64 protein-coding genes (2 of these 64 cut by a window edge) are annotated in these 54,374 nt (G+C 70.1%); 8 read left to right on the plus strand and 56 right to left on the minus strand.

The features are described from left to right. Positions 1–97: the end of a DUF4388 domain-containing protein gene (locus IPL89_08550; protein ID MBK9063231.1), read on the plus strand. The gene continues 1,244 nt to the left of window position 1, outside the view; 97 of the gene's 1,341 nt are visible here — the last part of the coding sequence; its start codon lies beyond the left edge, outside the window; the stop codon is at positions 95–97. After that, positions 94–1,800 (plus strand): sensor domain-containing diguanylate cyclase, encoded by a 1,707-nt coding sequence (locus tag IPL89_08555; protein MBK9063232.1) that lies wholly within the window; start codon positions 94–96, stop codon positions 1,798–1,800. The genes IPL89_08550 and IPL89_08555 overlap by 4 nt, the downstream gene beginning before the upstream one ends. Here the strand turns inward: IPL89_08555 and IPL89_08560 are convergent. Beyond that, positions 1,774–2,445: a DNA-3-methyladenine glycosylase gene (locus IPL89_08560; protein ID MBK9063233.1), complete on the minus strand. Its 672-nt coding sequence runs from the start codon at positions 2,443–2,445 to the stop codon at positions 1,774–1,776. The two genes, IPL89_08555 and IPL89_08560, sit on opposite strands and share 27 nt — an antisense overlap. Between IPL89_08560 and IPL89_08565 the strand changes: the two genes are divergently transcribed. Next, on the plus strand, positions 2,417–3,355 hold the full coding sequence (locus tag IPL89_08565; GenBank protein MBK9063234.1) for an NAD-dependent epimerase/dehydratase family protein: 939 nt from the start codon (positions 2,417–2,419) through the stop codon (positions 3,353–3,355). The two genes, IPL89_08560 and IPL89_08565, sit on opposite strands and share 29 nt — an antisense overlap. Here the strand turns inward: IPL89_08565 and IPL89_08570 are convergent. Then, positions 3,294–4,613: a PP2C family protein-serine/threonine phosphatase gene (locus IPL89_08570; GenBank protein ID MBK9063235.1), complete on the minus strand. Its 1,320-nt coding sequence runs from the start codon at positions 4,611–4,613 to the stop codon at positions 3,294–3,296. The two genes, IPL89_08565 and IPL89_08570, sit on opposite strands and share 62 nt — an antisense overlap. Here IPL89_08570 and IPL89_08575 point away from each other — a divergent pair. After that, positions 4,612–6,246 (plus strand): amidase, encoded by a 1,635-nt coding sequence (locus tag IPL89_08575; GenBank protein ID MBK9063236.1) that lies wholly within the window; start codon positions 4,612–4,614, stop codon positions 6,244–6,246. The genes IPL89_08570 and IPL89_08575 overlap by 2 nt on opposite strands. Positions 6,247–6,311: 65 nt before the next feature. Here IPL89_08575 and dacB read toward each other — a convergent pair whose 3' ends face one another. After that, on the minus strand, positions 6,312–7,799 hold the full coding sequence (dacB, locus tag IPL89_08580; GenBank protein MBK9063237.1) for a D-alanyl-D-alanine carboxypeptidase/D-alanyl-D-alanine-endopeptidase: 1,488 nt from the start codon (positions 7,797–7,799) through the stop codon (positions 6,312–6,314). 60 nt (positions 7,800–7,859) lie between these two features. Between dacB and IPL89_08585 the strand changes: the two genes are divergently transcribed. Further along, positions 7,860–10,415 carry an ATP-dependent DNA helicase gene (locus IPL89_08585; GenBank protein MBK9063238.1) on the plus strand — a complete coding sequence of 852 codons (2,556 nt, stop codon included), beginning with the start codon at positions 7,860–7,862 and terminating at the stop codon, positions 10,413–10,415. On the opposite strand, the gene IPL89_08590 is transcribed toward IPL89_08585, so the two are convergent. The 21 genes from IPL89_08590 to IPL89_08690 form a co-directional block, all read right to left on the minus strand. Further along, positions 10,343–11,869: a hypothetical protein gene (locus tag IPL89_08590; GenBank protein MBK9063239.1), complete on the minus strand. Its 1,527-nt coding sequence runs from the start codon at positions 11,867–11,869 to the stop codon at positions 10,343–10,345. The genes IPL89_08585 and IPL89_08590 overlap by 73 nt on opposite strands. Next, positions 11,869–12,750 (minus strand): Stp1/IreP family PP2C-type Ser/Thr phosphatase, encoded by an 882-nt coding sequence (locus tag IPL89_08595; protein ID MBK9063240.1) that lies wholly within the window; start codon positions 12,748–12,750, stop codon positions 11,869–11,871. Before IPL89_08595 ends, IPL89_08590 begins: the two co-directional genes overlap by 1 nt. A gap of 7 nt (positions 12,751–12,757) precedes the next feature. After that, the gene (locus tag IPL89_08600) at positions 12,758–13,414 is read right to left on the minus strand and encodes a DnaJ domain-containing protein (protein ID MBK9063241.1); all 657 of its coding nucleotides are present in this window, start codon (positions 13,412–13,414) and stop codon (positions 12,758–12,760) included. Positions 13,415–13,501: 87 nt separating this feature from the next. Beyond that, positions 13,502–14,524: a hypothetical protein gene (locus tag IPL89_08605; GenBank protein MBK9063242.1), complete on the minus strand. Its 1,023-nt coding sequence runs from the start codon at positions 14,522–14,524 to the stop codon at positions 13,502–13,504. 19 nt (positions 14,525–14,543) lie between these two features. After that, positions 14,544–15,296, minus strand: coding sequence for a helix-turn-helix domain-containing protein (locus tag IPL89_08610; protein MBK9063243.1), 753 nt, complete (start codon positions 15,294–15,296; stop codon positions 14,544–14,546). A gap of 90 nt (positions 15,297–15,386) precedes the next feature. Then, the gene (locus IPL89_08615) at positions 15,387–16,133 is read right to left on the minus strand and encodes a hypothetical protein (protein MBK9063244.1); all 747 of its coding nucleotides are present in this window, start codon (positions 16,131–16,133) and stop codon (positions 15,387–15,389) included. Between the two features lie 9 nt (positions 16,134–16,142). Continuing rightward, positions 16,143–16,952, minus strand: coding sequence for a tryptophan synthase subunit alpha (locus tag IPL89_08620; protein ID MBK9063245.1), 810 nt, complete (start codon positions 16,950–16,952; stop codon positions 16,143–16,145). Beyond that, positions 16,949–18,070 carry a tryptophan synthase subunit beta gene (gene trpB, locus IPL89_08625; protein MBK9063246.1) on the minus strand — a complete coding sequence of 374 codons (1,122 nt, stop codon included), beginning with the start codon at positions 18,068–18,070 and terminating at the stop codon, positions 16,949–16,951. Before trpB ends, IPL89_08620 begins: the two co-directional genes overlap by 4 nt. Before the next feature lie 79 nt (positions 18,071–18,149). Further along, a complete protein-coding gene (locus tag IPL89_08630) occupies positions 18,150–19,595 on the minus strand; it encodes a hypothetical protein (protein ID MBK9063247.1) in 1,446 nt (481 codons plus the stop codon). A 59-nt stretch (positions 19,596–19,654) separates the two neighbouring features. Next, on the minus strand, positions 19,655–20,689 hold the full coding sequence (gene trpD, locus IPL89_08635; protein MBK9063248.1) for an anthranilate phosphoribosyltransferase: 1,035 nt from the start codon (positions 20,687–20,689) through the stop codon (positions 19,655–19,657). Then, positions 20,686–21,255, minus strand: a complete 570-nt coding sequence (locus IPL89_08640; protein MBK9063249.1) for an aminodeoxychorismate/anthranilate synthase component II — start codon at positions 21,253–21,255, stop codon at positions 20,686–20,688. The genes trpD and IPL89_08640 overlap by 4 nt, the downstream gene beginning before the upstream one ends. Next, entirely contained in the window at positions 21,252–22,565 is a 1,314-nt protein-coding gene (locus IPL89_08645) for a chorismate-binding protein (protein ID MBK9063250.1), read from the minus strand. Before IPL89_08645 ends, IPL89_08640 begins: the two co-directional genes overlap by 4 nt. A gap of 65 nt (positions 22,566–22,630) precedes the next feature. Beyond that, positions 22,631–24,055, minus strand: a complete 1,425-nt coding sequence (hisF, locus tag IPL89_08650) for an imidazole glycerol phosphate synthase subunit HisF (GenBank protein MBK9063251.1) — start codon at positions 24,053–24,055, stop codon at positions 22,631–22,633. Next, complete coding sequence (locus tag IPL89_08655; protein MBK9063252.1) at positions 24,052–24,837, minus strand: 1-(5-phosphoribosyl)-5-[(5-phosphoribosylamino)methylideneamino] imidazole-4-carboxamide isomerase; 786 nt, start codon at positions 24,835–24,837, stop codon at positions 24,052–24,054. The genes hisF and IPL89_08655 overlap by 4 nt, the downstream gene beginning before the upstream one ends. Next, positions 24,834–25,454, minus strand: a complete 621-nt coding sequence (gene hisH / locus IPL89_08660) for an imidazole glycerol phosphate synthase subunit HisH (GenBank protein ID MBK9063253.1) — start codon at positions 25,452–25,454, stop codon at positions 24,834–24,836. The genes IPL89_08655 and hisH overlap by 4 nt, the downstream gene beginning before the upstream one ends. Then, positions 25,451–26,047 carry an imidazoleglycerol-phosphate dehydratase HisB gene (gene hisB, locus IPL89_08665; GenBank protein MBK9063254.1) on the minus strand — a complete coding sequence of 199 codons (597 nt, stop codon included), beginning with the start codon at positions 26,045–26,047 and terminating at the stop codon, positions 25,451–25,453. Before hisB ends, hisH begins: the two co-directional genes overlap by 4 nt. Further along, the gene (locus IPL89_08670) at positions 26,044–27,102 is read right to left on the minus strand and encodes an aminotransferase class I/II-fold pyridoxal phosphate-dependent enzyme (GenBank protein MBK9063255.1); all 1,059 of its coding nucleotides are present in this window, start codon (positions 27,100–27,102) and stop codon (positions 26,044–26,046) included. The genes hisB and IPL89_08670 overlap by 4 nt, the downstream gene beginning before the upstream one ends. Then, positions 27,099–28,418, minus strand: coding sequence for a histidinol dehydrogenase (gene hisD, locus IPL89_08675; GenBank protein MBK9063256.1), 1,320 nt, complete (start codon positions 28,416–28,418; stop codon positions 27,099–27,101). Before hisD ends, IPL89_08670 begins: the two co-directional genes overlap by 4 nt. Continuing rightward, a complete protein-coding gene (locus IPL89_08680; GenBank protein ID MBK9063257.1) occupies positions 28,415–30,043 on the minus strand; it encodes an ATP phosphoribosyltransferase in 1,629 nt (542 codons plus the stop codon). Before IPL89_08680 ends, hisD begins: the two co-directional genes overlap by 4 nt. Then, the gene (locus tag IPL89_08685; protein MBK9063258.1) at positions 30,040–31,599 is read right to left on the minus strand and encodes a type I 3-dehydroquinate dehydratase; all 1,560 of its coding nucleotides are present in this window, start codon (positions 31,597–31,599) and stop codon (positions 30,040–30,042) included. The genes IPL89_08680 and IPL89_08685 overlap by 4 nt, the downstream gene beginning before the upstream one ends. A 175-nt stretch (positions 31,600–31,774) precedes the next feature. Beyond that, positions 31,775–33,277, minus strand: a complete 1,503-nt coding sequence (locus tag IPL89_08690) for a cysteine--tRNA ligase (protein MBK9063259.1) — start codon at positions 33,275–33,277, stop codon at positions 31,775–31,777. A 78-nt stretch (positions 33,278–33,355) separates the two neighbouring features. Between IPL89_08690 and IPL89_08695 the strand changes: the two genes are divergently transcribed. Beyond that, the gene (locus IPL89_08695) at positions 33,356–34,258 is read left to right on the plus strand and encodes a response regulator (GenBank protein MBK9063260.1); all 903 of its coding nucleotides are present in this window, start codon (positions 33,356–33,358) and stop codon (positions 34,256–34,258) included. 1 nt (position 34,259) lies between these two features. Here the strand turns inward: IPL89_08695 and def are convergent, their stop codons facing one another. Continuing rightward, positions 34,260–34,916: a peptide deformylase gene (def, locus tag IPL89_08700; protein MBK9063261.1), complete on the minus strand. Its 657-nt coding sequence runs from the start codon at positions 34,914–34,916 to the stop codon at positions 34,260–34,262. Positions 34,917–36,300: 1,384 nt separating this feature from the next. Here def and acpS point away from each other — a divergent pair. Both acpS and IPL89_08710 read left to right on the plus strand, forming a co-directional pair. Continuing rightward, positions 36,301–37,563, plus strand: coding sequence for a holo-ACP synthase (gene acpS / locus IPL89_08705; GenBank protein MBK9063262.1), 1,263 nt, complete (start codon positions 36,301–36,303; stop codon positions 37,561–37,563). Positions 37,564–37,575: 12 nt separating this feature from the next. Beyond that, the gene (locus IPL89_08710; GenBank protein ID MBK9063263.1) at positions 37,576–37,968 is read left to right on the plus strand and encodes a response regulator; all 393 of its coding nucleotides are present in this window, start codon (positions 37,576–37,578) and stop codon (positions 37,966–37,968) included. 139 nt (positions 37,969–38,107) lie between these two features. Here IPL89_08710 and rplQ read toward each other — a convergent pair whose 3' ends face one another. The 31 genes from rplQ to rpsJ form a co-directional block, all read right to left on the minus strand. Continuing rightward, entirely contained in the window at positions 38,108–38,737 is a 630-nt protein-coding gene (gene rplQ, locus IPL89_08715; GenBank protein ID MBK9063264.1) for a 50S ribosomal protein L17, read from the minus strand. A 7-nt stretch (positions 38,738–38,744) separates the two neighbouring features. Then, positions 38,745–39,716 carry a DNA-directed RNA polymerase subunit alpha gene (locus tag IPL89_08720; GenBank protein MBK9063265.1) on the minus strand — a complete coding sequence of 324 codons (972 nt, stop codon included), beginning with the start codon at positions 39,714–39,716 and terminating at the stop codon, positions 38,745–38,747. A gap of 64 nt (positions 39,717–39,780) precedes the next feature. Beyond that, positions 39,781–40,407 (minus strand): 30S ribosomal protein S4, encoded by a 627-nt coding sequence (rpsD, locus tag IPL89_08725; GenBank protein ID MBK9063266.1) that lies wholly within the window; start codon positions 40,405–40,407, stop codon positions 39,781–39,783. A gap of 90 nt (positions 40,408–40,497) precedes the next feature. Continuing rightward, entirely contained in the window at positions 40,498–40,929 is a 432-nt protein-coding gene (gene rpsK / locus IPL89_08730) for a 30S ribosomal protein S11 (protein ID MBK9063267.1), read from the minus strand. A gap of 8 nt (positions 40,930–40,937) precedes the next feature. Beyond that, a complete protein-coding gene (gene rpsM, locus IPL89_08735; GenBank protein ID MBK9063268.1) occupies positions 40,938–41,321 on the minus strand; it encodes a 30S ribosomal protein S13 in 384 nt (127 codons plus the stop codon). A gap of 13 nt (positions 41,322–41,334) precedes the next feature. Then, a complete protein-coding gene (rpmJ, locus tag IPL89_08740) occupies positions 41,335–41,448 on the minus strand; it encodes a 50S ribosomal protein L36 (protein ID MBK9063269.1) in 114 nt (37 codons plus the stop codon). 13 nt (positions 41,449–41,461) lie between these two features. After that, positions 41,462–41,680 carry a translation initiation factor IF-1 gene (infA, locus tag IPL89_08745; protein ID MBK9063270.1) on the minus strand — a complete coding sequence of 73 codons (219 nt, stop codon included), beginning with the start codon at positions 41,678–41,680 and terminating at the stop codon, positions 41,462–41,464. Between the two features lie 10 nt (positions 41,681–41,690). Next, on the minus strand, positions 41,691–42,515 hold the full coding sequence (gene map / locus IPL89_08750) for a type I methionyl aminopeptidase (protein ID MBK9063271.1): 825 nt from the start codon (positions 42,513–42,515) through the stop codon (positions 41,691–41,693). Further along, positions 42,512–43,099: an adenylate kinase gene (locus IPL89_08755; GenBank protein ID MBK9063272.1), complete on the minus strand. Its 588-nt coding sequence runs from the start codon at positions 43,097–43,099 to the stop codon at positions 42,512–42,514. Before IPL89_08755 ends, map begins: the two co-directional genes overlap by 4 nt. Positions 43,100–43,110: 11 nt before the next feature. Further along, positions 43,111–44,511: a preprotein translocase subunit SecY gene (gene secY, locus IPL89_08760; protein MBK9063273.1), complete on the minus strand. Its 1,401-nt coding sequence runs from the start codon at positions 44,509–44,511 to the stop codon at positions 43,111–43,113. A 5-nt stretch (positions 44,512–44,516) separates the two neighbouring features. Continuing rightward, positions 44,517–44,969, minus strand: a complete 453-nt coding sequence (rplO, locus tag IPL89_08765) for a 50S ribosomal protein L15 (GenBank protein MBK9063274.1) — start codon at positions 44,967–44,969, stop codon at positions 44,517–44,519. A 9-nt stretch (positions 44,970–44,978) separates the two neighbouring features. Further along, entirely contained in the window at positions 44,979–45,200 is a 222-nt protein-coding gene (gene rpmD / locus IPL89_08770) for a 50S ribosomal protein L30 (protein ID MBK9063275.1), read from the minus strand. After that, positions 45,200–45,841 (minus strand): 30S ribosomal protein S5, encoded by a 642-nt coding sequence (rpsE, locus tag IPL89_08775; protein ID MBK9063276.1) that lies wholly within the window; start codon positions 45,839–45,841, stop codon positions 45,200–45,202. The genes rpmD and rpsE overlap by 1 nt, the downstream gene beginning before the upstream one ends. Beyond that, entirely contained in the window at positions 45,838–46,206 is a 369-nt protein-coding gene (locus IPL89_08780) for a 50S ribosomal protein L18 (GenBank protein ID MBK9063277.1), read from the minus strand. The genes rpsE and IPL89_08780 overlap by 4 nt, the downstream gene beginning before the upstream one ends. A 10-nt stretch (positions 46,207–46,216) precedes the next feature. Beyond that, positions 46,217–46,774, minus strand: coding sequence for a 50S ribosomal protein L6 (rplF, locus tag IPL89_08785; protein ID MBK9063278.1), 558 nt, complete (start codon positions 46,772–46,774; stop codon positions 46,217–46,219). 7 nt (positions 46,775–46,781) lie between these two features. Further along, positions 46,782–47,180, minus strand: a complete 399-nt coding sequence (gene rpsH / locus IPL89_08790) for a 30S ribosomal protein S8 (protein ID MBK9063279.1) — start codon at positions 47,178–47,180, stop codon at positions 46,782–46,784. Positions 47,181–47,192: 12 nt separating this feature from the next. Then, a complete protein-coding gene (locus IPL89_08795) occupies positions 47,193–47,378 on the minus strand; it encodes a type Z 30S ribosomal protein S14 (protein MBK9063280.1) in 186 nt (61 codons plus the stop codon). A gap of 17 nt (positions 47,379–47,395) precedes the next feature. Continuing rightward, complete coding sequence (gene rplE, locus IPL89_08800; GenBank protein ID MBK9063281.1) at positions 47,396–47,938, minus strand: 50S ribosomal protein L5; 543 nt, start codon at positions 47,936–47,938, stop codon at positions 47,396–47,398. Positions 47,939–47,941: 3 nt separating this feature from the next. Then, a complete protein-coding gene (gene rplX, locus IPL89_08805; protein ID MBK9063282.1) occupies positions 47,942–48,307 on the minus strand; it encodes a 50S ribosomal protein L24 in 366 nt (121 codons plus the stop codon). Between the two features lie 2 nt (positions 48,308–48,309). Further along, positions 48,310–48,684, minus strand: coding sequence for a 50S ribosomal protein L14 (rplN, locus tag IPL89_08810; protein MBK9063283.1), 375 nt, complete (start codon positions 48,682–48,684; stop codon positions 48,310–48,312). Continuing rightward, the gene (gene rpsQ / locus IPL89_08815; GenBank protein MBK9063284.1) at positions 48,681–49,061 is read right to left on the minus strand and encodes a 30S ribosomal protein S17; all 381 of its coding nucleotides are present in this window, start codon (positions 49,059–49,061) and stop codon (positions 48,681–48,683) included. The genes rplN and rpsQ overlap by 4 nt, the downstream gene beginning before the upstream one ends. Positions 49,062–49,076: 15 nt before the next feature. After that, positions 49,077–49,565, minus strand: a complete 489-nt coding sequence (rpmC, locus tag IPL89_08820; GenBank protein MBK9063285.1) for a 50S ribosomal protein L29 — start codon at positions 49,563–49,565, stop codon at positions 49,077–49,079. A 2-nt stretch (positions 49,566–49,567) separates the two neighbouring features. Beyond that, entirely contained in the window at positions 49,568–49,993 is a 426-nt protein-coding gene (gene rplP / locus IPL89_08825; protein MBK9063286.1) for a 50S ribosomal protein L16, read from the minus strand. Between the two features lie 12 nt (positions 49,994–50,005). Further along, a complete protein-coding gene (gene rpsC, locus IPL89_08830) occupies positions 50,006–50,653 on the minus strand; it encodes a 30S ribosomal protein S3 (protein ID MBK9063287.1) in 648 nt (215 codons plus the stop codon). A 12-nt stretch (positions 50,654–50,665) separates the two neighbouring features. Continuing rightward, the gene (locus IPL89_08835) at positions 50,666–51,328 is read right to left on the minus strand and encodes a 50S ribosomal protein L22 (GenBank protein MBK9063288.1); all 663 of its coding nucleotides are present in this window, start codon (positions 51,326–51,328) and stop codon (positions 50,666–50,668) included. 11 nt (positions 51,329–51,339) lie between these two features. After that, complete coding sequence (rpsS, locus tag IPL89_08840; protein ID MBK9063289.1) at positions 51,340–51,675, minus strand: 30S ribosomal protein S19; 336 nt, start codon at positions 51,673–51,675, stop codon at positions 51,340–51,342. A gap of 15 nt (positions 51,676–51,690) precedes the next feature. Continuing rightward, on the minus strand, positions 51,691–52,512 hold the full coding sequence (gene rplB, locus IPL89_08845) for a 50S ribosomal protein L2 (GenBank protein ID MBK9063290.1): 822 nt from the start codon (positions 52,510–52,512) through the stop codon (positions 51,691–51,693). A 4-nt stretch (positions 52,513–52,516) separates the two neighbouring features. Continuing rightward, entirely contained in the window at positions 52,517–52,816 is a 300-nt protein-coding gene (gene rplW / locus IPL89_08850) for a 50S ribosomal protein L23 (protein MBK9063291.1), read from the minus strand. Further along, a complete protein-coding gene (rplD, locus tag IPL89_08855; protein MBK9063292.1) occupies positions 52,813–53,538 on the minus strand; it encodes a 50S ribosomal protein L4 in 726 nt (241 codons plus the stop codon). The genes rplW and rplD overlap by 4 nt, the downstream gene beginning before the upstream one ends. Before the next feature lie 9 nt (positions 53,539–53,547). Then, a complete protein-coding gene (gene rplC, locus IPL89_08860) occupies positions 53,548–54,201 on the minus strand; it encodes a 50S ribosomal protein L3 (protein ID MBK9063293.1) in 654 nt (217 codons plus the stop codon). 55 nt (positions 54,202–54,256) lie between these two features. Continuing rightward, a protein-coding gene (gene rpsJ, locus IPL89_08865; protein MBK9063294.1) for a 30S ribosomal protein S10 crosses the window boundary here: on the minus strand, positions 54,257–54,374 show its 3' portion. Its footprint extends 200 nt past the window's final position; 118 of the gene's 318 nt are visible here — the last part of the coding sequence; its start codon lies beyond the right edge, outside the window; it ends in the stop codon at positions 54,257–54,259.

Here is a 54,374-nt window from a genome sequence, read left to right on the forward strand (position 1 = left end):
CGTGCGTTCGATCGCGCGAATCTCGCCCTTCCCGGAAGCCGAGGTCCTGCGCGTTTTCGCGAAGCTTCAGACGAGCGGAGTCATCACGTTCAAATGAGCTTCGCCGACCTCCGCCCCGCCGTCTCGACGCTGGTCGCCCTCGTCCTGCTCTTCGTGGTCGCGGTCGTCATCCGGCAGCTCGCGCGGGCCCGGCACGGCGCCGCGGAGCTCGAGCGGAAGAACCGCGAGCTCGCGACGCTCCGCGAGATCACGGCAGTCGTCTCGAGCGTCGCCCCCGGCGAGACGGTCTTCGCGCACGTCTTCGACTCGCTGAAGCGGGCCGTGCCGGTCCGGGCGCTTGCCGCGGTCTCGTTCGAGGAAGATCCGGACGGCCAGGCGGTGGTCGCGTTCGGCGGCGACGTGACGATCGAGAGGCGCGCGTTCCTCGACTGGCTCTCCCTGCAGCGCGAGCTCGAATCCCCGTTCCTCCCCTCGACTCCCCCGCCGCGCATCGCGCAGGGGCCGGCCCGCGAGCTCGCCCTGAACCCGCGCCTCGGCTACCAGGTGTTCCTGCCCCTCCAGACGCCCGCCCTCATCGCGGGCGTCCTCGTCGCCGAGTCGGACGACGCCGCGCTCGTCACGCCCCAGGTGCTCCAGGAGCTGTCCGTGTTCGCGGACCACCTCGCGCTCTCGCTCCAGGACCGGAACCTGCGGCGCCAGATGCAGGCCGTGAACGAGCGGCTCCAGGGACGCGCCGAGATGCTCCAGCGCATCCTCGAGCTTTCGAACGAGCTCAAGACGCACCTGACGCTCGAGCATCTCGTCCAGAGCATCGTCCACGCCGTCCACCAGAGCCTCGGGTACCGCATCGTCGCCCTGTCCCTCTACGACCCGTCCGAGAACGCGTTCGAGCGCCGCGCACAGATGGGCTTCGACGACGCGCTGCCGGGCGCGCCGCCGCGCCGCGTTCCGCGCGACGACGTGGCCCGCTGGTTCGCCGAGCGCTACCGGATCTCGAAGTCCTACTTCGTGAGCCACCTCGACCGGCAGGAGTCGATGGACGACTCCGGCCGGATCGACCGGCGGCGCCGCGGCGCCGCCCCCGGCGCGTGGCATCCGAACGACCTTCTCTTCGTCCCTCTCACGGCGGGCGACCAGCTCGTCGGCGTCCTGCAGGTCGACCAGCCGCGCAGCGGCCTCGTCCCGCGCCTCGAGGACGTCCAGGCCCTCGAGATCTTCGCGAACCAGGCCGTCACCGCGCTCCAGTCGGCCCGCGCCTACGAGACGACGCGCCAGATGTCCGTGCGCGACTCGCTGACGGAGGCCTTCAACCACCGGTACTTCCAGGAAACGCTCTCCCGCGAGCTCGCGCGGCACGAGCGCAGCGGCCAGCCGCTCGCGCTCGTCATGCTCGACATCGACGACTTCAAGAAGATCAACGACCGCTGGGGGCACCCGGTCGGCGACATCGTCCTGCGTGGCCTCGTCGAGGAGATGACGAAGGGCGTTCGCGAGATGGACACCGTCGCGCGCTACGGCGGCGAGGAATTCGCGCTCGTCTTCCCCGAGACGACGCCGGCGAAGGCCTGGGTCGTCGCGGACCGGCTCCGCAAGCGCGTCGCGTCCCGGCTCTTCGTGGCGCCGCACGTCGAGCAGGCCCTTGCCGTCACGATCTCCCTCGGCCTCTCGACGTATCCCGAGGACGGCTCCACGAAACGCCTCCTGATCGAGCGCGCCGACCAGGCCCTCTACCAGGCCAAGAGGAGCGGCAAGAACTGTCTCGTCACGGCGGCGTCACTCGCGGACTTGAAGACGCTTTAGCTCCTTCGACTTCGTGACAGCCGGACACCCCGCGACCGCAAAGCGCAGCGGCCACCGCGCCGCCGCACCCGCGTAGTCCACGCCGACACGCGGGCCCGAGGCGACGTCGAAGCGCCACCGCGGCCCGCGCGACAGGACGAGCTCGGGGCCCGAGAGAGACGCGCCGGACAGCGCCGTCGTCACGCCGAGATACGCGCACAACTTCGCGGGACCAGACGCGACCCCTCCCCCTGCCCTATTCACCTTCAAAGAAGTCTTCTCTTCCTCTTCCGGTATCCCTGCTCTCAGCAAGACCGCCTCGGGTACCCCTTCTTTCCCCGTCACGACGTTCAGGCAGAAGTGCATGCCGTAGACGAAGTAGACGTACGCATGGCCGCCTTCGCCCCACATCGGCGCGACGCGCGGCGTCTTTCGCCCGCCCCACGTGTGGGCCGCCCGGTCCCTCACGCCGAGGTAGGCCTCCGTCTCGACGAGGATGACCGACCGCTCGGTTCCGTCCGGCAGCCGCCGCGTGAGCCGGCACCCGAGAAGCGCGCGCGCGACGTCGGCGGTGTCCTTGCGGTAGAAGGTCTTCGCGAGCGGCTTCGAACCTGCCATTGCTATGCTCGGCGCCATGATGCCCGAGACGCGCTCCGTCCTCGTCACCGGCGGCGCCGGATTCATCGGCTCGCACCTGGCCGACGCCTTCCTCGAGGCGGGCTCCCGCGTCACGATCCTCGACGACCTCTCGACCGGCGTCCTCGAGCGCGTGCCCGCGAAGGCCCGCTTCGTGGAAGGGGACCTCCGGACGTTCGACTTCGAGGCGCTCCTCCGAGCCGAGAAGGTCGACACGATCCTCCACCACGCCGCGCAGATCGACGTCCGCAAGTCCGTCGAGGACCCCGTCTTCGACGCGGAGGTGAACGTCATCGGGACGATCCGCCTCGCCCGGGCCGCGCTCGCCTCCGGCGTGACGCAGATCGTCTTCGCCTCGAGCGGCGGCGCCATCTACGGCGACCCCGAGGGCTTCGCCGCCGACGAAAAGCACGCGACGAACCCCGTTTCGCCTTACGGCGTCGCGAAGCTCGCCGGCGAGAAGTACCTCTTCGGCCTCGCCCACGGCTCGCCCCTCGTCGTCACGGCTCTCCGCTACGCGAACGTCTACGGCCCGCGCCAGGACGGGCGCGGCGAGGCGGGCGTCGTCGGGATCTGGATGGCGCGCCTCCTCGAGGGCAAGCCGTGCGTCATCTACGGCGACGGGATGAACTCGCGGGACTTCGTCGCCGTCAGCGACGTCGTCGCCGCGAACCGCGCGGCCGCGGCGCGTCGCCAGGGCGGCGTCTACAACGTCGGGACCGGCGTCGAGACGACCGTGAACCAGCTCTGGGACGAGGTCGCGCGCGCCTGCGGGTCGCCCGCGAAGGCCGCGCACGAGGCCGCCAAGCCGGGCGAGCAGCGGCGCAGCGTCCTCGACGTCGCGAAGGGGCGTGCCGCGCTCGGCCTCGGCTCGCCCGTCAGCCTTTCGGAGGGGCTCCGCCGGACGGCGGCGTGGTTCCGGGAGCGCCCGAAGTCCTGAGCCGGTGCGCGCCCGAGCCCTTCGGGCCGCGTTTGATCACGACCACGGTAACGTCGTCCTCCGGGGCCGCCCCGCCACGCCACGACTTCACCGCGTTCGTGATGCGCAGGGCGATCTCGCGCGCCGGGAGGCGGCGGGCCTCGGACACGAGGCGCTTGAGGCGCGACGGGCCGAACTCGCGGCCCCTGGCGTCGTGGGCCTCGACGACGCCGTCCGTGTAGAGGACGACGACGTCGCCCGGCTCGATGTGCGTCGCGCGCCGGCCGTAGACGGCGTCCGGCATGGGGCCGAGAACCATGCCCGTCGACGGCATCTCGGAAAAGCCCCCGTGTGCCGCGTGGAGGTGCAACGGCGACGGGTGGCCCGCGTTCACGTAGACGACGTCGCCGTTGAAGTCGAACTCGCCGTAGAAGAGCGACACGAATTTCGTCGTGAGGCGGCTCTTCGAGAAGATCTTGTTCAGCCGCTCGATCGTGCGCGCGATCTTCAGGTCGTTGCCGATCCCCATCCTCAGGCCGACGTAGATGTCGCGGACGAGGAGCGCCGCGAGGAGGCCGTGGCCGGAGGCGTCGGCGATTGCGACGCCGACGCTCTCGCTCAGCGGGATGAAATCGTAGAAGTCCCCGCCCACGAGCTCGGCTGGGCTCGAGATGCCGAAGATGTCGAAGTCGCCGACGTGCGGGACGTGGCGCGGCAGGATCGACATCTGGATGCGCCGTGCGTCCTGCAGGAGGCCTTCGAGATGGCCCGTCCGGACCTTCGAGTCGAGGACGGTGCGGATGATCCCGAGGGCGAGGAGAAGGTCCTCTTCCTTCACGCGCGGGTGGACGTCGAAGGAGAGAATGTAGCGCTCCTCGCCGAACGAGACGGCCGCGAAGCGCGTGACGCCGAGCCTCTGCTCGAACTCGGCGTCGACGGACGGGTCGCTGCGGTCCATCAGGACGATCCCGTCCTCCACGGCCCGCACGATCGGGCCGTAGCTTGCGGGCACGGCGAGGCCCGCCGGGGTCTTCTTCGAGCGGCCGAAGCCGCGCTCGAGCATGTAGACGTTGTCCTCGCGAAGGTAGAGGCGCCCACCGAGGATGCCGAGCTCGTTGCGGAAGTTGTGGACGACGGCATCGGCGACGCGGAGGATCGTGAGCGAGACGTTGCCCGTCCCCTCGATCGCCTCGAGAGTTTTTTCGACGTTTCGGAGGAGCGCGCGGTAATCCATGTTCAGGCCCGAGTGTAAGGCCTCGGCGCGATATCTTCGGGGCATGGACACCTTCACCCGCCGCCAGCTCGTCGCCGCGTCCGTCGCTTCCGGAATCGCCGCCGCCGCGCGCCCCGCGGCCGCGGCCGCAGGCTCACCCGCCGCGCCGGCCGCACCCGCCGCGGAGCGCCCGTTCGCGCTCGCCGAGGCGACGATCGCGGACCTTCAGGACGGGCTGAAGGCCGGGAAATGGACTGCCCGCTCGATCACGGAGGCTTACCTCGCCCGCATCGACGCCGTCGACGCGGGGGGGCCGGCGCTCAGGAGCGTCCTCGAGAGAAACCCCGACGCCCTCGCGATCGCCGACGCGCTCGACCGCGAGCGGAAGGAGAAGGGCCCTCGCGGGCCGCTCCACGGCATCCCGGTCCTCGTGAAGGACAACATCGACACCGCCGACCGCATGGCGACGACCGCCGGTTCGCTCGCGCTCGTCGGCGCGAAGCCTCCGGGCGACGCGTTCGTCGTGCGGCGGTTGCGCGAGGCCGGCGCCGTCCTCCTCGGCAAGACGAACCTCTCCGAGTGGGCGAACATCCGGTCGTCGACCTCGACGAGCGGGTGGTCCGGCCGCGGCGGTCTCACGAAGAACCCGTACGCGCTGGACCGGAATCCCTGCGGCTCGAGCTCCGGGTCGGGAGTCGCGGTTGCCGCGAGCCTCTGCGCCGCCGCCGTCGGGACCGAGACGGACGGCTCGATCGTGAGCCCGTCCTCGGCGAACGGCATCGTCGGGATCAAGCCCACGGTCGGGCTCATCAGCCGGAGCGGCATCATCCCGATTTCGCACTCGCAGGACACGGCAGGCCCGATGGCGCGCTCGGTGCGCGACGCGGCGATCCTCCTTGGCGCGCTCGCGGGCGTCGATCCGGGAGACGCCGCGACGGCCGATCCGAGCCGCAAGGGCGCCATGGACTACACGGCGTTTCTCGACCCGAGCGGCCTCAGGGGCGCGCGCATCGGCGTCGTTCGCGGCCTCTTCGGATTTCTCGACCGCGTCGACGCCATCATGACCGAGGCGCTGGCGGCGCTCAGGAGCGCCGGCGCCGAGCTCGTCGATCCCGTAGAGCTCACCTCCGCCGCGAAGATCGGCGAGCCGGAGGGCACGGTCCTGCACTACGAGTTCAAGGCCGGCCTGAACGCGTACCTCGCCAGCCTCGGGCCCGGCGCGCCCGTCAGGTCACTGAAGGACGTCATCGCGTTCAACGAGAGGCACGCGAAGGAAGAGATGCCGTACTTCGCGCAGGAGACGTTCCTCAAGGCCGAGGCGAGAGGGCCGCTCACCTCGTTCGAATATCTCGAGGCGCTGGCGAAGTCCCGCAGGCTCGCGCGCACCGAGGGGATCGACGCGACGATGGACCGGCACAAGCTCGACGCGCTCGTCGCGCCGACGCTCGGCCCCGCGTGCGTGACCGACCTCGTGAACGGCGACCGCTGGCTGGGCGACGCATCGACGGCCCCGGCCGTCGCAGGCTACCCGCACGTCACGGTGCCAGCCGGCTTCGTTTTCGGCCTGCCCGTCGGGCTCTCGTTCTTCGGGCGGGCGTGGAGCGAGGGGACTCTCCTGAAGGTCGCCTATGCATTCGAGCAGGCGACGAAGGTGAGGAAGGCGCCGCGCTTCCTCGAGACGGCAGATCTCACGATTTAGAGACGATCGGGCTTCGCGGCTTCTGGCGGGGGGAGCTTCCCCGCTCCCCCCGCGCCCCCCATGGGCTAGCCCCGCGTCGCGAGCTGCTGCAGGAACTGGTCCTGGTACGCGTGGCCGCGGCGATCGGAGACGCCGCCGTTCAGGAGGATCGCGAAGACGTACGTCTGGCCGCTCTGCGCGGTGAGGTAGCCGCAGAGCGTCGAGACGCCCGAGACGTTACCCGTCTTCGCGTAGACCTTCCCGCGCGTCGCCTCGGTCTGGAGGCGGTGGCGGAGCGTGCCGTCGGGTTCGCCCGAGACGGCCATCGTCGGCTTGAACTCCTCGAAGTGACTCCACCTGGTCGCCAGGGCCTGCAGGAAGTCGCCGTACGCGCCCGCGCTCGCCTTGTTCGTGTGCGCGCGGCCGGAGCCGTCCGCGAGGTCGTACCGCTGCGGGTCCAGGCCGAGCGACGCGAGGAATGCCCGGACCTCGGCGCGGCCGCTCTCCCAAGAGCCCTTCCCGCGCGTCTCGGCGCCGAGGGTCTTGAGGATCTGCTCCGCGAAGAAGGACTGCGAGCGCTTGTTGCAGACCGCGAGGACGGGGAGGATCGGCGTCTCGTGCGTGTGGAGCAGGACGCCGGGCACGGGCCGCGCCGGCTCCGTCCGGATCGCCGGCGGAGCCGAGAGCTGGATCCCGCTCTCCCGCAGGACCTGCGCGAGCGCGCTCGCGAAGTAGAGCGGCGGGTCCGGCACCGTCACGTCGCCCGTCCACGTCCGGTTCTTTCCGACGGCTCCGGCAGCGACGACGGTGTGGCTGCCGGCCTCGCGGCGGACGCCGACGTAGGTGCGGCGCTGCGCCGTGACGACCTGCGAGATGAGGTTCAGGAGCGGCGGCCCGAGCGGGTCGAAGCCGAGGATCGCGGGGGCGCCGGGACGGACGCCGCCCGAGGCACGCACGAGGACGACGTTGTCGTTGTACGAGAGGGCCGAGACGGGCGCCTGGTACCAGCGCGCCTCCTGCTCGGCGGGCCAGTCCGGGTGCACCTGCGTATCGTCGAAGAACGACACGTCGAGAACGAGGCCTTCCTTCACGTCGCGCAGCCCGCGCTTGACGAGGGACTGCGCCCAGGGACGAAACACGGCGAGCGGGTCGTCTTCGTACCAGCGTCCGGAGAGCCCGGGGTCTCCGCCGCCCACGACGACGAGGTGGCCCGGAAGGGAGCCGTCGACGCCGATCTCGGCGTCGCGATAGAGCCGCGTCCGGAACCGGTAGGCCGGGCCGAGCCGGTCGAGCGCCGCGGCGGTCGTGAAGAGCTTCGTCGTGGACGCGAGGACGAGCGGACGGTTCGCATTGAAGGCGACGAGGGGCTTCGACTCGCCGACCCGCGCGACAAAGATGCCGGCCTCCGAGCGCCGCACGGGCGGGTGGCTTGCGATCGCGAGGAGGCGCTGTTCGAGCGTCGCGGGCGCGGCCGGTGCGGCCTTCTTCTTCGCGGCCGCCGCGGTGGGCGACGCGAGGAGCACGACGGCGACCGCCGCCGAGCACGCGACTCTCCCCCTCACGACACGCCTCATGCGCGAATTTTAACCGTTCCGGAGCGACACCGATAGCCCTTTGCGCCGCTACAATCGCGCGTGGCGCTCTCGATCGACCTCGCGGCGAAGACCATCGCGCTCTCCCCCGGCGCGCTTCTCGCCGGAAACGGACGCCGCATCGGGTTCGACCGCGGCGAGGGCTTCGAGCGCCTCTGGATCGGCCAGGCCGTCCACCGGCGCGTCCTCGGCGGGAACCTCGAGACCGTCCCGGGCTACGCGGTGGAGAAGGCGATCAGGCTTTCCTTCGCGGTCGACGACTACGCGGCGGTCCTCGAGGGCCGCCTCGACGGGCGCTGGGAGGACGGAGGACGGGTCGTCGTGGACGAGGTGAAGTCGCTGCACTTCGCCGAGGACCTCGCGCGGCTGCCCGGGTCGCCCCGCCTCGAGCGATTCCAGCTCCAGCTGCGCTGGTACATGCACGCGGTCGCCGCGGCCGAGGGCCGCGAGGTCACCGGGCGTCTCATCCTCGCGGACATCGAGACGGGCGCGACGAAGATCATCGACGTCGCTCACGAGCCGGAGAAGACGCTGGCGGACCTCGTCCGCCGCACCCGGCTCCTCCTCGACGAGTTCCTCGAGGAGCGCGCGCTCGCCGAGGCGAAGGCCGCCGAGGCGGGGACTCTCGTCTTTCCGCACGAGACGTACCGCCTGGGCCAGAGCGAGATGGAGGAGGCGGCCGCGCGCGCCGCCGCTCAGGGCGAGCACCTGCTCGCCGAGGCGCCCACGGGCATCGGGAAGACCGCCGCCGCGGTGTTCCCCCTCCTCAAGGCCGCCCTCGAGTCCGGCCGCAGGCTCTACGTCCTGACGGCAAAGACGACGCAGCAGGAAATCTACGAGAAGACGATCGGCCTCGTGGAGGGCGACTCCTTTCGCTCCGTCCGGCTGCGCGCCAAGGAGCGGATGTGCGCGAACGACGTCGTCCTCTGCCACGAGGATCACTGCGCGTACGCGAAGGACTACGGCGCCAAGATGGAGGCCTCGGGCCTCCTCGACCGCCTCGTCGAGACCCACCGGCACCTCGACCCGGACACGGTCTTCGAGGAGTCCCGCGCCGAGACCGTCTGCCCGTTCGAGGTTTCGCTGGAGCTCGCCGAGCGCGCGGACGTCGTGATCGGCGACTACAACTACGTGTTCGACCCGGTCGTCGCCCTCTCGGGGGCCCGCGAGCCGGCCGCCCTGAAGGACGCGTTCCTGCTCGTCGACGAGGCGCACAACCTCGTGGACCGCGGCCGCGGCTACTACTCCCCCGAGCTGGCCGAGAGCGAGCTCCGGACGCTCGAGCAGCGGATCGGCGTGTCGACCGCGAAGACCGCCTGGGACGCGGGCGAGGCGGTGCGCCGCATCCTCAAGCTCGTCTCGGAGTCCGCGTCGATCCTGCCGGAGGAGGAGCGCGAGGCGGCCGACCTCGTCACGCTCGACGAGGCCCGGCTCGACGATCTGCGCCTCGACATGGAGTCGCTTCTCGTCCGCCACCTCGCCGAGATGCGCTCCGGGGGCGAGCGCGTGCCGGACGACCCGGTCCTCGACCTCTACTTCACGTACGCGCGGTTTCACGACGTGTCGAAGCAGGCGGCCGCGGGCGACAAGGCCGCCGAGGCGTTCGACATCCTCGCCTCGCGGGGTCCGAGAGGCGCGAAGCTCGCGATCCTCTGCAAGGACCCGTCGCGCCTCCTCGGGGAGACGCTCAACGCGGCCGCGGCGACGGTCTCGATGTCCGCCACGCTTTCCCCGCCCGAGTTCTACCGCGACCTCCTCGGGCTGGACGCGGACCGCACGACGGTCCTGCGCCTGCCCTCGCCGTTCCCGCGCGAGAACCGCGCGATCCTGATCGCCCCGGACGTCGACACGACGTATGCGGCGCGCGGCAAGGGGGCGCCGCGCATCGCGGCGCTCGTCGCGGACGTCGCGCGCGGCTGCCCGGGAAACGTTCTCGCGCTCTTCCCGTCCTACCGGTTCCTCGACGACGTACGCACGCACCTGCCCGCGCTTCCGGGGCGGCGCATCATCCGCCCGTCCGACCGCTCGACGGAGGTCGAGCGCAACCGCGTCCTCGCATCCCTCAAGGACCGCGGAGCCCCCGTCCTCCTCCTGGCCGTCTCGGGCGGCGCGTTCGCCGAGGGCGTCGACTACCCCGGGGAGATGCTCCGGGCGGTCGTCGTCGTCTCGCCCGCGCTCCCGATGGTGCGCTTCGAGCAGGAACGCATGCGCCGCTACTTCGAGGAGCGCTACGAGCGCGGGTTCGAGTACGCGTACGTCATTCCGGGAATGACGCGCGTCGTACAGAGCGCCGGCCGCCTCATCCGCTCCGAGTCGGACACGGGCGTCGTCGTTCTCGCCTGCCGCAGGTTCCTCCAGGCGCCGTACAGCCGGTACCTGCCGGAGCACTGGTACAACGAGGACCCGTCCGAGCTCGCCTGCATCGACGTTGGGAAGCGCCCCAGGGAAATTTTTTGGGGGGGGGGGGGGGGGGTCGTTCCGGGGGGGGGGCGTCGGCAAGGCGACGCGCGAGTTCTTCGAAGGGATCAGCGCGTCTCGACCCGAGCCTCGAACGCCTCGGAAAGAAGGCCGTCGCGCGTGAGGGCCAGGACGCGGTAGCGGTACCGCGCGCCCGCGCGAGCCTCGCGGTCCACGAACAGGTAGGCGGTGGCGTCCGGCGACTCCGTCGCCGCGGGCAGGGCCTCGAGGGCGGCCACGCCTTCGCCATCGAGCGTCTCCTCCCGCCGCTCGACGATCCACGCGAGGAGGTCCCGGTGCTGCGCGGTGGACCAGGCGACCTCGACAGCCCGTCCACGCCATTCCGCGCCCGACGCCGAGAGGGCGGCCGGGTACTCGGGCGCGCGGCGCAGGCGCAGGGCCACGTCCGACCCGTCACCGTCCGCGAGGACGACGTGCACGCCCGACGTTCCCGATGCGGGCAGGAAGCGGGTCTCGCCGGGCAGGACGCGGAGCGCGTCGAAGTCCCCGGCGTCGCCGCGGTAGAACAGGACGGCCCGCCCCGCGCGGAAGCCGGATTCCGGCAGCGCGACCTCGATGCCGCCCCGCTCGTCCTCGGTGCGGAGCGACGCACGCCTCCAGCCGAGCGGACCCGGAGCCGCCGTGGAGACGGGGCCGAGCAGCCACGCCCGGCGTGCCACGATTGCTGCGGGCGCCCCCCGGCGGACGGACGCCGAGGCCATGCGCGCGACGACGGTGCCCGCGAGCGCGTCGGCGAGAGAGGCCGCGCCCGCGCGTCCCGCGACGTCGCGGACGAAGGCTTCCCCGTCGTCCCCCGCCGGCAGGCCGGCCGACTCCCACGCCTCGCGGACGTCGAGGGCGCCCTTCGGCAGTTTCGCCTCGAGGGCGTCGAGGAACGCGGCGAGGACCGGCGGGGCGAGGAGCGACCCCGTGTCCTCGAGAAACGCGTCGTCTTCCGGCACGGGTGCGCCCGCGACCCCGGCGGCGCGGCGCGCGAGGTACTCCGCGACGCCCTCCGCAGCCCAGGCGGCCTCATCCGGCGCGCCCTGGCGGGCCGAAAGGAGCGCAACCTGGTGGAGCGCGTCGAGGAGAACCGCGCCCGCGTCGCGTCCCGAGGCGGAGACGATCGCGACGGGGTTGCGGAGGGAGCCGTCCCTCTCGCGGCCGTCCCATCCCGCGGCGCTCGCCGCGGGTCCGGAGACGACCTGGAGCACGAGGGGCGCGCGCGCCGAGAACGGCCTCGCCCATCCGTCCCGGTCGAAGAGCGCCGAGAGAGCCGGAGCGAGGTCGCGGAGGAGCGCGTCGCGCGTCGCCGCGGCGAGGTCCTGATCCGAGGCGAGGACGACCTCCCCGCCGCGCAGCGCCCGGCGATCCGTGAGCCGCGCGTAGGGGGAGCGAAGGATCTCGGCGCGCCGCCGCGCCGCCGCGGCGTCCGAGGCCTCGCCGGAGGCGCTCTGGTGCGCCGCCGCGGTCCCGCCGCCGGCGAGGCGAAGCGCGGGGAAGCGCACGGCGGGCGCGGGCGCCGCTCCCGCGGCGTGTGCCGCGGGGAACCCGAGCAGAACGAGGAGGCCCGCGCTGCAGGCGACGCGGGACATCAGGAGTCCGCGGGATTGATCTTCGGGGGGGGGCCGTCGATGGTGACGGCGGTGCTCTCGTTGGACGTGAGTCTCGACCGGGGCGGGTCGGTCTTCGCGGCGTCGCTCTTTCCCGAGCCGGCGTCCTTCACCTCGACGAGGATCGCCGTGATGTTGTCGACGCCGCCGCGCGCGTTCGCGACCTCGATCAGCATGCGGACCGTCGCGTCGAGCGAGCCCGACGTGCGGAAGTGCTCGAAGAGCTCTTCGTCGGGAAGCATGCCCGTGAGCCCGTCCGAGCACAGGAGGTAGCGATCTCCCGTGCGCACCGGCACCTCGATGAGGTCCACCGAGACGTGCGCGGCGCCCCCGAGGGCGCGCGTCACGACGTTCTTGAGCGGGTGGCTCTTGGCCTCGTCCTCGCTGAGAATCCCGGCGTTGACCTGCTCCTGCACCCAGGAGTGGTCGTCCGTCAGGCGCCGGAGCTCGCCGTCGCGGAAGAGATAGGCGCGGCTGTCGCCGACGTGCACGAGGGTGGCCCGGTCGGCGTCGAAGAGGGCCGCGACGACCGTCGTCCCCATGCCCTTGAGCTCGGGCCGGTTCTGAACGGCGCGCATGACCTTCTCGTTCGCCTTCTCGACGGCCGTCGTGAGACGGTTGCCCTCGAGCGAGACGCGGCTGTTGAACCCGAAGGGCCACGAGCTCTCGTGCTCTTCCTCGGTGGCGGCGATGTACTCCTGGATGGATTCGACCGTGATGCGTGAGGCGACCTCGCCGGCCGCGTGGCCGCCCATCCCGTCCGCCACCACGAAGAGGCCGCGCTCCTCGTCGATGAGGTACGCGTCCTCGTTGTGACGCCGTTTCCGGCCGACGTCGGTGAGACCGAATGCGGAGACGACCACGCCGCGATTATCCCTTCCGCCCGAAAATCCCGCTCGGCGGCTTGCGGACGCCGCTCGTGGGCCTGTTCGGACGCACTTTCATGAGCAGCGTGAGCGTCTCGGGGTCCTCGGGCATCCAGGTGAGCGCCTCCTCGAGGTGGCGCTCGGCCTTGGACGACAGCCCGGCCATGATGTAGAGCTTCCCGGCGTCGCGCCGCATGAGCGCGTTGTTCGGGTCGAGCTTGATCGCGGCCTCGATCGCGTCGACGCCCTTGCGGGTCTGCCCGACGACCTTCATGCACGAGAGCGCGAGGTAGTGCCAGGCCTTCGCGTCCTTGTCGTAGTGGTTCACCGCGAGCTCGAACTGCTGGATCGCGTCGGGGAAGTTCCCTTCCCGGTAGGACTTGACGCCCTTCGCGAGGAAGACGCGCGCCTGGCCCGCGGGGTCCTGGGTGACGGGGCGGCTCTTCTCGAGCTCGGCGTCATGCGCCTTTCGGCGCGCAGGGTTGGTGAGGACGTTCAGGGCCTCGGTCAGAATCTGGAACTTGAACTCCGCGGAGCGCTTGCGGTCGGGATCCGAATACCGGTCGGGGTGCTGCTCACGCGCGAGCACGCGGAACTTGTTCGTGATCTCGGCCGACGTCGCGTCCCGCGCAACCCCGAGCACGTCGTAGTAGTTCGTCACCGACACCTCAAGGGGCGCGGAGGCCGCGTCTGACCGGTCACTTGACCCAAGAGATTCTCACGAACGGGCGCGTCATTTCAAGGAGACTCACGACTCCTTGCGCGCCACCTCCCGCCGGGCCGTGGCCCGCACGACTTCCGGGACGTTCCGGTCCCCCGAAAGAGTCTTCATGTCCTTGGCGTTCAGCTTCGTCACGAGGCCCAGCGTGACGTCGATGGGCGACCGGGGATTCCGGACCAGGGCCTTCACCACGGAGTAATGCCGCATCCAGTCGCGCCGGAACGCGATCCCGCGCAGGACGTCCTCCGAGACGCTCTTCATGTTGGCGATCGTCTCGGCGTCCGCCTCGCGGGTCTTCGGGGACTTCAGGGCCGCCGCCGACACGAGCCGGTTGCGGTCCTGCACGAGGAACATCCGCTCCTCCTTGTTGCCCCGGTAGGCGAGCTTGATCCTCTGCACGACCGTCATCACGGAAACCCGGGCGAACAGGCTCTTCTTCTGGTCCTCGGAGAGCACGGGCTCTTCCTCGGCCGGCGCCGGCGCCGGCGCGGGCTCCGGGGCGGCTTCCGGAGCGGCGGCCGCCGCGGCCGCGGCTTCGTCCTGCTCGCGCTCCTTCTTGAGGAAGAACTCCTCGAGAAACTCGTCCGCGCGGCGGCGGATCTCGGGAGACAGACGCGGGTTCTCGAAGAGCCGTTCCACGATGACGGGCGCCTCGAGGAGGCGCACCTGGTTCGTGACGATGATGTCCTGCATCGGCGCATCGACGCGCTCGGCGAGCCATGCGAGCGTCGCGTCGGGCACGGCCTTGTGCCGGATGAGCGGCTCGAGGACCGTGTGCTCGATCGTCCGCCGCGCGATCGCGTCGAGCTGCTCCGGCCTCACACCCCCGCTGAGGACGGCGCCCTTCAGATCCTCCGAGTGGAAGGCGGCGAACGTCGCCTCGGCGTTCGCCGTCAGGGCCGCGTCGCCGCCCGCGAGGATGCTCGCGACCGCGCGGACCAGTTCCTCGGCGGGCAGCGGCACGAGGCCGCGCGCCACGAAGTCGAGGATCTGGTTGGAGGCCTCGCCGGACTCGACCTGCCCGAGCAGGTCATCGGGGACGAACGACATGGGCGGAGATTAGCGCCGGTCAGCCGTGGTTGATGACGTAGTTCTTGACGACTTCGCCCTCGCCGCCGATCGGGTCCAGCGAGCGGCCGTCGACGGCGACCTCGACCACGCCGGCGTTGCCGAGCGTGAGCGTGAACGTGCCGCCGCCCGAAAACTCGCGTTTCGCTCCCTTCGGGAAAAGCCCGCGCACGACGACCTTGCCGTCCACGAACACCTCGGCCCAGCACTCGTCCCTGAAGCTCAGCGTGAGGGTCCGACCGGAGCGGGCCAGCGTGCCGCTGGAAGCGCCCGGCGCGTCCACCGGCAGCGCGACCGTCGCCGCGGCGACCGCCGGAGGGAGCGCGAGCGACGCGGGCCCGCTCTCGGCCCGCGCGACGGGCGTATGCGCGGGCGTCACGCGGCGTGCCGCCCCCCGCGTGCGAAAGAACGCGGCGCCGCCCGTCACGGCCGCGAGCAGGAGCGCGATGCCGAGAGCGCGAACCGTCGTCGAGGAGGACACGGCGCGGCGCGGCTGCGAGAGCCTGAGGCGCGCGGTGTTCGTTTCGCCGGTCGTGGGCTTGATCTTTTCTTCCTCCCACCGCGCGTACACGTGGCGGAAGGCTGCCGTCTGCCTCTCGGCGTCCAGTCCGAGGTGGAGCGCGATCACGCGGACGAATCCCTTCGAGAAGACGACGGCCGGGAGCTGGTCGAAACGCCCGCTCTCGAGCGCGGCGAGATGGCGCAGCGACACCTTTGTCGCGGCGGCCAATTGCTCGCGGCTCACATCGCGCAATTCACGTTCACGCCGGAGCTCCTCGCCGAACTCCCGAGCGCTGTCTGTTCCGGGCACGAGATCTCCCGTAATTCATTAGCCTAAGGCCGCTTAGCTCGCCGTGTCAACGGATTTCCCGGAACGTTCGAGCAATTCGGCGGCACAGGCTGCGAGCAGCGCGTCGGTGCCGGGCGTCTCGGTGAGGCGCCTCAGCTCCTCGCGGCTCGCGGAGGTCAGCAGGGAGAGGGCCGCGGCCCGCGGCGTCGCCGGGTGCAGCAGCAGGGCGCTCCGCACCGCCGGGCGCGAGGCCCACCGGCCCTCCGCGGCGAGCTGCGCGAGGCCTCCCGGAGTCGGGCGCCCGGTCGAAAGCCACCGCTGGAGGTCCTCCGGCGTGAGCCGCGGATTCTGCAGCAGCGCCTCGAGAACGCGGCTGTCCTCCTCCTCGAAGAGCGCCGGGAACAGGGCCGGGGGCGCGAACCGGGCGAGCGCGACTTTCTCCCCGACGGCCATGCCGCGCATCGCGTCGAGGAGCCTCCGGTTGGCCGCCTGCCTCACGGGCGGCGGCGTCCGCGCCTCGCGGCCGATGTCCATCAGGTCGCGCCATGTGAGGTCGTCGAGGGCGTGGAGGGCGTCGTGCCGCGGCGTCTGCGGGTGCCCCGCGACGAGCCTTCTCACGCCGCGCGACGCCATGAGGACGCGCGAGGCGACGATCTCGACGATCATCGCCTCGGAGGCGTGCGGGTGACGGAGCGCCTGCAGCGCGTCCCGCTCGGTCAGGCGGGCGAGGTGGCCCGCCACGAGCTCCACGAGCCCCGTCCGGTCCGCCCGGGAAATCCGCGCGGAAAGGGGCTCGTCCATGGGCGAACTTTACGGCTTCGCGGCTGCCCCGGCGAGAGCCCGGACGAGGTCCGTGGCGGCGGCCACGGGGTCCCGGCCGGCCCGGACCGCCGTCTCCATCGCGGCGACGACGGCGCTCCCGACGACGACGCCGTCCGCGAGTGCGGCGACCGCCCGGACCTGTTCCGGCGTCGAGATGCCGAACCCGACGGCAACAGGAAGGCGCGGCACCGCGCGGCGCACGCGCCCGACCAGAGCCGCGAGGTCCTCGGGGAGAGCCGCGCGCGCGCCCGTGATCCCGCTCCGCGACACGAGGTACACGAAGCCGCGGGAGAGCGAGGCCGCGCGGCGCAGGCGATCGTCGGGAGAGGTCGGCGCGAGGAGGTAGACCGGGTCGAGGCGGGCGCTCTTCAGGATCGACGCGAAGGCGCGTCCCTCCTCGGGCGGGAGGTCCGTCACGAGGACGCCGTCCGCCCCGGCCTCGCGCGCGCGGTGCGCGAAGTCCGCCTCTCCCATCGCCAGAATCGGGTTCGCGTAGGAGAACACGACGACCGGTGTCGCGAAGCCTCCGGCCCTGGCGGCCGCGAGGAGATCGAGGACCTGCGCGAGCGTCACACCCGCGGCGAGCGCACGCTCGGAGGCCCGCTGGATCGTCGGTCCGTCCGCGAGCGGATCGCTGAACGGGATGCCGAGCTCGATCACGTCGGCTCCGGCCGTCGCGAGCGCCGGGAGCAGGCGGCATGTCGTCGCAAGGTCGGGATCGCCGGCTTCGACGAAGACGACGAGAGCGGCCCGGCCCGCGCTCTTCGCGCGCGCGAACGCGCGGGCGAGGCGCGTCACAGGGAGACCCCCTCGAGTTTCGCCACCGAGACGACGTCCTTGTCCCCGCGCCCGGAGAGGTTCACGACGATGTTCTTTCCGGGGCGGCGCGGCGCCTCGGCGATGGCCCACGCGACGGCGTGCGCCGTCTCGAGCGCGGGGATGATCCCCTCGGTCTCCGCGAGGCGGTGAAAGGCGGCGAGGGCCTCCGCGTCCGACACCGAGACGTAGCGCGTGCGCCCCAGCTCGGCGAGGCGCGCGTGCTCGGGGCCGACCGCGGGGTAGTCGAGACCGGCCGACACGGAGTGCGTCGGCAGGACCTGCCCCGCGGCGTCCTGCAGGATGAGCGTCCGCGTGCCGTGCAGGACGCCGACGGAGCCGGGGCCGAAGCGCGCCGCATGCTCGCCCGGGGCGAGACTCCTCCCACCGGCCTCGACGCCGACCATCTCGACGCCGGCATCCGGGAGAAACTCGCGGAAGAGACCGATCGCGTTCGACCCGCCCCCCACGCACGCGACGAGGAGGTCCGGCAGCCGGCCGAAAGCCCTCTGGCACTGAACTCTCGCCTCCTTGCCGATGACGGAATGGAAGTCGCGCACCATCGTCGGGAACGGGTGCGGTCCGAGGACCGAGCCGAGGATGTAGTGCGTCGTCGCCGTCGTCGCGACCCAGTCCCGCATCGCCTCGTTGATCGCGTCCTTCAGGGTGCGCGAGCCGCCCATAACCGGCACGACGGTCGCGCCGAGGAGCTTCATCCGGTAGACGTTGAGGGCCTGCCGCTCCACGTCGACGGCGCCCATGTAGACGACGCACTCGAGGCCGAAGAGAGCGCAGGCGGTCGCCGTCGCGACCCCGTGCTGCCCCGCTCCCGTCTCGGCGATGACGCGCGTCTTGCCCATGCGCTTCGTAAGGAGCGCCTGCCCGATCGCGTTGTTGATCTTGTGGGCGCCCGTGTGGAGGAGGTCCTCCCGCTTCAGCCAGAGCCGCGCGCCGCCGAGGGCGTCCGACAGGCGCCGCGCCTCGGTGAGCGGCGTGGGCCGCCCGACGTACGTCTTCAGGAGGCCCTCGAGCTCGGCCCGAAACACGGGATCGCGCTTCGCGTCCTTGTAGGCCTTCGCGAGCTCGTCGAGCGGCGCCATGAGAGTCTCGGGCACGAAGCGCCCGCCGAACGCGCCAAAGCGCCCGTAGGCGTCGGCCTCCGGCGGGCGGAACGGAATGTCAGGCACGGCGCACCTCCCGGACGAACGCGGCGATCTTCGAAGGGTCCTTCACTCCCGGCGACGCCTCGACGCCGGACGCGACGTCCACGACGTCCGGGCGGACGCGGCGCACCGCCTCGGCGACGTTACCGGGATTCAAACCACCCGCCAGCACGAGCGGGCGCGTTCGGTCGACGCCATCGAGCATTCTCCAGTCGAACGTACGTCCCGTGCCGCCGCTCACCCCGGCCACGGACGTGTCGAAGTGCAGTGCGGCGCCTGCGCGATTTCCCACGGCGGCGAGATCATCGCGTCCGACGCGGACGGTGTTCCAGAGGGGAATGTCTGAAGAGAAAGATTTCTTAGAAGGTGAAGAGAGCAGAACGGGCATTTGAATCGCGTCGGGGCGCACGACGGAGACGATGCGCGCGATTTCGGCGTCCGTCGTATCGTCGTCGAAGACCGCCACGACGCCTTTGACGGCCCCCGCTCGCCGCGCCTCGCCCTCCCCCTTCCCCCGCATTCGCAGAGATCTTCCTCTCTCTGCCGTCAAGCAGCGCGGAGACCTCGGCGCGAAGATGAGGCCGATCCAGTCGACGCCGTTCTCGATGCACGTGTCGACGTCCTCTTCGCGCGTGACGCCGCAGACCTTCACCTCGGCCGTGTTCTCCCCGCGCAGCTCTCGAAGCGTGCGGGCGGGGTCCGTCGACCGCAGGAGCGTCTCGCCGACGAGGAACGCGCCGTAGCCGGCCGTGTGGAGCGCCTCGACGTCGGCGCGCGACTTGATTCCGCTCTCGGCGACGCGCGTCGCACCGGTCGGAAGGAGGCCGCCGAGGCGCGCCATGCCGGGAAGGTCCACCGCGAACGTCGCGAGGTCCCGCGAGTTGACGCCGACGATTTCCGCCCCGATCGCGGCGGCGCGCCGCACCTCGGCCTCGTCGTGAGCCTCCACGAGGACCGCGAGGCCGCGCGCCCTCGCAGCGGCGTGCAGGCGCGCGAGGTCGGCGTCGCCGAGAGCGGCGACGATCAGGAGCACCGCGTCCGCGCCGAGCGCGCCCGCGAAGTCGAGCTGCGCTTCGTCGACGACGAAGTCCTTCATGAGGACTGGCAGGCCCGATGCCGCCTTCGCGCGCGGCAGCCACGTCGGATCGCCACCGAAGAAGTCCTGCTCGATCACGACGGACAGCGCGGCGGCTCCTCCGCGCCGGTATGCGCGGGCAATCTCCTCCACGCGCGCGCCCGCGTCCGGGAGGATCACGCCCGCGCTCGGGGAGCGGTGCTTGAATTCAGAGAGAAGGGAAAGAGAAGAAGAAGAAGATCTCTTAGAAGGTGAAGAAAGGGAGGCTGCGAAGCGCAACCCATCCGGCCGCGCGCCGGGAGACGGCATTTGGCCGGGAGCGAATTCACCCGCAGCAATGCGCCGACGCTTCGCCGCGATGATGTCCGCAAGAATTGAACCCGCCAAGCCTTTTCCCTCTTCTCTTCTCTTAACCTTCTAAGAAAATCTTCCTCTTATCCCCGTCTTCAGGCGCCGATTCCCCGCGAAACGTCCATCAGGGTGACGAGAGCGCGCTGGGCCGCTCCGGAGTCGATCGCCGCAGCCGCCATGCTCGCGCCCTCGACGTAGTCCCGCGCCGCGCCCGCCACGGCGAGCGCCGCCGCGGCGTTCATGACCACCGTGTCGCGGCAGGGACCCCTCTCGCCGTCGAGGATCCGGCGCAGGAGGTCCGCGTTCTCGGCCGAATCGCCGCCCCGGAGGTCCGCGGCGGCGCATTCGTCCACGCCGAAGTCCCGGGCCCTCAGGCCGAAGCGCCGGACTCCGCCCGCGGTCACCTCGGCGACGTTCGTGACGCCGAACGGCATCAGCTCGTCGCCGCCGGACTCGTGCGAGAAGACGAGCGCCCGCTCCGTGCCGAGCGCGAGGAGAGCGCCCGCGACGACCGGCACGCGCTCGGGCCGGTCGACGCCCACGATCTGCCGGCGCACGTCGACCGGGTTCGAGAGCGGCCCGGCGAGATTGAAGACCGTCCGGACGCCCAGCTCCCGGCGCAGCGGCGCCAGCTTCTTCATGACCGGGTGGTAGAGCGGCGCGAAGAGAAACGTGATGTTCGCGCTGCCCAGCGCCGCGGCGGCGCGTTCCGGCGTCATCTCGAGGACGACGCCGAGGGCCGCGAGCACGTCCGCCGACCCGCACTTCGACGAGACGGCCCGGTTCCCGTGCTTGGCGACGGGCGTTCCCGCCCCCGCGACGACGAACGCGGCGGCCGTCGACACGTTGAACATCCCGTGCCCGTCGCCGCCGGTCCCGCAGACGTCGATCGCGCGCGCCGCGAGCAGCTCGGGCACCGGGAGCCGCGTCGCGCGGCTCCTGAGGACGTCGACGGCTCCCGCGAGGGCTTCGATCGTCTCGCCGGCGGCCGCGAGCGACGCGAGAAACCCTCCCGCGACCGCGGGCGGGACCTCGTCGTCGAGGAGCGACGTCACGGCGCGCCGCGCGTCCTCGCGCGAGAGCTTCCCTCCGCGCGCGACCTCGCGCAGAGCGTGGTGGACGGGCGTCACGACAGCCGTCCGGCCACGAAGTTCTTCAAGAGCTTCTCCCCCTCGGTCGTCAGGATCGACTCCGGGTGGAACTGGACTCCCACGAGCGGCCGCGTCCTGTGCGCGAGGCCCATGACGATCCCGTCGGCCGTCCTCGCCGTCACGCGCAGCGCCTCCGGCACGGAATCGGCCTCCACCGCGAGCGAGTGGTAGCGCGTCGCCGTGAACGGGTTCGAGACACCCTCGAAAAGCCCCCGGCCGTCGTGCGCGATCTCGGACGTCTTTCCGTGCATGAGGGTCGGCGCCCGCGACACACGGCCGCCGAAGACGGCGCCGAGCGCCTGGTGTCCGAGGCAGACACCGAGCAGAGGGATGTCCGTGTTCCGTTCGATGAGCGCGCAGGACACGCCCGCGTCCTCGGGCCGGCCCGGGCCCGGCGACACGACGAGGCGGTCGGGCCGCCGCGCGAAGATCTCGTCGACGGTCAGGGCGTCGTTCCGCACGACGACGACGTCGGGGTCCAGCGTCGCGAGGATCTGCACGAGGTTGAAGGTGAACGAGTCGTAGTTGTCGACGACGAGGATCACGGGAACTCCCCCGCCCGCGCGACGGCCCGCATGAGCGCGCGCGCCTTGTTCTCGCACTCGAGCGCTTCGGACTCGGGGACCGAATCCGCGACGATGCCGGCGCCCGCCTGCACGTGGAGCATCCCGTTCGCGACGACCGCCGTGCGGATGGCGATGGCGACGTCCAGGTTGCCGGCGAAGTCGAGGTAGCCGACGGCACCGCCGTAGGCCCCGCGGCGGACGGGTTCGAGGTCCTCGATGATCTCCATGGCCCGGATCTTCGGCGCGCCCGTGAGCGTGCCGGCCGGGAACGTCGCCGCGAGGGCGTCCACGGCGTGGCGGCCGGGCGCGAGCGTCCCGACGACGCGCGAGGCGATGTGCATGACGTGCGAGTAGCGCTCGACCGCGAAGAAGTCCTTCACGCGCACCGAGCCCGGGACCGAGACGCGGCCGAGGTCGTTGCGTCCGAGGTCCACGAGCATCACGTGCTCGGCCCTTTCCTTGGCGTCGGCCAGGAGATCCTTCTCGAGCGCGAGGTCCTCCTCGCGCGTGGCGCCGCGGGGGCGCGTGCCCGCGAGGGGAATCGTCTCGACGGCCGCGCCGCCCGGGGCCGCCGCGACACGCACGAGCCGCTCGGGCGAGGCTCCGAAGATCGTGCCGTGCGGCGTCCGCAGAAAGTACTGGTACGGAGACGGGCTGATCGAGCGCAGCGCGCGGTACACGGCGAAGGCATCGCCGTCGAACGGCGCGGACCAGCGGCGCGAGAGCACGACCTGAAAGACGTCGCCCGCGCGGATGTGCTCCTTGGCCTTCTCCACAGCCGCAACGTACGAAGAGACCGGAAGAGTTTCTTTGAAAGTGAGAGAAGGCGAGGCGGCGGGCCGCGGCGGCGCGCTGCTTGCGAAGGCCCTGCTTTCGAGCTTTCTCAACCTTTCAAAGGCTCTCTTCTCTTCTTCCTCCCCCTCCCCCGCGTGCGTCACGAAGAGCAGGCGGTGGCGGGCGTGGTCGAACGCGATGACGGAGTCGAAGATCCCGAACCAGGCGTCCGGGAGGCCGATCGGATCCGGGTTCTTCTCCGGCAGGCGCTCGAGCCGCCGCACGGCGTCGTAACCCGCGTAGCCCACCGCGCCGCCCGTGAACGGCGGCAGGTCGTCGCCTTCCCCGAGCTCGGCGGTTGGGAGCGTCTTGAGGAGCTGGAAGGCGTCGCCCGCCAGGCCCGAGATCTCCCCGGACGGCGCGGCGCCGAGGAACGACCAGCGCGCGACGCGGTCGCCGCCCTCGACCGACTCGAGGAGGAAGCAGGGCCCGTCCCCCGCGAGCAGCGCCTTCATGAGAGCCACGGGAGTCGTGAGGTCCGCCGGGCGCTCCACGACGACGGGGCGAAGGAGCCCCGGGGTCAAGAGGGGCTCCGGCGAGGCGCTCCGCGGCGCTTTTCGAGGACCGCGGCGACGTCCTTCGGCGCAAGACCCCGCGCGGTCAGAAGGACCGCAAGGTGATAAAGGAGGTCCGCGGCCTCGTTCGCGAGCGCCTCGTCGGAGCCGCCGACGGCGGCGAGCGCCGTCTCGACGGCCTCTTCGCCGACCTTCTGCGCGATGCGGGCGGCTCCGGAGTCGAGGAGGCGGTTCGTGTACGAGCCCGCTTCCGGGCGGTCCCGGCGGTCGGCGATCGTGGCGAAGAGCCCGGTCAGGTCGAGCCGGCCCGCGTCGCCGGCGGCGGGCGCGAGAGAGTCCACGCGCGTGAAGCACGTCCGGGCCCCGGTGTGGCACGCGGGTCCGACCGGTCTCACGTCGTAGAGCACGGTGTCGCGGTCGCAGTCGAACGAGATCGCGACGACTTCCTGCACGTTTCCCGACGTCTCGCCCTTCTTCCAGAGCGCCTGCCGGGACCGGCTGTAGAAGTGCGAGAGGCCGGTCTCCCGGGTCCTCTCGAGCGCCTGCGCGTTCGCCCAGGCGAGCGTGAGGACGTCGCCCGTCTCGACGTCGCGCACGACGACGGGGACGAGACCGTTCGCGTCGTACCGGGGCTGGAGGGGCGTCGCACGCGGCGGGACGGGCCGTACCGCGAGACCCGCGCGCTTCATCGCGGCCTTGACCTCGACGATGGAGAAGACGCGGTCGTGGAAGACGGACGCCGCGAGCACCGCGTCGGCCCCTCCGATGAGGACGGCGCGCGCGAAGTCGTCGAGGTCGCCCGCGCCGCCCGAGGCGACGACGGGCACGTCCACGACGCCGCGCACGGCGCGGAGCATCTCGAGGTCGAAACCCTCCTTCGTCCCGTCCGCGTCGACCGACGTGAGCAGGATCTCCCCGGCCCCGGCGGCCGCTGCCTCCGCCGCCCAGCCCGTCACGGTCCGCTCCGTGACCTTGCGGCCTCCGTGCGTCGTGACCATCATCTGCATGCGGCCCTCGGCGTCTCGGACTCGCTTGCCGTCGATCGCGAGCACCACGCATTGCCGGCCGAACTGCGTGGAGAGCCGCGTGAGGAGAGACGGGTCGTTCACCGCGGCCGTGTTGACGGTCACGCGGTCCGCCCCCTCTCGCAGGAGCGCGTCGGCGTCCTCGACCGACCGCACGCCCCCGCCGACCGTGAACGGGATCGAGAGGACGTTCGCGACCCGGCGGACGAGCCCGAGGAGCGTGCCTCGCCCCTCGACGGGCGCCGCGATGTCGAGGAACGCGACCTCGTCCGCACCCTCGTGCTCGTAGCGGATGGCGGCCTCGACCGGGTCGCCGGCGTCCCTCAGCTGCTCGAAGGCCACGCCCTTGACGACGCGCCCGCCCGAAATGTCGAGGCACGGGATCACGCGCACGGCGAGCGTCATGCGGTCACCTCGTCGCGCGCGGACTTGAGCGCGGCGACCGTCGTCGCACCTGCGTGAAGCGCGCGACCGAAGATCGCGCCGCGGAGGCCGCCCGAAATAGCCGCGTCGACGGGCCCGAGATCCTCCGGGCCGCGCATTCCGCCCGAGGCGAGGATCTCGCCGGGGAACACGGCGCGCACGGCGGCCAGCAGCGAGAGATTCGGCCCCAGCATCGCGCCGTCGCGGGCAACGTCCGTCACGAGCAGCGCGGCGACGCCGAGGCCGGCAAGCTCCCGCGCGACCGAAACGGCGTCGCCCGCCCCGGCGTCCTCCGTCCATCCACGCACCGTGGGTCGCCCGTCCTTGCAGTCGAGGGCGACGACGATCCGGGACACAAGAGGGAAAGGAGAGGAAGAGGAAGATTTTCTTAGAAGGTGAATGAACGCGGGGCGGTCGAGGAACGGCAGTGACCCCACGACCGCCCGGGCCCCACTCACCCTTTCCAAGAAATCTTCAACGGCCTGTCCGCTGCGCATCCCCCCACCGACCTGGACGGGAATCCGAATTACTCGAAGAATCTTCTGAATCTCTTCCGAATTCGTCCCTTTGCCGAACGCCGCATCAAGGTCGACGACGTGAAGGCCGTCGGCCCCCTCGCGCTCGAACGTCTTGGCGACTTCCAGGGGGTCGGTGTCGAATGTCGTCGCCGTGTCCCATTCGCCGCGCAGCAGGCGCACGACGCGGCCGCCCCTGAGGTCGATCGAGGGCCAGAGGGCGAGGCGGCCCGCGCTCGCGCCGCTCACGCCGCGTCCTCCTCGAGGAAGTTGGAGAGGAGGAGCCGGCCCGTCTCCGAGGATTTCTCGGGGTGGAACTGGCAGCCCCACACGTTCGCCTTCTGGACGATCGCCGGGAAGCCGCCGCCGTAGTCGCAGGTCGCCCCGACGTCCGCGGGTGCGACTCCCTCGGGCCGGAAGGAATGGACGAAGTACACGTAGCTGCCGTCCTCGAGCCGTTTCACGAGGCCGTCGTCGCGCGTCGGACGCAGCTGGTTCCAGCCGACGTGCGGACTGCGCGTCCCGCCCGGAAACGGCGCGACGCGGCCGCCCACCAGGCCAAGGCCCTTGTTGCGGCCGTGCTCGAGGCTCTCCTCGAACAGGAGCTGGAACCCGAGGCAGAGGCCGAGCAGGCGTCCGCCGCGGTTCACGGCGGCGTGCACGGCGGCCTCGAGGCCCGTCTCCAGAAGGCGCTGCATCGCGGGCGCAAACGCGGCGACGCCCGGCAGGACGAGGCGCGACGCCGCGGCGACGCGGTCGAGGTCCGACGTGAAGTCCACATCCGCGCCGAGGCGCAGGAACGCGCGCGTCACGGACGCGACGTTTCCGACCCCATAGTCGACGAGAGTGACGCGCGGGACGTTCATGCGGTCAGCGTTCCCTTCGTCGAGAGGACCTCGGTCCCGGTCACGGCGCAAGCCTGCCGCAGCGCGCGCGCGGCGGACTTGAAGACGGCCTCGGCGGCGTGGTGCCCGTTCCTCGCCCGGATCACGTCCACGTGGAGGTTGAACTTGCCCCGGAACGCGGCGGATTTCCAGAACTCCTCGACGAGCGCGAACGGGAAGTCCTTCGTGACGAGGAGGAGCTCCTTGTCGACGGGCGAGTCGAAGACGATGTACGGGCGCCCCGAGAGGTCCACGACGGAGCGCGCGAGCGCCTCGTCGAGCGGGACGTACGAGGCCCCGAAGCGCTCGAGGCCCGCGCGCGTCCCGAGGGCCTGGTCGAGCGCCTCCCCGAACGCGAGGCCGACGTCCTCGACCGTGTGATGCGCGTCGATGTGCACGTCTCCGTCCGCCTTGACCGCGAGGTCGACGCGGGCGTGCTTCGCGATCGTCTCGAGCATGTGCGACAGAAACCCGACGGGCGTCGCGATTTCGGCGCGGCCCGTCCCGTCGAGGTCGAGAGAGAGAGACACGGACGTCTCCTTCGTCTTGCGGTCCACGCGTCCCGTCCGTCTCATGAGACCTCCTGAAGAGCGCCGAGAAAGAGATCGTTCTCCGCGGGTGAACCGATCGTGACACGCAGGCGCCCCTCGGCCGCGGCCGTCATGTCGCGGACGAGCACGCCCCTTTCCAGAAGCGCCCGGCGCACGCGGGCGGCGTCGCCCCCGCACGGCTTCACGAACAGGAAGTTCGCGGACGAGGAGGCGACGGCGTGTCCGGCCCGCCGCAGGGCCCCCGCCACCCGCTCCCTCTCCGCGACGACGCTCGTGACACGAGCCCTCGCGCCTTCGGGCCGCGCGAGGAGCGCGAGCGCGAGCTCCTCCGCCGCGAGGTCGACGTTGAACGGCAGCACGGCCTTGTCGATCTCCCGGGCGAGGTCGCGCGGCGCCACGGCGTAGCCGATGCGGAAGCCCGCGGCCGCGTACGCCTTCGAGAGCGTGCGGAAGACGACCAGGTTCGGGCGCACGCCGACGAGGCCCATGAGGTCGTCCTCGGGCCCGGCGAACTCCACGTAGGCCTGGTCGAGCAGGACGACGGGCGCCACGTCGAGGAGCCTCTCGACGAACGCCCGGCTCGAAACGCCGCCCGTGGGGTTGTTCGGCGAGCAGAGGAGCGGCACGCCCTTTTCCGCAGCCGCCAGATAGCCCGCCTCGTCGACGAGAAAGTCGGGGCCCTCGCGGGGCACCGCGACGACCCTTGCAGAGCCGATCGCCGCGATCTGCCCGTAAAGCGAGAACGTGGGAGTCGCGAGGACGAGCGAGCCCCCGCCGGCGAAGACGGAAACGGCCGCGAGGATCGTCTCGCCCGACCCGTTCCCGACCACGATCTCGTCCGGGCTCCGGCCGATCGACGCCGCGATCGCCTTCTTCAGGCGCGGCGCGCCGAACTCCGGGTAGTGGCCCCAGCGGCGCGCCCTCAGCCGGTCGAGCACCTCGGCGCGGATCTCCTCGGGAACGTCGTCGGGCGACTCGTTGAAGTCCAGCTTGGCGCGGATCTCGAACGGCTCCTCGACGCCCGGCGTGTAGGCCTGCAGCGCGCGGATCTCGGGACGGATCGGGATCGCCTTTGTCATCGCACCCTCCGACCCAGCGCGGCCGAGTGGGCGACGAGGCCCTCGAAGCGCGCGAGGACGGCGGCGGGTCGCGAGAGAGAGCGCGCCGCCACGGCAGGCGCCGAGACGGACCGGCCCCAGCGGAAGAAGTCGCGCGTCGACAGCCCCGAGTATCCGCGCGCGGCGCCGCCCGTCGGAAGGACGTGGTTCGGCCCGGCGACGTAGTCGCCGAGCGCGGTCGGCGTCGCGGAGCCGATGAAGAGCGCGCCCGCCGTGGGAAGAAGAGAAGAGGCGAACCGTTCTGCTCCCCTGCCCATGACCTGCACGTGCTCGGCGGCCACGGCGGCGCAGGCCGAGGCGGCGCGGGAGATTTCCTTGAAAATGAAGATCCGCCCGCCGCGGCGGAGGGCCGCTCTCATCACCTTCGAAGAAATCTTCTCATCGAATGCCTTCAGCTGCGCGGCGACCTCTCCCGAAACGGCGGCGGCGAGACGGCTCGAGTTCGTGAAGAGAAGGCACTTCGCGTCCGGGTCGTGCTCGGCCTGAGCAAGGAGGTCCGCCGCGACGAGCACGGGGTCCGCGTCGGCCGACGCGAGGATCGCGACCTCGGAAGGCCCGGCCGGGAGGTCCACCGCGACGAGGCCCGAGACGAGGTGCTTGGCGGCCGCGACCCAGCGATTGCCGGGGCCGACGATCTTCGCGACCTTCGCGACGGAGACGAGCCCGGCGACGCCGTGCGCCCCTCCCGCAAGGAGAACGGAGTCGACGCCGAGTTCGCGCACCGCCCAGCGCAGCTCCAGGCTGAGGGCCCACGCGCGCGGAGGCGTCGCGACCACGATGCGCGGGACCCCCGCGACCTGCGCGGGCACGACGCCCATCAGGAGCGACGAGGGGTAAAACGCGCGGCCGCCCGGGACGTAGACCCCGACGGAGTCGAGCGGCACGGGCCGCTCGACGAAGGAGACGCCGAGTCGGTCCGTGAACGCGAAGCCCGAGGGCACCTGTTTGCGGTGGTACGCCTCGATGCGCCGCCGCGCCGCGCGGAACGCGCGGCGGAATTCGGAAGACACTTCTGCTTCGGACCCTCTCCTGCGAGCGGACTTCGCCTCTGAGTCGAGCGAGAAGAAGATTTTCTTAGAAGGTGAAGAGGGCACGCCGGCCTGGTCGAAGCGTTTCACGTACTCCCGGAGCGCCGGCTCCCCCTTTCCAAGAACTCTTTCGACGATGGGCAGGACCTGCTTCAGCGTGGCGAAGTCGGGCACGGCGCGGCGCGAGGCGAGGAGGGCACCCAGCTCTCTTTTTCCGCCCGTCGTGTTCGTGTCCACGATCTTCATCACGGCGCGCCCGCCTTCTCGCGCAGCCGGCCGAGGAATGCCGCGATCTCGCCTCGGCGCGAGACGAGCGCGGCGCGGCCGAGGATGACCGTCGCACGGCTCGTCTCGATCGTCTCGATCTCGGCGAGGCCGTTGGCCGCGATCGTCGAGCCCGTCTCGATCAGGTCCACGACGACGTCCGTCAGGCGCAGGGCCGCCGCGAGCTCGACCGAGCCCGCGAGCGGGACGATCTCGTGCGCGATCTTTCGCGCGTCGAAGTACCGCGCCGCGAGGCGCCGGTATTTCGTGCCCACGCGCACGGGCTGGCCGTTCGGCCGGAACTCCTCGCCGGCCCGCCCGATGAGCGACAGGCGGCACTCCCCGAACGGAAATTCGACGGGCGAAAAGACGTCCTCCCCGGACTCGGCCACGCGGTCGCTCCCGACGACGCCGAGATCGGCGCCGCCGTGCGCGACGTACGTCGGGACGTCGTCGTCCTTGAGGAGCAGGAGCTCGAACGCCCCGTCCGAAGACGGAACGAGGAGGCGCCGGCCGTCGGGCTCGCCGAACGACGCCCCGCCCGCGCGCAGGGCCGCGAGCGTCTTGCCGAGGAGGCGCCCCTTCCCGATCGCGATGCGCAGCGGGCGGGCCGCAGCCGACGCGGGCGCCGCGAGCGCCGAGACGAGCGCCTCGAGACCCACACAGAACCCGAGCGCCGGCGCCGAAACGCCGAAGCGCGCGAGCAGCGCGTCGTACCGTCCGCCGGCGGCGAGCGCGCCGGGAACCCCGGCGGCGTCGACCGCGAACGTGAGGCCGGTGTAGTAGGGCGCATCGGGCGTCGCGGCCAGATCGACGACGACGGAGAGTCCGGGGCGACGGGACCGCGCGAAAGCGGCCGCCCGGGCGAGCTTCTCGGCTTCGGCCGCGTGCGTGGGAGTCCGAAGGAGAGACGACGACGGGTCGAAACCCCGGAGAAGGCCATCTGCGATCTCACCCGCGACGGCGCTGGGTGCCCCTGCGTCGCGCAGGAGGGGCTCGATTGCGGACACCCGCCGCTCGCGCGCCAGGCGCATCACGTCCTCGAGACCTCGCTTCCGTCCGCCCGAGCCGACGCCGGGCGCAGCGGCTTCGATCACCTTTCTTAGAAGTCCCGCGAAGCCGAGGGTGAGCCGAAGCGCCGCACTCGGAAGCACGCCCAGTGCGTCGAGGAGCAATCCGAGCATCTCCTCGTCCGCCTCGAAACGGGCATCTCCGTAACGCTCGGCGCCGACCTGCGCGAACTCCCGCGGGCGCCCGACGCCGGTCTCCTCGTCGCGCACGACGTCGCCCCTGTAAAAGAGTGACACCGGCTCGGCGAAGTCCCCCAGGCGCGGAGCGATGATTCGCGCCGCCATCGGCGTGAAGTCGGCCCTCAGCGCGAGCGCCTGGCCCTCGCGGTCGAGGAAGCGGTAGAGGCGCTCGTCGCCCTCGGCCGTCACGCCGGCGTAAGGATCCGCGTAGTCCAGCACGGGCAGGATGACCTCGCGCAAGCCCGCGGCGCGCAGGACGGAGACGACGCCCTCCTCGGCCCGGCGGCGCCGGTCGGCCGCGTCGAAGAGCAGCGCCTGGACGCCGCGCGGCAGGTTCGGGTCGGGACGGTCGGACTTCACGCGACACCTTCCATGGTGGCCGCAAGGCGGGATTTCCAGGCGGCCGTGAAGCTCGCCCTCAAGCGTGGCGCGAGCCGGTCGAGGAGGTCGGCGGGCCGCGTCTCGACGCCCGTGAAGCGCGTCGCCTGCCCCGCAGCCTGCAGGAGCAGCAGCGTCTGGCCGTCCACGACGGCGGCCCCCGCCGCGTACGCGGCACGGGCGAGGTCGGTTCCCTCGAGGCGGTAAGGCGCGTCGATCACGAGCACGCCCGGGCGCAGGAACTCCGGCGGGCAGGGAATGGCATCTCCTTCGCGGAGGCCAAGGGCGGTGGCATTCACGACAACGGCCGGAAAGGGAATCGGATCGGAAGACTTCTTCGAATGAAAGATGGCCCCGGTCTCGCTGGCGAGCTGCTCGCCACGCTCCTCGCCGCGATTCACGAGGCGGACCTCCCACCCCTTTCTCAGAAGAACTTCCACCGCCACGCGCGCCGTGCCGCCCGCCCCAAGGACGAGAGCTGGCCCGCCCTCCGTTTTCGCCGATCGCTCCGGGACCACCTGCTCGAAGGCGACCCGGTCCGTGTTCGCGGAGCGGAATCGCGCCGGCGCGCCGGGACCCGACACGCGCACGAGCGTGTTCACGGCCTTCTCGTCGGCGTCCGCGAGATGCGCCGCTTCCTCCTTGAACGGAATCGTCACGGACGCGGCGACGAGCGGCAGGCCGAGGGCGTCGAGGCCGGCGACGAGCGAGGGCAGCTCCTTCCCGAGGGCCCGTAGCGCGAACGGCACGTAAAGCGCGTCCTGGCCGAGGGCCTCGAAGTTCGCGTTGTGGAGAGCCGGAGAAAGCGAGTGCGACACGCGGTCGCCGAAAAGGGCGAAGACGCGCCGCACGCGGCGCGGCCGCCCGATTCCGTACACGTCGGCGAGGTCGCGGGCCGCAAGCTGCCCGGGGGCTGTCGCCCGAGCCGGGTCGAGCGCGCCGAACGACTGCGCTGCGCCGAGGTACGGCGACAGGACGCGCGTCGCGATTCCGGCCTCCCCCATCCCGAAGGCGGAGAACCGCCCGTCGCGATTGGCGGCCTGCACCTCGAGAAGACGCAGGACGTCCGAAACGTCGTTCGCCGTCGCGACGAGCTTCACGTAGCGCGCGCCGGAAGAGAGCATCCGGGCAACCAGTGCGCTCAGATCGGCGGGCACGCCCTCGGTGTCGTGGAGAGAAGAGATTTTCTTAGAAAGGGGTATTGCAGCGAAGCGAGTCCCGCCGTCGCGGCGAAACTCGACGTCGGCGAAATCGAAACCCGCGGAGAGGGCACCTTCTAAGAAGTCTCTCTCTTCATCTTCTGTCCCTCTGAACGCGCCTCCCTCGGCCTTCGAGCGGACCGTGGCGATCAGAATTCGTTTTCCAAACGCCGCGCGAAGCGCGCCAAGTTCCGGCATTTCGACCATCGCGTCGAGGCGCACTTCCACCGCCGTCCCCTCCGGAAGGCTCGCGGCGTCCCGCGCGGCCTCGAAGGCCTCGGCGTTGGACGCCGGGGCGACGGAGGCGACGAGAAGCGTCTTTTCGGCGGTCAGGTCCAAAACGAAAAACCCCTCCGGTTCGGAGGGGCTTGTGTCGGCCTTGAATGACCCTGCGCCTCCGGACCTCGATCAGGCCGGCGGCGCGATGCGCTGCCGGCTTATGTGTGGTGGCTGTGCCAGTGGCGCGAAGCGGACGTCATGGAACGCGGATTGGACCCCGGCAGGCCCCGCCCTGTCAAGCCTTCCGCTTCCAGCGGACGCCCTGGGGCGTGTCTTCGAGGACGACCCCCTTCGCGAGGAGCTCGTCCCGGATGGCGTCGGCGGTCTTGAAGTCCCGAGCCTTCTTGGCGGCCTTCCGGGCCTCGATGCGGTCCAGGATCCAGGGCTCGTCGGAAGAGGAAGAAGAGGATTCGGAGGAAGATTTCTTTGAAGGTGAAGAGGGCAGGCCGGCAGCGGCCGTGCCCGGCATGACGCCGAAGATGTCTCCTGCGATCTCCCGCAGGAGACCCCGCGCTGCGGAGGCGTCGGCGGGCGAGAGTCGCCCGGCCTCGAGGTCGACGTTCGTCGCCTTGACGAAGGAGAAGAGCGCCCCAAGGGCACCGGCGGTATTCAGATCGTCTTCGAGGGAATCGAACACGGCCCGGCGCGCCGCCTCGACTCGCAGCGCGAATCCGCCGCCCCCCGCTGTATTCACCTTCAAAGAAATCTTCTCTTCTGTCTTCTCTTCGGTCTTCTCTCTTTCCGAGAGCCGCAAATCCAGAGAATCCAGCCGCTCCAGGGCCGACGCCGCGCCTTTCAGCGCGTCGAACGTGAAGTTCAGCTTCATGCGGTACGGCACGGACTGGAAGAGGTAGCGGATCGCGCGGGGCGTGTAGCCCTTCTCCACGAGCGCGGGCAGCGTGAAGAAGTTGCCCTTGCTCTTCGCCATCTTCTCGCCGTCCACGATGAGGTGCTCGGCGTGGAGCCAGTACTTCACGAACGGCTTTCCCGTCGCGCCCTCGCTCTGGGCGATCTCGTTCTCGTGGTGCGGGAAGACGTTGTCGACGGCACCCGTGTGGATGTCGAGCGTCTCCCCGAGGTACTTCATCGACATCGCGCTGCACTCGAGGTGCCAGCCGGGCCGGCCGCGGCCGAGCTCGGTCGTCCACGTCGCGGACTCGGGCTCGCCTTCCTTGGCGGCCTTCCAGACGGCGAAGTCGCGGACGTCTTCCTTCTCGTACTCGTCGTCCGCGACGCGGGCGCCGCGTTTGACGGCCGTCAGGTCGATCTTGGAGAGTTTCCCGTAATCCGGAAACGTCGCGATGCGGAACCAGATCGACCCTTCGCTCTCGTACGTGTGCCCGCGCGCGGCGAGCTTCTTCACGATCTCGACCATCTCGGGGATGTGGTCCGTCGCGCGCGGGTAAACCGCGGCCGGGACGACTCCGAGCGCGTTCAGGTCCTCGAAGAACGTCGCGACGTGCCGCTCCGTGAACTCCCGAAGCGGCACTCCGGCAGCGACGGCGCCGCGGATCGTCTTGTCGTCGATGTCCGTGAGGTTCATGACCTGCGTGACCTCGTAACCGAGGGCCCTGAGGACGCGGCACATCACGTCCTCCCACACGAACGTCCGGAGGTTGCCGATGTGGACGCGGTCGTAGACGGTCGGGCCGCAGGTGTAGAGGCCCACCTTGCCGGGCACGAGGGGCCGGAACTCTTCCAGCGAGCGGGTCAGCGTGTTGTGAAGGCGAAGCGCCACGGCGCCGGATTGTCGGCCATCCGGGCCTTCGCCGCCAGCGGCCTGGCTCGAACCCCGTGCTATAAAGCCGGAACGCGCATGTTTCGCACAGCTGCGGCCCCGCCGCTGATCCTCCTCGTCGACGACGACCCGTACCAGGCCGAGGTCGCCTCCTACATTGCGTACGAGCTCGGCTGCGACTTCGAGAGCGCCCTCTCCGGCACCGAGGCGCTCCAGAAGGTCGACGCGCGTCGGCCCGACGTCGTCCTGCTCGACGTGCGGATGCCCGACCTTTCGGGATACGAGGTCTGCCGCCGGATCAAGACTGCCGCCGCGACCGCCGGGACCCAGGTCATCTTCGTGACCGCCCGGACGGAAGAGGAAGACCTCCTCCAGGGCTTCGAGGCTCTCGCGAACGACTACGTCACGAAGCCGTTTTCGGCGCGAGAGCTGAAGGCCCGCGTGAAGAACGCCCTGCGCGTCAAGCAGCTCGTCGACACGCTCACGGCCCGGGCGCACCTGCTCGAACTGGAGCAGGAGATCGCCTCGCGGCTCGACGACGAGGGGATCTCGGTCGCCGATCTGCGCGGCCGCCTCCTCGTTCCGGCGCTCGACCGGATCGCCTCGGTTTTCGGGGCGGACGGCGCGACCCTCCACGTCCGGCGCCCGGGCGTTGCCGAGCTGCACGCGGCCGCCTCGACGACGTGGCCTGGCGGCGCGCCCCCGGCGTACGTCGCCGCGCTCGCCCTCGACGCGGATCCCCGGTTCGGGCGCGCGCCCCGGCTCGCGGGAGCGCCCGAGGACGAATGGACGGTGGCCGCGGCCCCGCTTTTCGCGGGCAGCGACCTCATCGGAACGCTACGCGTCCACCGCCGCGGCCCCGCGCCGGCGCCCGGCGCCTCGCACGAGCTGGAGCACCTGCTCGACTTCGCGGGGCACTTCGGGCGCGCGCTCAGGCGCGTTCAGGTCCTCGACGAGATGCGGGCGAAGGCCGGGGCCTGACCTACCAGGAACCCTGCTTCTGGCGCTTCAGGACCTTCCTCAGGACGAGACCCTTCTTCAGGGACGAGAGCCGGTCCACGAAGAGGCGCTGGTCGAGATGGTCGATCTCGTGGCAGAACGCACGCGCGAGAAGGTCGCGGCCGTCCAGCGCGCGCTTCACGCCCCGCTCGTCGAGGGCCTCGATCGTGACCTTCTCCGGCCGCTCGACCGTCTCGACGAAGTCCGGCAGCGACAGGCAGCCCTCCTCGTCCCGGATCGACCCCTGCATGTCCACGACGACCGGGTTGACGAGGACGAGGACCTGGGACGGGTCCTTGCCCACGGAGAGGTCCACGATCGCGATCCGGAGGTTCACGCCGATCTGCGGGGCCGCGAGGCCCAGGCCGGGCGCCGCCCAGCAGGTCTGCTTGAGGTCCTCGATCAGCTGCGGCAGGGACGGGTCTTCGAAGTTCGTGATGGGCTCGTTCCGGGCCACGAGCCTCGGGTCCCCGTACTTGACGATGTCGCGGATGGCCAACCGGCTCTCCCTTCCCGAAGCCCGGAATCCCCTTTTGGGGAGCGGTCCCGGCCACCGAGAGTGCCGGTGGCCCCCGGCCCCGGTCAAGCGTCCCCGCCGGGGGACGAGAATGAGGACGTGGCGCTGGTACGCGGGTCGCATGGGACGGGACGGAGACGCTACATGAGGCCGCCCGCGCTCCGACCCGCCATCCCGTTCCTCCTACTCGCCGGCGCACTTCTCGCCCCGGGGCAGGTCCGGGCGGAGCGCGAGGGTTACACGTACCTGTCCTTCGTCGGCCCCGAGGTGTCCCTCGTGTCCCCGGCGGACGAGGACGCGGCGGCACGCATCAACATGCCCGTCCTGCCTGGAGACGTCCTCGTCACCGGCAGCGGCTCGCGGGTCGAGGCGGTGCTCTCGGACGGCAACGTCGTGCGCCTGGACGGGCGCTCGGAGCTCCGGTTCGAGCGGCTCAACCGCACGTACGAGTCGGATGACGACCGCACGATCCTCGTGCTCGCCCGCGGCAGCGTGGCGGTCGAGGTGCGCGAGGTCGCGCCGGACCGGGCCCTGCGCCTCGACACCGACGACGCCACGATCGTCTCGCCGGCCCGCTCGTTCTTCCGGGTCGACGCGGGCCGCCGCGGGACCGAGGTCTACGTCCTCACCGGCCGGGTGGAGTTGAACGGCCGCGGAGGCCGGGTCCTCGTGCGCGCGGGCGAATACGCCTACGTCAGCGCCGACACGGACGTCGAGGTCGAGGCCGCCGCCGTTCCGCGCGACCGCTTCACGCGTTTCCTCGAGGAACGGTACGACCGCGCCGACCGCCGCGACGTAAAACGCTACGTGGGCTCCGAGTACAGCTACGACTTCGACGCCGCGGACTTCGAGGCGAACGGCACGTGGGTGTACGTTCCGTCCGCCGGCACGACCTGCTGGCGACCGAACGTCCCGCCCGACTGGACGCCCTACTCCCTTGGAACGTGGCGCCGGACGCCCGCCGGGCTGACGTGGGTTTCCTACGAGTCCTGGGGCTGGCTGCCCTACCACTATGGAATGTGGGCGTGGGACCCGGAGCTGGGCTGGTACTGGATTCCGGGCAACCTGTATGCCCCGGCCTGGGTGTACTGGTCCTACGCCGACGACTGGACGGGCTGGTGCCCCGTCGGCTGGTACGGCGGCTATTACGACTCGTATTACCGCTCGACGCGGCCGACCTACGGAAACGAGAGCGGAGGGCCGTGGATTCCGAATCTGCGCGGCAAGGTCGAGGTCACGCAGATCGACCGCCGCGGCTGGAACTTCGCTCCGACGTCGCGCATCGGCTCGCGCCTCGACGCCCGCGACGTCACGCGCGGCGATCGCGTGGCCTTCCCCCGCGGGCAAACCGTCGTCGTGACGACCGCGCCGCTGCGCGTCGAACGCGGCGCCAGCCCGGCGATCTCGGTTCCCGAGGCGATCCGCCGGGCGTCGCTCTCCCCCGAGTCCGCGCGCGGCCTCGTGAACGAGGGGTTCACGTCCATCCTCCGCCGCGACCGCGTCCTCGATGCCGCGGGCCGGGAGGAGCTCCGCCGTTCCCTCCGGACGAGCCGGGAATTCGGCGCGCGGGCGGCGCCGGACGTGCCTCGCTCGCGCGAGCGTGCGGATTCCTGGCGAAGCGCGACCGCCCCCGTCCCGCCGCGGGGCGACGGTCCACCCGCGCGCGCCCGGACCGCCCGGAGCGACGAGGGCTGGCGCGCGGCGACGACGGCGCTTCCCGTCCCCGTCGAGCGCCGCGGCGGCGAGAGCCGCGAGCGGGCAGGCGATTCGGGCTGGCGCGCTCCGGCGCCGCGTGTCATCGAGCGGTCGGGCGAACGCCCCGTTACCCGGGGAAACGACGCGCCCGCCCGCCGCGACTCGGCGCCGTCCGGCCGGGAGGCTCCCGCGCGGAGCGAACCAGCCCATTCCGCCCCGGCGCCCGCACACTCCGCGCCGGCCTACTCGGCTCCGGCGCCCGCGCCTGTTTCCGCGCCCGCGCCCGCGCCTGCCCCGGCGCCCGCGCAGGCTCCCGCGGCGGCCGCCCGCGAGCGGTAGCCGGGCTCCTTCTCCCCGACGCCTCTACAATCCCCGCCGTGGGCGTCACGGTCGTGGGCTCGAGGTTCCTGAGAGCCCTCTTCATCCTCTACGTGCTCGAGGCCGGGGCGTTCCTGAGCCTCGCGCCGTGGAGCCGCCTCTGGTCCCTGCGCGTCGTGGCGCGCTCGCCCGCCGCCGTCCGCGGCCTCCTCGCTTCCCCGTACTTCCGGAGCTTCCTCGTCGGCGTCGGCCTCCTGCACCTCTGGGCCGCCGTCTCGGAGATCGAGGCCTGGCGCCGGGAGGCGCGGCCAGAGACCGGAGAGGCGTCGTGACGGATCGCGTCTCGGTGGAAGACGCTCTTCCCCAGGGGGCCGGCGTCGTGGGTCTCGGGATCGACGTCTGCGAGATCCCGCGCGTCGCGGCCGCGATCCGCCGCCACGGGGCACGGTTCGCCGAGCGGCTGTTCCGGCCCGGCGAGGTCCGCCGGCCGCCGACGTCCCCCGCCTACGCCGAGCACGTGGCCGGGCTCTTCGCCGCCAAGGAGGCCGCGATGAAGGCGCTCGGGACCGGGATGCGCGGCGTGGCGTTCCGGGAGCTCGCGATCGTGCGTGCGCCGGGGGGGCCGCCGCGCCTCGCGCTCTTCGGGCGCGCGGCCGCGCACGCCACGCGGCTCGGAGTCACGGGCGCCCACATCACGATCACGCACGGCAAGGAGATCGCGGCGGCCGTCGTTCTCCTCACGGGCAGGCCCCTCTAGAATGGCGCCCGCATGACGGGACTTCCAAACGCGCTCGCGGGCCGAAGGGTGCTCGTCGTCGACGACGAGCCGTACATCCAGAAGATCCTGTCGTTCAAGCTGCGGCTCACCGGGCTCGATCCTGTCGAGGCGTCGAGCGGCGAAGAGGCCCTGCGGCTCGTCCGCGAGGCCGAACCCCACCTCGTCCTCCTCGACGTGTCGCTGACGCCGGGGCTCACGGGCTTCGACGTCTGCCGCATCCTCAAGGAGAACCCGGCGACGGCAGGCATCCCGATCATCATGCTCACGGCGCGCACACTGCCCGCCGAGCGCGACCTCGGCTTGCGCCTCGGCGCGGCGAGCTACGTGACGAAGCCCTTCTCGACGAAGGTCCTCGTCCAGGAGATCGAGAAGGCATTGAGTTAAGAGAAGAGAAGAGAAGAGAAGATTTCTTAGAAGGTGAATAGGGCGCGCCGCACCGTCCGCCCATAGATGAAAAAGCCCCGGTTTCCCGGGGCCCTCTTAACCATTCAAAGAAAATCCGAATCCAAAATCCCTGGTCTTCCTAGCTGCCGACCTTCCGGTGGCCGCCGGCGTGGCCGCCGCCGCCCTTCGGGCCGCCGCCGCCCTTCGGGCCCTTGATCTTCGCGGCCTTGGGCTTCTCCACGGGCTTGGCCTTCTTCTCGGCCTCGCCCTCGCCGCCCTCGGTTCCTTCGGCCTTCTTCTCGCCCTCTCCGCCCTTGCCGGAGACGAGCTTCTTGGCCCTCTCGAGGAGGGAGGCCTTCTTCTCGTCGGCCGCCTTCGCCGCGACCTTCTTCTCGGCCACGCGCTGCGCGAAATCGAAGTCGATGAACTCGAGGATCGCCATCTCGGCGCCGTCGCCCTGGCGACGGCCGAGCTTGAGAATCCGCGTGTAGCCGCCGGCGCGCTCCTTGAAGCGCGGGGCGATCTCCTCGAAGAGCTTCTTGACCGTCACGGCCTCGGGGATCGTCTTGAGCGCCAGACGGCGCGCGTGGAGCCCGCCCCGCTTGCCGAGGGTGACCATTTTCTCGATGAGCGGCCGCAGGTCTTTCGCCTTCGGCAGCGTCGTCTGGATGCGTTCGTGCGTGATGAGGGACGAGAGCTGGTTCCGGAACAACGCCTTGCGGTGCGCCGTCGTCCGGCCGAGCTTGCGGCCCGCGCGATTGTGCTGCATCGAATCCTCAGCGTCCCGCGCCGCTCGGGGCTTCGAGCTTCATGCCGAAGGCAAGCCCCTTCTCGCGCAGGATGTCCTTGATCTCGTTCAGGCTCTTGCGCCCGAAGTTCTTCGTTTCGAGCATGTCCTTCTCGGTCTTCTGGACGAGCTCGCGGAGCGTGCGGATGCCGGCGTTCTTCAGGCAGTTCGCGCTGCGCACGGACAGCTCGAGCTCCTCGACGTTCGTGTCGAGCAGGGCGTCGAGCTCGCTCTGCGGCATCTCGGCGCCGGCGGCCACGGCCGCGTCGTCGGTCTCGACGTTCACGAAGATCGCGAGGTGGTCGCGGATGAGGACCGCGGCCACGCCGACGGCGTCGCGCGGGGTGATCGTGCCATTCGTCCAGACCTCGATGACGAGCTTGTCGTAGTCCGTCGCCTGGCCGACGCGGGCCGCCTCGACGTGGTAGTTCACGCGGCGGACCGGAGAGTGGGCCGAGTCCAGCGGGATCGTCCCGATGGGCGCTTCGGGGTCGAAGTTGCGGTCGGCCGGAACGTAGCCGCGGCCCTTCGTCACGGTGGCCTCGAGGCGCAGGCGGCCGCCGTCGGCGAGCGTCGCGATCGGCGCTTCCGCATTCAGGATCTCGAGCTGCGCGTCGTCCTCGAAGGCGTCCGCGGTCACGAGGCCCTTGCTCTTGATGTCCAGGTTGAGCGAGCGCGGGCCGTCCTCGTGGAGGCGGATCGCGAGGCTCTTGAGGTTCAGGATGATGTCGGTCACGTCCTCGACGACGCCCGGCACGGCGGTGAACTCGTGCTCGACGCCCTCGATCTTGACCGCGGTGATCGCGGCGCCCTCGATCGACGAGAGGAGAACGCGCCGGAGCGCGTTGCCCACGGTCGTTCCCCACCCGCGCTCGAGCGGCTGGGCGGTGAACCGGCCGTAATTGCCCTTCTCTTCTTCGACCTCGAGACGGTTGGGACGCTGAAAGCCCTTCCACAGCATGGTGTCTTCTCCTGGCCCTGCGACTTATCCGCTGAGCGGCGCGCGAGAGCTCCTGTTGGCGGCGTTACTTGGAGTACAGCTCGACGATCAGCTTTTCGCTGATCGGGATCGAGACGTCCTCGCGCTTCGGCAGCGCGACGACCTTCCCCTGGAACTGCGCGGCGTCGAGCTCGAGCCATGCGGGGATCCCGCGGCCCTTCGCGGTCTCGACCGCGGAGGCGATGAGCGGGTTCGTGCGGCTCTTGTCCTTGATGGACACGACCGCGCCCTGCGGCACCGTCATGCTCGGGACGTTGACCTTGCGGCCGTTCACGCGCACGTGGCCGTGACGGACGAGCTGGCGGGCCTGCGGGCGCGAGCCCGAGAAGCCGAGCCGGTGGACGACGTTGTCGAGCCGGCGCTCGAGCAGCGAGAGCAGGTTCTCGCCCGTGACGCCCCGCATGCGCTCGGCCTGCTGGAACGTGAGGCGGAACTGGCCCTCGAGGACTCCGTAGAAGCGCTTGACCTTCTGCTTCTCGCGGAGCTGGATGCCGTACCCGAGGATCTTGGAGCGGCGCTTGCCGTGCTGACCCGGCGGGAAGTTACGGCGCTCGACGGCGCACTTGTTGGTGAAACAGCGGTCCCCCTTGAGGAACAGCTTCATTCCTTCGCGCCGGCAGAGCCGGCAAACCGATTCACGATAACGAGCCACGGAAAATCAGGCCTCCGTCGATTCCGTCATTTGTCGTCTGTCCTTCTTCCCGGCCCGGAATCGAAAGCGCGGTTTACGGACGTTCGGCTCTTAGACCCGCCGGCGCTTGCGCGGGCGGCAGCCGTTGTGGGGGATCGGGGTCGTGTCCTTGATGGACCGGATGTCGATGCCCGCGGCGGCAAGGGCGCGGATCGCGCTCTCGCGGCCGGCGCCGGGCCCGGTCACCTTGACGTCCAGGGAGCGCACGCCGTGCTCCTGCGCGATCTGGGCCGCGTTGCCCGCGGCGAGCTGCGCTGCGAACGGCGTGCCCTTGCGCGAGCCCTTGAATCCGATGCGCCCCGCCGACGACCAGGCCAGGACGTTCCCCTGCTGGTCGGTGATCGAGACGATCGTGTTGTTGAAGGACGCCTGCACGGTCGCGAGAGCGTGCGGGATGTTCTTCTTGTCCTTCTTGGGGCCCTTCTTCTTGCCCTTGGCGGCAGAAGCCTTGGCGGCAGCGGTGGATTCAGTGGGTGTTGCCATTCATCTACCTACTTTTTCGTAGCCTTCTTCTTACCGGCCACGGCGCCCTTCCGGGGGCCCTTCCGCGTGCGGGCGTTCGTGTGAGTGCGCTGGCCGCGGGTCGGGAGGTTGCGGCGGTGGCGCAGGCCGCGATAGCAGCCGATCTCCATCAGGCGCTTGATGTTCTGCGTCGTGTCCTTGCGGAGGTCTCCCTCCACCGTGACGGAGTCCTGGATCGTCTTGCGAATCCTCGACACCTCGTCCTCGGACAGATCCTTGACCCGGGTGTTGCGGTCCACCTTGGCGGTCACGAGGATCTTGTTCGAGACCGGGCGCCCGATCCCGAAGATGTAGGTCAGGCCGATTTCGACGCGCTTGTTCGGGGGAAGGTCGACACCTGCGATACGTGCCATTCGTGGTTCCTCTTCAGCCCTGACGCTGCTTGTGCTTGACGTTCTCGCAGATGACCCTCACGACGCCGGCGCGACGGATCACCTTGCACTTGCTGCAGATTTTCTTGACGGACGTGCGAACTTTCATGATTTTCCTCGGCTCACTTGTACCGGTAGATGATGCGCCCGCGGGTCAGGTCGTACGGCGAGAGCTCGACGAGGACCTTGTCCCCCGGCAGGATGCGGATGAAGTGTTTCCGCATCTTCCCGGAGATGTGCGCGAGCACCTGATGCTTGTTTTCCAACTCGACCTTGAACATCGCGTTCGGTAACGGTTCGATGACCGTTGCGGTCACTTCGATGGCGTCTTCCTTCGACATGTTCCTCCGTCTACGCCTGGACCGCCACGGGCAGCGGGTACTCGTGGGCGCCGGGGGCTCCGGCGAGGATGGCTTCGGACGCGTAACGCCCGAAGCCGAGGACGACGGGGCCCCGGGCCGTCGCGACGACCGTGTGCTCGAAGTGGGCCGACGGCTGCCGGTCCTTCGTGCGCACGGTCCACCCGTCCGGGTCCGTCGTGACGGCTGCGCCGCCGAGGTTGAACATGGGCTCGATCGCGAGCGTCATCCCCTCGCGGATGACCTCGCGCTTGCCGGCAGGGCCGTAGTTCGGGACCTGCGGCTCCTCGTGGAGCGCCGTCCCGATGCCGTGCCCGACGAACTCGCGCACGACGCCGTACTTCTGCTGCTTCGCCACGGCCTCGACGGCCGCGCCGATGTCTCCGATGCGGCCGCCGACACGGACGGCCTCGATCCCGGCCAGGAGCGCCGCGTGGGTCGTCTCGACGAGGGTCTTGACCGCGTCGGAGACGGGCTCGACCGCGATCGAGCGCGCCGCGTCGGCGTAGTAGCCCTCGACGATCGCGCCGAGGTCGAGGCCGACGACGTCGCCGGCCTTCAGAGCGCGGGTCGGCGACGGTATCCCGTGCACGACCTCGTCGTTGATCGAGATGCAGATCGTCTTCGGATAGCCGCGGTACCCGGGGAACGCCGCCTTGCCGCCGCGCGAGGCGATGCCCTGCGCCGCGATCCGGTCGATTTCCTCGGTCGTGACCCCGGGACGGCACGCGGCCGCGCACTCGGCGAGCGCCTCGTGGACGATGCGCGCGGCCCGCTCCATCTTGAGGATCTCGGACTTGCCCTTGCAGGTGATCACGCCGCTCCCTGCCGGGATTTCCGGACGGCCGCGGCCACGTCGGCCGCGACGGTCTCGACGGCGCGGTCGCCGTCGATCGTGACGAGGAGGCCGGCCTTCCTGTAGAGGTCGGCGAGCGGAGCCGTCTTGTCGCGATAGACCTTCAGGCGCTCGGCGATCGTCTCCTTCGTGTCGTCGGCGCGGCCCTCGAGGACCGCCCGCTTCAGAAGCCGGTCGACGAGCGTCGCGTCCGCGACGTCGATGAAGAGGACGACGTCCACCCTGCCGCCCGCGTCCTTCAGGAGCGCGTCGAGCGACTGGGCCTGCGCAACCGTGCGGGGGTACCCGTCGAAGATCGCCCCGCCGGCGGCGTCCTTCTCGGCGAGCCGCTCCTTCAGCATCTTCGTGACGAGGTCGTCGGGAACGAGCGCCCCGGACTCCATGATCGGCTTTGCGATGGCGCCGAGCGCGGTCCCCTTGGCCACGTGGCTCCTCAGGAGGTCCCCCGTCGACACCTGGGGAACGCCCAGCGACGCCGCGAGACGCGACGCCTGGGTCCCCTTGCCCGATCCGGGAGGTCCGAAGAACACGATGGCGGACGGCATGACTCTCTCTCTTATCCCCTGCGGCCGCGGATGCGGCCCTTCTTGAGGAAGCCGTCGTAATTGCGCATGACGAGCTGCGATTCGATCTGCTGGACGGTGTCCATCGCGACGCCCACCACGATGAGAAGCGACGTGCCGCCGAAGAAGAACGAGACACCGAGGCCCTGCGTCACGAAGTTCGGCAGGTGCGCGTCGAGCCAGGGGCCGATGCCCGGAATGCTCTGGACGCGGAAGCCCATCGTGAGGAACTCGGGGATGAGCGCGACGACGACGAGATAGACCGCTCCGATGAGCGTGATGCGCGTCAGGACGGAGTCGATGTAGTCCGACGTGGCCTTGCCGGGACGGATGCCCGGGATGAAGCCGCCGTACTTGCGCATGTTCTCGGCGGTGTCGTTCGGATTGAAGATGATCGAGATGTAGAAGTAGCAGAAAAAGATGATCCCCGCCGCGTAGAAGAGGTTGTAGAGGGGCTGCCCGTTGGCCAGCTGCTCGGCGATCTTCTTCATGAAGTCGCTCTTGAACGCGGAGGCGATGTACTGCGGGAACTGGAGAATCGAGATGGCGAAGATGATCGGGATGACGCCGCCCGTGTTCACGCGGAGCGGGAGGTACGTGTTCTGCCCGCCGAAGACCTTGCGGCCGACGACGCGCTTGGCGTACTGGACCGGGATGCGCCGCTGTGCGCGTTCCACGAAGACGATGGCCGCCACGACCGCCGCCATGAAGACCACCAGGAAGAGCGCCGTGAAGACGCTCATCGAGCCCCGGCGGATCTGGTCGATCGAGTTCAGAACGGCCGTCGGGAGGTTCGCGACGATGCCGGCGAAGATGATGAGCGAGATGCCGTTGCCGACGCCGCGCTCCGTGATCTGCTCGCCGAGCCACATGACGAACGCCGTGCCCGTGGTGAGCGTCAGGATCGCCATCAGGATGAAGCCGAGCTTGCCGGCCTCCGACCCGGGGTCGCGCACCGCGAGGTAGCGACCGCTGGGCGTCGTCTGGCTCCACAGCCACAGCGAGATGCCCGCGCCCTGGACGACCGAGAGGACGACCGTGCCGTAGCGCGTGTACTGGGTGATCTTCCGGCGGCCCATCTCCCCTTCCTTCGAGAGCTTCTCGAGGTAGGGCCAAACGACCGTCAGGAGCTGCAGGATGATCGACGCCGTGATGTACGGCGCGATGCCCATCGCGAACACGGAGAGCCGGCGCAGCGCGCCGCCCGAGAACACGTCGAGGAAGCCGAGGATGCCTCCCGAGCTCGCCTTGAAGAACTCCTCCAGCGCCGTCGGGTCGAGACCCGGCGTCGGGATGTGCGAACCGATCCGGTAGATCGCGAGGAGGCCGAACGTAAAGAGGACGCGCTTCCTCAGGTCCGGGATCGCGAAGATGTTGCGGAACGACTCGAAGATCTTCATTACGACGCGAGGACCTCGCAGCGTCCGCCGGCGGCCTCGATCTTCTTCTTGGCTCCGTCGGTGAACTTGTGAGCCGTCACGACGAGGCTCTTCTTGATCTCGCCCGTGCCGAGCACCTTGATGCCGCCCCGGCGCTTGACCGCTCCCGACTTGCGGAGCAGCTCGACCGTGACGTTCTCACCGGCCGCGAAGAGGCGCTCGAGCGATTCGACGCTCACCGTCGCCCATTCCTTGCGGAAGATGTTCGTGAAGCCGCGCTTCGGCATGCGGCGGTGGAGCGGCATCTGGCCACCTTCGTGGCCGCGGAGATGCGAGTAGCCCGCGCGGGAGTTCTGGCCCTTGTGGCCCTTACCCGACGTCTTGCCGAGGCCCGAGCCCGGGCCGCGGCCCACGCGCTTCTTGCTCGTGGTCGCGCCCTTGCGGGGTCCGAGGTTGTGCAGTCCGTGAGACATGGCGTTCCTTTACGCTCCCTCGACGATTTCGACGAGGTGGCGGACCTTGTGAATCTGGCCGCGGAGGGCCGGGGTGTCCGGACGGACGACTTCCTGCCGGATGCGGCGGAGGCCGAGGCCGAACAGGGTCTGCTTCTGGTCGACGGGCGCGCAGATGCCCGACTTCACCTGGCGGATCCGGAGAGTCGCCGCCTTCGCGGCTTTCTCTTTCTTCTTCTTCTCTTCAGCCATTAGACCTTCTCCGTGGCTTCCGTGGCCGGGGCCGCCGTGGCGGGCTCGGCCTGCTTCGCCTCGCCGTTGCCGATGCCGCGGGCCTTCGCGATCGTCTCCTCGAGCTGGAGGTGCAGGAGCGCGTCGAACGTGGCCTTCACGACGTTGTGGGGGTTCGTCGTCCCGAGCGACTTCGTGAGGATGTTCTGGACTCCGGCGGACTCGAGCACCGCGCGGACCGCTCCGCCCGCGATGACACCCGTGCCGTCGGAGGCCGGCTTGAGCATGACGCGGCCCGCGCCGTAGTGGCCGACGATCGGATGCGGGATCGTCTTGCCCTTGAGCGGGACCTTGATCATCTTCTTCTTGGCCATCTCGATCCCCTTCTTGATGGCCATGGGGACTTCCTTCGCCTTGCCGGCGCCGTAGCCGACGCGGCCGTGTCCGTCGCCGACGACGACGAGCGCCGAGAAGGAGAAGTTCTTGCCGCCCTTGACGACTTTCGTCACGCGGTTGATGTGCACGACGTGGTCGATGAGGTCGGCGCCCGCGCGGCCCTCACCGAGAGCGCCGGCCGGACGGGGCGGAGGGCCGCCGGGGCCGGAGCGGCCGCCGGGGCGGTTTCCACGCGGGGGACGGTTGACGGGGGCGTTGCTGCTCAAAACTTCAACCCCTTCTCGCGAGCGGCTTCCGCGAGCGCTTTCACGTTGCCGTGGTAGAGGTGGCCGCCACGGTCGAAGACGACCGCGGAAATGCCCTTCGCCTGGGCGCGCTCGGCAATGAGCGTACCCACCTTGACGGCGGCGTTCTTGTTGGCGGCGCTCTTGGCCTTGCCGCGGACGCCCTCCTCGCGGGAGGTCGCGTGCGCGAGCGTCTTGCCGGCGGCGTCGTCGATGATCTGGACGGAGATCCAGCGGAGGGTCTTGCTGACGGCGAGGCGAGGCCGTTCGGCCGTCCCCTTCACCTTCGTGCGAATGCGCGCGTGGATGCGCGTCCGCGCCTCGACCCGGCCTTTGGCCTTCTGCATGGTCAGTTCCTCACTTGCCCGTGGCCTTGCCGGCCTTCTTCTTGAGGACCTCGCCGACGAAGCGGAAGCCCTTGAGCTTGTACGGGTCCGGCGGACGGATCCCGCGGATCTCGGTCGCCGTCTGGCCGACCTTCTGCTTGTCGATGCCCGTCACGACGATGTGCGTGACGTCCTTGGCCTTCGCGTCCGGCGCGACGTTCACCGTGACGCCCTCGGGCATCGGGAACGTCACCTGGTGCGAGAAGCCGACGCTGAAGACGACGTTCTTCCCCTTGACCTCGGCCTTGAAGCCGATGCCCACGAGGTCGACCTCGCGCTTGAAGCCCTCGGTCACGCCGAGGACCGCATTCTGGACGAGAGCACGGTTCAGGCCATGGAGAGCCTTGTCCCGCTTCTCCTCGCCGCTGCGCACGAGGACGAGAGTCCCGTCCTTCTTCTCGACGACGATCCCCGCGAGGATCGGCGCCGTCATGGAGCCCTTCGGCCCCTTCACGGTCACGGCCGAGGGGCCGACCTGGATGTCGACGCCCTTGGGCACGGTCACCGGCTTTTTTCCGACTCGCGACATGGCTTCCTCACCACACCGTGCAGACGACCTCGCCGCCGACGCCGCGCTTTTTCGCGTCGTTGCCGGAGAGGAGGCCCTGCGAAGTGGACACGATGGCGACTCCGAGTCCGCCGAGGACCTCGGGGAGCTCGTCCTTGCCCTTGTAGAGACGGCGGCCCGGCTTGCTGGACCGCGAGAGGCCGTGGATGACCGGGTTTCCCGTGTCGTCGTACTTGAGGTACAGACGAAGGAGGCTCCCGCCACGGTCGTCCATGACCTTGAAGTTCTTGATGTAACCCTCGTCCTTGAGGATGCGGGCGAGCTCCACCTTGAAGCGCGACGACGGAACGTCGGCCTTCTCGTGGCGCGCGGAAATCGCGTTCCTCAGGCGGGTCAGGAGGTCGGAGACGGGATCAGTGACGTTCATCTCGCCTTCCTCCTACCACGACGCCTTCGTCACGCCCGGGATGTAACCGGCGAGCGCGAGATTGCGGAAACAGATGCGGCACATGCCGAACTTGCGGAGAAAAGCCCGCGGACGTCCGCAGCGCGCGCAACGGTTGCGCTTGCGGATCGCGTACTTCAGCTTCGAGTTCGCCTTGATGATCGCGGCGCGACGAGCCATTTCGGTCGCTCCTTGGCCTATCGCCCGAACGGCATGCCGAGTTCCCGAAGGAGAACCCGGGCCCGGTCGTCCGAGCCTGCCGTTGTGACGATGGTGACGTTGAGTCCCTTGGATTTGTCGATCTTGGTGGGGTCGATTTCGGGAAAGATCACATGGTCCTTCACGCCGAGGGTGTAGTTCCCGCGGCCGTCGAAGGCGCGCGTCGGCACGCCGCGAAAGTCGCGGACGCGCGGCAGCGCCACGTTCATGAGCCGGTCGAGAAACTCGTACATCCGCTCCCCGCGCAGCGTGACGCGGCAGCCGATCGGCATGCCGGCGCGCAGCTTGAAGGTCGCGATGGACTTCTTCGCCTTCGTCACGACGGCGCGCTGGCCGGCGATCTTCGTGAGCTCCTCGGCGGCGGCGTCGACGAGCTTGGCGTTCGTGATCGCCTCGCCGATGCCCATGTTGAGGACGACCTTCTCCACCTTCGGGACCGCCATCGGGTTCTCGATGCCGAATTCCTTCTTGAGGACGGGGACGACCTCTTTCTTGTACTTCTCGGAAAGTCGCGCGGTCATGGCTTACTCCCCCGCCGCCCGGAGCGTGCCGATCGTGGCGCCGCTCTTCTTGGCGTAGCGGACCCACTCGGCGCCCTCCTTGCGGATGCCGACGCGCGTCGGCTTGCCGCCCTCGGGGTCGACGAGCATGAGGTTCGAGATGGCGATCGGAGCCTCGCGCTCGAGGATGCCGCCCTTGATGTTCTTCTGGGGGTTCGCCCGCGTCGCGCGCTTGATCTTGTTCACGCCCTCGACGATGGCCCGGCCCTTGTCCGGGATGACCCGCAGGACCTTGCCCTGCGCGCCCCGGTCCTTGCCGGTGAGGACGACGACGGTGTCGTCCTTGCGGATGCGGCGCTTGCCGCCGTACGTCGGCTGTTTCTTCTTCATGGTCAGATGACTTCCGGAGCCAGCGAGATGATCTTCATGAACTTCTTCTCGCGGAGCTCGCGCGCGACCGGCCCGAACACGCGGGTGCCGATCGGCTCTTTTTCGTTGTTGACGAGGACGGCCGCATTCGTGTCGAACTTGATGTAGCTGCCGTCGCGGCGGCGGTGCTCGCGCACCGTGCGGACGATGACGGCCCTGACGACCTTCCCCTTCTTGACCGCGTCGGGCGCGTCCGGGTTCGACTCCCTCACGGAGCAGGTGATGACGTCCCCGATGCGGCCGTAATCGCCGGTCGAGCCGCCCTGGACCTTGATGCAGGCCAGGCGACGCGCGCCGGAGTTGTCGGCGACCTCGAGGATCGTTCCCATCTGGATCACGACGCCCTCCCTTCCGCGGGCGCGTCGGTCCGCTTGACGGACTTCTTCGGCGCGCTGCCCGGGACCTCGGCCGTGTCGGCGACCTCGCCGTGGCCCTTCGTGACGATCGCGATGACGCGCCAGCGCTTCCTCGCGGACAGCGGGCGGGTCTCCTCGATCTGGACCGTGTCGCCCGGCTGGGACTTCAGCACACGGTCGTCCGCGAGGAAGCGCTCGGAGCGCTTCATGTAGCGGCCGTACCGCTCGTGCTTGACGAGGCGGGACACCTCGACGACGACGGTCTTCTCCATCTTGTTCGAGACGACGGTTCCGGTCTTGCGCGAGCGCCGGGCGGGCGCGGCGTTGGCCGGAGAGCCGGGGGTCGGGGTGGTGCTCATACTCTGTTCTTCCTGCTACTTCTTCTTGCTCTTCTTGGCGGGAGCGGACTTGCTCTTCGCCGGAGCCGCCTTCTTGGCGGAGGCGCCGGAGGAGGAAGAAGAAGATTTCTTAGAAGGTGAATGGGCCTTCGCGGGAGTGGCCGTCTTCTTCTTGCTGGCCGCCGCGCGCTTCTTCGCGCCCTTGCCCGACGCGGCGGCGTGAGCCTTGGGCTTCGCCGTGGCCGCGCTCTTCCCGCTCGAAGAAGTCTTCGTTCCCGTCTCTTCGGCTCCCTCGGTGTGCGCCGGCGCGACTTCGTGCGCCGCCGCCGCCGCCACTTCCGCCGAGCCCATGTGGAGCGCGGTCTTGAGGCGGGCGATGTCCTTGCGGAGCTGCTTGATTTTCATCGGGTTCTCGAGCTGGCCCGTCGCCTTCTGGAGGCGGAGCGTGAAGAGAGACTGCGTCCACTCCTTCACCTTCGCGGCCTTCTCGTCGGGGGACCAGTCGAGCATCGCCTGGATCTTCATGCTCACCTCACCGCCGCGAGGAACGTGCGCGAGACGAAGCGGGTCGCGATCCCGATCTTGTCCGCCGCGAGCTTGAACGCCTCGCGCGCGGTCTTCTCGTCCACGCCTTCCATCTCGAACAGGATCCGGGCAGGCTTGACGACGCACACCCAGCCTTCGGGCGCGCCCTTGCCCTTGCCCATGCGGGTTTCGAGCGGCTTCTTCGTGATCGGCTTGTCGGGGAACACGCGGATCCACAGCTTCCCGCCGCGCTTGACGTGGCGCTGGACCGCGACGCGGCCCGCCTCGATCTGGCGCGCGGTGAGCCAGCCCGGCTCGAGCGCCTGCAGCCCGTACTCCCCGAAGGAGAGCTCGGACCCGCGGAGCGCCGTGCCGCGCATGCGGCCGCGCTGCTGTTTGCGGTACTTGACCTTGGACGGCATCAACATCGGCGTTCTTCCTTACGCAACCTTCCGGCGGCTCTTCGCGCGGTGCAGGTCGCCCTTGTAGATCCAGCACTTGACGCCGATCTTTCCGTACGTCGTCCGCGCCTCGGCGAACCCGTAGTCGATGTCGGCCTTGAGGGTGTGGAGCGGGAGGCGGCCCTCCTGGTACCACTCGGAGCGCGCGATCTCGGCGCCGTTGAGGCGCCCGCCGCACCGGATCTTGATTCCCTGCGCGCCGAAGCGGAAGGCGGACTCCATGCCCTTCTTCATCGCGCGGCGGAACGCGACGCGGCGCTCGAGCTGCATCGCGATGGACTCGGCCACGAGCTGCGCGTCCGTCTCGGGGCGCTGGATCTCGATGATGTTCACGTGGATGTCCTTGCCGAGCCGCTGCTGCAGCCGGTCGCGGAGCTGATCCACGGACGCGCCCTTCTTCCCGATGATGACGCCGGGACGGGCGGTCATGATGTTGATCTTGAGCTTGTTTCCGCGCTCGATCTCCACCTCGGACACCGCGGCGTTCGCGAGGTCGCGCTTGAGCTCCTCGCGGAGCTTGATGTCGTCGTGGAGGAACTTGAGGTAGTCCTTCTCGGCGTACCAGCGCGAGTGCCAGGTCCGGTTGTAGCCGATGCGGAAACCGTAGGGGTGGACTTTCTGACCCATCGTGTGCTCCCGTTACCCGGCCGATTCCGGCTTCGTCGGCTTCTTCGACTTCTTCTCGTTCCTCGGGTTCTTGTCCGAGGCGTGACTCACTTCGGCGGCTTCGACCCGCTCGGCCCTCTTCTCGTCGGACGCAACCTTCTTGTGCGCGCGCTCGACGGCGCGATCCTCTTTGCCGGGGCGATGCGCGGCTGCGGCGACGGCGGCCGCGACGCGGCCCTGGCGCTTCTTGACGAGCGGCTTCGCCGCCTCGGCCTTGAGGCCCGCGGCCTTGCGCGCGACGGCCTCGTCGGAGAGGACGACCGTGACGTGGCAGAACGGGCGCGGGACCAGCCACATGCGGCCCTGCGGGCCGGACATGAAGCGCGGGCGCGCGAACCGCTTCTTGTAGTTCGAGATCCTGCGGATCATCGCGTTGCGCTGCAGCGGCTTGCGGCCGGCCTCGTCGACGTGGATCTTCGAGACGACGAGCGCATCCGCGTCGACGCCCGACTCGTTCTGCTGGGCGTTTGCCAGCGCGGACTCCACGAGCTTCAGGAGATCGGACGAGCAGCCCTTGCGCGTCGTGCGCAGGGTCGCGAGGGCCTTCCCGACGGGCTTCATGCGGATGAGGTCCGCCACGAGGCGGATCTTCTGCGCGGAGCCGCGGTAGTGGCGGAGACGGGCGACGGATTCCATCGGTCCCCTCCTCAGGCCTTCGCCGCCGGCGCGGCGGCCGGTGCACCAGGCGCGCCCGGAGCGCCCGGCGTGGCGCCCTTCTCGATCTTGCGACCCGAGTGGCCCTTGAACGTGCGCGTGGGCGAGAACTCGCCGAGCTTGTGCCCGACCATGTTCTCGGAGATGTAGACGGGGATGAACTTCTTGCCGTTGTGGACGGCCAGCGTGTGGCCGACCATGTCGGGCAGGATCGTCGAGCGGCGCGACCAGGTCTTCAGGACGCGCTTTTCGCCCGCTGCGTTCATCGAGGCGATCTTTTCGAGGAGCGGCGCGTCGACGAACGGCCCCTTTTTCGTGGAACGAGACATGTTTTCCCTCGTCTCCTACTTGCGGCGCTTGACGATGAGCGCGTCGGTACGCTTGTTGTTGCGGGTCTTCTTGCCCTTGGTCTTCCAGCCCCACGGCGACGTGGGGTGGCGGCCGCCGGACGTCTTGCCCTCGCCGCCGCCCATGGGGTGGTCGACGGGGTTCATGGCGACGCCGCGGTTGTGCGACTTCCAGCCGAGCCAGCGGTTGCGGCCGGCCTTGCCGATCGAAATGTTCTCGTGCTCGAGGTTTCCAACCTGGCCGATCGTGGCGTAGCAGTCCACACGCACGCGGCGCAGCTCGCCCGAGGGCACGCGCAGGAGCGCGAAACCGCCCTCCTTCGCCATGAGCTGGGCGCTCGCACCGGCCGAACGGGCGATCTGCCCGCCGCGGCCCGGCTGAAACTCGATGTTGTGCACGACGGTGCCGAGCGGGATCGACTTCAGGGGAAGCGCATTCCCGAGCACGATGTCGGCCGTCGGGCCCGACACGACGGTGGCCCCGACCGCGAGGCCGGCGGGCGCGACGATGTAGCGCTTCTCGCCGTCGGCATAGTTCAGGAGCGCGATGCGGGAGGAGCGGTTCGGGTCGTACTCGATCGAGGCGACCTTCGCCGGGATCCCGTGCTTGTCGCGCTTGAAGTCGATGTCGCGGTACCGCTTCTTGTGGCCGCCGCCACGCCACCAGGACGTGAGGTGGCCTCGGCTGTCGCGGCCGCCGGTCTTCAGCTTGCCCTTCGTGAGGGACTTCGTCGGCTCGGACTTCGTGATCTCCGAGAAATCGGACGTCGTCCGCTGGCGCATGCCGGGAGAGGTCGGTTTGTAGGACTTCACGGGCATGGCGTCACACCCCTTCGAACAGGGCCGGGAGCTTCTGGCCCTTCGCGAGCTTCACGTAGGCCTTCTTCCGGTCCTGCGCGCGTCCGATGGACTTCCCGACCTTCTTGATCTTCCCGTTCACGGCGACGACGCGGACGGCGTCGACCTTGACCTGGAAGAGGGCCTCGACGGCCTTGCGGATTTCGATCTTGTTCGCGTCGCGGGCGACGTCGAACGTGAGGACGTTCTGGGTCTGGCTCATCGCCGTCGAGCGCTCCGTCAGGACGGGACGCACGATGACGGCCTGGTGAGTGCGCGGGTTCATGCCAGCACCTCCGAAACGGCACGGAGGGCGTCCTCGGTGAGGACGATCGTTCCGGCGTTCAGCGCGTCGTAGACGTTGAGCCCGAGCGGGTCCAGCGTCGTGACCTTGGGATTGTTCGCCACGGCGCGGGCGAGGTTCTCGTTGCCCTTACGGTCGACGACGAGCGTCTTGCCCTCGACCCCGAGCTTCGCGAGCACGCTCGCGAAGTCCCTGGTCTTGTGCGTCGCGAGCTTGAGCGCGTCGAGAAGCACGACCTTCTGCTCGCGCGCCTTCTCGGAGAGCACGCAGCGGAGCGCCGCCTTCTTCGCCTTCGCGTTCACCTTGAGCGCGTAGGAGTGCGGAACGGGACCGAACACCGTGCCGCCGTGGCGGTGCAGCGGCGGGCGGCCGCCACCCTGGCGGGCGCGGCCGGTGCTCTTCTGCTTGAACGGCTTCTTGCCGGAGCCGGACACCTCGGCGCGGGTCTTCGTCTTGTGCGTTCCGCGGTGCTCGCGCGCCCGGATCTGCTTGACGACTTCCCACACGAGGTGGCGGCGGAACGGCACGCCGAAGATCTCCTCGGGGAGCGTCGCCTCGCCGACGGTCTCGGCCTTGACGTTGCGCACCTTGAGCTTCAGCGAGGGGGCGGCCGCCTTCGGGGCAGCAGCCTTCTTCGGAGCGGCCGCGGCTTTCGGAGCGGACGCCTTCTTCGGAGCGGCGGTCTTCGTGTTCTTGTCTGCCATGGCCGCTCCTTACGCCGCCGCTCCGCCGGCTTTCCGGGAGAGCTTCTTCACGATCTTGACGACCGTGTTGCGAGCTCCCGGAACCGCACCGCGGAGATAGATGAGGTGGTTCTCGGTGTCCACGCGGACGACCATGAGGTTCTTCATCGTCGTCTGCTTGCCGCCCATGCGTCCCGACGAGCGCGTGCCCGGGTAGACGCGGGAGGGAAAGGCCGACGGGCCGATGGAGCCCGGCGCGCGGTGGAACATCGAGCCGTGCGTCGCGGCGCCGCCGGTGAAGCCGTGGCGCTTCACGACGCCCTGGAAGCCCTTGCCCTTGGAGACGCCGACGACGTCGACGTGCTCCTTCTCGGCAAAGATGTCGCAGAGCACCTTGTCGCCGGGGGCGGCCTTCTCGTCGGCGTCGCACCGGACCTCGCCGAGGGTCTTCGCCGGCGGCACGCCCGCCTTTTCGAAGTGTCCCTTGGCGGCCGCCGTGAGGCGGCGCGGCGACACGCGGCCGACGAGCCCGAGCTGGACGGCGTCGTACCCGTCGTGGTCCTTCGTCTTGCGCTGGACGACCAGGCAGGGCCCGGCTTCGACGACGGTGACCGGCACGACCGTGCCGTCCGCTTCGAAGACCTGGGTCATCCCGATCTTGCGTCCCAGAATTCCGTTGATCATGTTTCTTTCCTCGCCGCGCCCCTGGAAGAGACGAGGCGGTTCTTTTTTCGACTTCCTACTTGCCCATCGTCCGGATTTCGACCTCGACGCCCGCGGGAAGCTCCAGCTTCGTGAGCGCGTCGACCGTCTGCGGCGTCCACTCGAAGATGTCGAGCAGGCGCTTGTGGGTCCGC

Source organism: Acidobacteriota bacterium (assembly GCA_016716715.1).
Lineage (GTDB): Bacteria > Acidobacteriota > Thermoanaerobaculia > UBA5066 > UBA5066 > Fen-183.

What these genes read in the sequence shown, in the direction of transcription:
- IPL89_08555 (MBK9063232.1), top strand. Translation starts at nt 94, where the DNA reads ATGAGCTTCGCCGACCTCCGCCCCGCCGTCTCGACGCTGGTCGCCCTC.
- IPL89_08565 (MBK9063234.1), top strand. Translation starts at nt 2,417, where the DNA reads ATGCCCGAGACGCGCTCCGTCCTCGTCACCGGCGGCGCCGGATTCATC.
- IPL89_08575 (MBK9063236.1), top strand. Translation starts at nt 4,612, where the DNA reads ATGGACACCTTCACCCGCCGCCAGCTCGTCGCCGCGTCCGTCGCTTCC.
- IPL89_08570 (MBK9063235.1), bottom strand. Translation starts at nt 4,613, where the DNA reads ATGCCCCGAAGATATCGCGCCGAGGCCTTACACTCGGGCCTGAACATG.
- dacB (MBK9063237.1), bottom strand. Translation starts at nt 7,799, where the DNA reads ATGAGGCGTGTCGTGAGGGGGAGAGTCGCGTGCTCGGCGGCGGTCGCC.
- IPL89_08590 (MBK9063239.1), bottom strand. Translation starts at nt 11,869, where the DNA reads ATGTCCCGCGTCGCCTGCAGCGCGGGCCTCCTCGTTCTGCTCGGGTTC.
- IPL89_08605 (MBK9063242.1), bottom strand. Translation starts at nt 14,524, where the DNA reads ATGTCGTTCGTCCCCGATGACCTGCTCGGGCAGGTCGAGTCCGGCGAG.
- IPL89_08615 (MBK9063244.1), bottom strand. Translation starts at nt 16,133, where the DNA reads ATGGACGAGCCCCTTTCCGCGCGGATTTCCCGGGCGGACCGGACGGGG.
- trpB (MBK9063246.1), bottom strand. Translation starts at nt 18,070, where the DNA reads ATGGCGCCGCTCGACGAGCTCGCGAAGGCCTACAAGGACGCGAAGCGC.
- IPL89_08645 (MBK9063250.1), bottom strand. Translation starts at nt 22,565, where the DNA reads ATGAAGGCGCTGCTCGCGGGGGACGGGCCCTGCTTCCTCCTCGAGTCG.
- hisF (MBK9063251.1), bottom strand. Translation starts at nt 24,055, where the DNA reads ATGACGCTCGCCGTGCGCGTGATCCCGTGCCTCGACATTTCGGGCGGG.
- hisH (MBK9063253.1), bottom strand. Translation starts at nt 25,454, where the DNA reads ATGAACGTCCCGCGCGTCACTCTCGTCGACTATGGGGTCGGAAACGTC.
- hisB (MBK9063254.1), bottom strand. Translation starts at nt 26,047, where the DNA reads ATGAGACGGACGGGACGCGTGGACCGCAAGACGAAGGAGACGTCCGTG.
- IPL89_08670 (MBK9063255.1), bottom strand. Translation starts at nt 27,102, where the DNA reads ATGACAAAGGCGATCCCGATCCGTCCCGAGATCCGCGCGCTGCAGGCC.
- IPL89_08695 (MBK9063260.1), top strand. Translation starts at nt 33,356, where the DNA reads ATGTTTCGCACAGCTGCGGCCCCGCCGCTGATCCTCCTCGTCGACGAC.
- def (MBK9063261.1), bottom strand. Translation starts at nt 34,916, where the DNA reads ATGCGACCCGCGTACCAGCGCCACGTCCTCATTCTCGTCCCCCGGCGG.
- acpS (MBK9063262.1), top strand. Translation starts at nt 36,301, where the DNA reads ATGCCGCGGGCCGGGAGGAGCTCCGCCGTTCCCTCCGGACGAGCCGGG.
- IPL89_08710 (MBK9063263.1), top strand. Translation starts at nt 37,576, where the DNA reads ATGACGGGACTTCCAAACGCGCTCGCGGGCCGAAGGGTGCTCGTCGTC.
- rplQ (MBK9063264.1), bottom strand. Translation starts at nt 38,737, where the DNA reads ATGCAGCACAATCGCGCGGGCCGCAAGCTCGGCCGGACGACGGCGCAC.
- IPL89_08720 (MBK9063265.1), bottom strand. Translation starts at nt 39,716, where the DNA reads ATGCTGTGGAAGGGCTTTCAGCGTCCCAACCGTCTCGAGGTCGAAGAA.
- rpsK (MBK9063267.1), bottom strand. Translation starts at nt 40,929, where the DNA reads ATGGCAACACCCACTGAATCCACCGCTGCCGCCAAGGCTTCTGCCGCC.
- rpsM (MBK9063268.1), bottom strand. Translation starts at nt 41,321, where the DNA reads ATGGCACGTATCGCAGGTGTCGACCTTCCCCCGAACAAGCGCGTCGAA.
- rpmJ (MBK9063269.1), bottom strand. Translation starts at nt 41,448, where the DNA reads ATGAAAGTTCGCACGTCCGTCAAGAAAATCTGCAGCAAGTGCAAGGTG.
- infA (MBK9063270.1), bottom strand. Translation starts at nt 41,680, where the DNA reads ATGTCGAAGGAAGACGCCATCGAAGTGACCGCAACGGTCATCGAACCG.
- IPL89_08755 (MBK9063272.1), bottom strand. Translation starts at nt 43,099, where the DNA reads ATGCCGTCCGCCATCGTGTTCTTCGGACCTCCCGGATCGGGCAAGGGG.
- rplO (MBK9063274.1), bottom strand. Translation starts at nt 44,969, where the DNA reads ATGTCTCACGGACTGCACAACCTCGGACCCCGCAAGGGCGCGACCACG.
- rpmD (MBK9063275.1), bottom strand. Translation starts at nt 45,200, where the DNA reads ATGGCTGAAGAGAAGAAGAAGAAAGAGAAAGCCGCGAAGGCGGCGACT.
- IPL89_08780 (MBK9063277.1), bottom strand. Translation starts at nt 46,206, where the DNA reads ATGCAGAAGGCCAAAGGCCGGGTCGAGGCGCGGACGCGCATCCACGCG.
- rplF (MBK9063278.1), bottom strand. Translation starts at nt 46,774, where the DNA reads ATGTCGCGAGTCGGAAAAAAGCCGGTGACCGTGCCCAAGGGCGTCGAC.
- rpsH (MBK9063279.1), bottom strand. Translation starts at nt 47,180, where the DNA reads ATGAACGTCACTGATCCCGTCTCCGACCTCCTGACCCGCCTGAGGAAC.
- IPL89_08795 (MBK9063280.1), bottom strand. Translation starts at nt 47,378, where the DNA reads ATGGCTCGTCGCGCCGCGATCATCAAGGCGAACTCGAAGCTGAAGTAC.
- rplE (MBK9063281.1), bottom strand. Translation starts at nt 47,938, where the DNA reads ATGACCGCGCGACTTTCCGAGAAGTACAAGAAAGAGGTCGTCCCCGTC.
- rplX (MBK9063282.1), bottom strand. Translation starts at nt 48,307, where the DNA reads ATGAAGAAGAAACAGCCGACGTACGGCGGCAAGCGCCGCATCCGCAAG.
- rpsQ (MBK9063284.1), bottom strand. Translation starts at nt 49,061, where the DNA reads ATGAGCACCACCCCGACCCCCGGCTCTCCGGCCAACGCCGCGCCCGCC.
- rpmC (MBK9063285.1), bottom strand. Translation starts at nt 49,565, where the DNA reads ATGAAGATCCAGGCGATGCTCGACTGGTCCCCCGACGAGAAGGCCGCG.
- rplP (MBK9063286.1), bottom strand. Translation starts at nt 49,993, where the DNA reads ATGTTGATGCCGTCCAAGGTCAAGTACCGCAAACAGCAGCGCGGCCGC.
- rpsC (MBK9063287.1), bottom strand. Translation starts at nt 50,653, where the DNA reads ATGGGTCAGAAAGTCCACCCCTACGGTTTCCGCATCGGCTACAACCGG.
- IPL89_08835 (MBK9063288.1), bottom strand. Translation starts at nt 51,328, where the DNA reads ATGGAATCCGTCGCCCGTCTCCGCCACTACCGCGGCTCCGCGCAGAAG.
- rpsS (MBK9063289.1), bottom strand. Translation starts at nt 51,675, where the DNA reads ATGTCTCGTTCCACGAAAAAGGGGCCGTTCGTCGACGCGCCGCTCCTC.
- rplB (MBK9063290.1), bottom strand. Translation starts at nt 52,512, where the DNA reads ATGCCCGTGAAGTCCTACAAACCGACCTCTCCCGGCATGCGCCAGCGG.
- rplW (MBK9063291.1), bottom strand. Translation starts at nt 52,816, where the DNA reads ATGAACCCGCGCACTCACCAGGCCGTCATCGTGCGTCCCGTCCTGACG.
- rplD (MBK9063292.1), bottom strand. Translation starts at nt 53,538, where the DNA reads ATGGCAGACAAGAACACGAAGACCGCCGCTCCGAAGAAGGCGTCCGCT.
- rplC (MBK9063293.1), bottom strand. Translation starts at nt 54,201, where the DNA reads ATGATCAACGGAATTCTGGGACGCAAGATCGGGATGACCCAGGTCTTC.